56 protein-coding genes and 2 pseudogenes (2 of these 58 cut by a window edge) are annotated in these 55,846 nt (G+C 63.7%); 34 read left to right on the forward strand and 24 right to left on the reverse strand.

The features are described 5' to 3' along the window. A protein-coding gene (locus QOU61_RS05645) for a hypothetical protein (RefSeq protein ID WP_289657137.1) crosses the window boundary here: on the reverse strand, positions 1 to 343 show its 5' portion. Its footprint begins 308 nt before the window's first position; only the first 343 of its 651 coding nucleotides appear in the window; it begins with the start codon at positions 341 to 343; its stop codon lies off the left edge, out of view. 256 nt (positions 344 to 599) lie between these two features. On the opposite strand from QOU61_RS05645, the gene QOU61_RS05650 reads away from it, so the two are divergent. Beyond that, positions 600 to 899 (forward strand): DUF2171 domain-containing protein, encoded by a 300-nt coding sequence (locus QOU61_RS05650; protein ID WP_289657138.1) that lies wholly within the window; start codon positions 600 to 602, stop codon positions 897 to 899. Between the two features lie 326 nt (positions 900 to 1,225). Here QOU61_RS05650 and QOU61_RS05655 read toward each other — a convergent pair whose 3' ends face one another. After that, a complete protein-coding gene (locus QOU61_RS05655; RefSeq protein WP_289657139.1) occupies positions 1,226 to 1,750 on the reverse strand; it encodes a DUF1993 domain-containing protein in 525 nt (174 codons plus the stop codon). A 125-nt stretch (positions 1,751 to 1,875) separates the two neighbouring features. Here QOU61_RS05655 and QOU61_RS05660 point away from each other — a divergent pair. Then, positions 1,876 to 2,199, forward strand: a pseudogene (locus QOU61_RS05660) (IS5 family transposase); the annotation flags it as partial. A 299-nt stretch (positions 2,200 to 2,498) separates the two neighbouring features. Here the strand turns inward: QOU61_RS05660 and QOU61_RS05665 are convergent. Next, on the reverse strand, positions 2,499 to 2,882 hold the full coding sequence (locus QOU61_RS05665; RefSeq protein ID WP_289657140.1) for a YybH family protein: 384 nt from the start codon (positions 2,880 to 2,882) through the stop codon (positions 2,499 to 2,501). Positions 2,883 to 3,359: 477 nt separating this feature from the next. Here QOU61_RS05665 and QOU61_RS05670 point away from each other — a divergent pair, with 477 nt between their 5' ends. From QOU61_RS05670 to QOU61_RS05685, 4 genes are read left to right on the forward strand one after another with little or no spacing between them, the layout of a single operon-like run. Continuing rightward, entirely contained in the window at positions 3,360 to 3,794 is a 435-nt protein-coding gene (locus QOU61_RS05670) for a DUF305 domain-containing protein (protein ID WP_502877010.1), read from the forward strand. A 9-nt stretch (positions 3,795 to 3,803) separates the two neighbouring features. Further along, positions 3,804 to 5,246 carry a YncE family protein gene (locus QOU61_RS05675; protein WP_289657142.1) on the forward strand — a complete coding sequence of 481 codons (1,443 nt, stop codon included), beginning with the start codon at positions 3,804 to 3,806 and terminating at the stop codon, positions 5,244 to 5,246. A 40-nt stretch (positions 5,247 to 5,286) separates the two neighbouring features. Further along, positions 5,287 to 5,811 (forward strand): sigma-70 family RNA polymerase sigma factor, encoded by a 525-nt coding sequence (locus tag QOU61_RS05680; RefSeq protein WP_289657143.1) that lies wholly within the window; start codon positions 5,287 to 5,289, stop codon positions 5,809 to 5,811. Then, a complete protein-coding gene (locus tag QOU61_RS05685) occupies positions 5,808 to 6,590 on the forward strand; it encodes an anti-sigma factor family protein (protein WP_289657144.1) in 783 nt (260 codons plus the stop codon). Before QOU61_RS05680 ends, QOU61_RS05685 begins: the two co-directional genes overlap by 4 nt. 80 nt (positions 6,591 to 6,670) lie before the next feature. Here the strand turns inward: QOU61_RS05685 and QOU61_RS05690 are convergent, their stop codons facing one another. Next, positions 6,671 to 6,871, reverse strand: a complete 201-nt coding sequence (locus tag QOU61_RS05690) for a hypothetical protein (protein WP_289657145.1) — start codon at positions 6,869 to 6,871, stop codon at positions 6,671 to 6,673. A gap of 61 nt (positions 6,872 to 6,932) precedes the next feature. On the opposite strand from QOU61_RS05690, the gene QOU61_RS05695 reads away from it, so the two are divergent. Next, on the forward strand, positions 6,933 to 7,691 hold the full coding sequence (locus QOU61_RS05695; protein ID WP_289657146.1) for a sulfite exporter TauE/SafE family protein: 759 nt from the start codon (positions 6,933 to 6,935) through the stop codon (positions 7,689 to 7,691). Between the two features lie 35 nt (positions 7,692 to 7,726). Here QOU61_RS05695 and QOU61_RS05700 read toward each other — a convergent pair whose 3' ends face one another. Beyond that, entirely contained in the window at positions 7,727 to 8,155 is a 429-nt protein-coding gene (locus tag QOU61_RS05700) for a hypothetical protein (protein ID WP_289657147.1), read from the reverse strand. A gap of 734 nt (positions 8,156 to 8,889) precedes the next feature. Here QOU61_RS05700 and QOU61_RS05705 point away from each other — a divergent pair. Then, the gene (locus QOU61_RS05705) at positions 8,890 to 9,171 is read left to right on the forward strand and encodes a hypothetical protein (RefSeq protein WP_289657148.1); all 282 of its coding nucleotides are present in this window, start codon (positions 8,890 to 8,892) and stop codon (positions 9,169 to 9,171) included. Between the two features lie 186 nt (positions 9,172 to 9,357). Then, on the forward strand, positions 9,358 to 9,816 hold the full coding sequence (locus QOU61_RS05715) for a MaoC family dehydratase (protein WP_289657149.1): 459 nt from the start codon (positions 9,358 to 9,360) through the stop codon (positions 9,814 to 9,816). Between the two features lie 267 nt (positions 9,817 to 10,083). Here the strand turns inward: QOU61_RS05715 and QOU61_RS05720 are convergent, their stop codons facing one another. Beyond that, positions 10,084 to 10,347, reverse strand: a complete 264-nt coding sequence (locus tag QOU61_RS05720; protein ID WP_289657150.1) for a hypothetical protein — start codon at positions 10,345 to 10,347, stop codon at positions 10,084 to 10,086. Positions 10,348 to 11,628: 1,281 nt separating this feature from the next. On the opposite strand from QOU61_RS05720, the gene QOU61_RS05730 reads away from it, so the two are divergent. The 4 genes from QOU61_RS05730 to QOU61_RS05745 all read left to right on the forward strand — a co-directional run bounded on the left by QOU61_RS05730 (position 11,629) and on the right by QOU61_RS05745 (position 15,280). Beyond that, a complete protein-coding gene (locus tag QOU61_RS05730; RefSeq protein ID WP_289657152.1) occupies positions 11,629 to 12,447 on the forward strand; it encodes a chromate resistance protein ChrB domain-containing protein in 819 nt (272 codons plus the stop codon). After that, positions 12,444 to 13,835 carry a chromate efflux transporter gene (chrA, locus tag QOU61_RS05735; RefSeq protein ID WP_289657153.1) on the forward strand — a complete coding sequence of 464 codons (1,392 nt, stop codon included), beginning with the start codon at positions 12,444 to 12,446 and terminating at the stop codon, positions 13,833 to 13,835. Before QOU61_RS05730 ends, chrA begins: the two co-directional genes overlap by 4 nt. A 125-nt stretch (positions 13,836 to 13,960) precedes the next feature. Next, a complete protein-coding gene (locus tag QOU61_RS05740) occupies positions 13,961 to 14,299 on the forward strand; it encodes a hypothetical protein (RefSeq protein WP_289657154.1) in 339 nt (112 codons plus the stop codon). Between the two features lie 204 nt (positions 14,300 to 14,503). Further along, a complete protein-coding gene (locus QOU61_RS05745; protein WP_289657155.1) occupies positions 14,504 to 15,280 on the forward strand; it encodes a sulfite exporter TauE/SafE family protein in 777 nt (258 codons plus the stop codon). Between the two features lie 158 nt (positions 15,281 to 15,438). On the opposite strand, the gene QOU61_RS05750 is transcribed toward QOU61_RS05745, so the two are convergent. After that, complete coding sequence (locus tag QOU61_RS05750; RefSeq protein WP_289657156.1) at positions 15,439 to 15,858, reverse strand: hypothetical protein; 420 nt, start codon at positions 15,856 to 15,858, stop codon at positions 15,439 to 15,441. 714 nt (positions 15,859 to 16,572) lie between these two features. On the opposite strand from QOU61_RS05750, the gene QOU61_RS05755 reads away from it, so the two are divergent. Beyond that, positions 16,573 to 17,895 (forward strand): TAXI family TRAP transporter solute-binding subunit, encoded by a 1,323-nt coding sequence (locus tag QOU61_RS05755; RefSeq protein WP_289657157.1) that lies wholly within the window; start codon positions 16,573 to 16,575, stop codon positions 17,893 to 17,895. 603 nt (positions 17,896 to 18,498) lie between these two features. Here QOU61_RS05755 and QOU61_RS05760 read toward each other — a convergent pair. Next, positions 18,499 to 19,032, reverse strand: coding sequence for a hypothetical protein (locus QOU61_RS05760; protein ID WP_289657158.1), 534 nt, complete (start codon positions 19,030 to 19,032; stop codon positions 18,499 to 18,501). A 484-nt stretch (positions 19,033 to 19,516) separates the two neighbouring features. Then, complete coding sequence (locus QOU61_RS05765; protein ID WP_289657159.1) at positions 19,517 to 20,638, reverse strand: transglycosylase; 1,122 nt, start codon at positions 20,636 to 20,638, stop codon at positions 19,517 to 19,519. A gap of 563 nt (positions 20,639 to 21,201) precedes the next feature. On the opposite strand from QOU61_RS05765, the gene QOU61_RS05770 reads away from it, so the two are divergent. Together QOU61_RS05770 and QOU61_RS05775 are read left to right on the forward strand one after the other, a co-directional pair. Beyond that, positions 21,202 to 22,377, forward strand: a complete 1,176-nt coding sequence (locus QOU61_RS05770; RefSeq protein WP_289657160.1) for a L,D-transpeptidase — start codon at positions 21,202 to 21,204, stop codon at positions 22,375 to 22,377. A 303-nt stretch (positions 22,378 to 22,680) separates the two neighbouring features. Further along, positions 22,681 to 23,205 (forward strand): annotated as a pseudogene (locus tag QOU61_RS05775) (IS5 family transposase); the annotation flags it as partial. A gap of 1,303 nt (positions 23,206 to 24,508) precedes the next feature. On the opposite strand, the gene QOU61_RS05780 reads toward QOU61_RS05775, so the two are convergent. Then, entirely contained in the window at positions 24,509 to 24,868 is a 360-nt protein-coding gene (locus QOU61_RS05780; protein ID WP_289657161.1) for a hypothetical protein, read from the reverse strand. Positions 24,869 to 25,044: 176 nt separating this feature from the next. On the opposite strand from QOU61_RS05780, the gene QOU61_RS05785 reads away from it, so the two are divergent. Further along, positions 25,045 to 25,599, forward strand: coding sequence for an HD domain-containing protein (locus QOU61_RS05785; RefSeq protein ID WP_289657162.1), 555 nt, complete (start codon positions 25,045 to 25,047; stop codon positions 25,597 to 25,599). 43 nt (positions 25,600 to 25,642) lie between these two features. On the opposite strand, the gene QOU61_RS05790 is transcribed toward QOU61_RS05785, so the two are convergent. Next, positions 25,643 to 26,200, reverse strand: coding sequence for an HNH endonuclease (locus tag QOU61_RS05790; RefSeq protein ID WP_289657163.1), 558 nt, complete (start codon positions 26,198 to 26,200; stop codon positions 25,643 to 25,645). Positions 26,201 to 26,400: 200 nt separating this feature from the next. On the opposite strand from QOU61_RS05790, the gene QOU61_RS05795 reads away from it, so the two are divergent. Together QOU61_RS05795 and QOU61_RS05800 are read left to right on the forward strand one after the other, a co-directional pair. Beyond that, positions 26,401 to 28,158, forward strand: a complete 1,758-nt coding sequence (locus QOU61_RS05795; RefSeq protein WP_289657164.1) for a chloride channel protein — start codon at positions 26,401 to 26,403, stop codon at positions 28,156 to 28,158. 60 nt (positions 28,159 to 28,218) lie between these two features. Then, complete coding sequence (locus QOU61_RS05800; protein WP_289657165.1) at positions 28,219 to 29,190, forward strand: Bug family tripartite tricarboxylate transporter substrate binding protein; 972 nt, start codon at positions 28,219 to 28,221, stop codon at positions 29,188 to 29,190. 66 nt (positions 29,191 to 29,256) lie between these two features. Here the strand turns inward: QOU61_RS05800 and QOU61_RS05805 are convergent, their stop codons facing one another. The 4 genes from QOU61_RS05805 to QOU61_RS05820 all read right to left on the reverse strand — a co-directional run bounded on the left by QOU61_RS05805 (position 29,257) and on the right by QOU61_RS05820 (position 33,933). Further along, a complete protein-coding gene (locus QOU61_RS05805; protein WP_289662295.1) occupies positions 29,257 to 30,225 on the reverse strand; it encodes a peptidyl-alpha-hydroxyglycine alpha-amidating lyase family protein in 969 nt (322 codons plus the stop codon). A gap of 14 nt (positions 30,226 to 30,239) precedes the next feature. After that, positions 30,240 to 32,024: a flavin-containing monooxygenase gene (locus QOU61_RS05810; RefSeq protein ID WP_289657166.1), complete on the reverse strand. Its 1,785-nt coding sequence runs from the start codon at positions 32,022 to 32,024 to the stop codon at positions 30,240 to 30,242. A gap of 82 nt (positions 32,025 to 32,106) precedes the next feature. Next, positions 32,107 to 33,189 (reverse strand): DUF2855 family protein, encoded by a 1,083-nt coding sequence (locus QOU61_RS05815; RefSeq protein ID WP_289657167.1) that lies wholly within the window; start codon positions 33,187 to 33,189, stop codon positions 32,107 to 32,109. A gap of 3 nt (positions 33,190 to 33,192) precedes the next feature. Next, a complete protein-coding gene (locus tag QOU61_RS05820; RefSeq protein ID WP_289657168.1) occupies positions 33,193 to 33,933 on the reverse strand; it encodes a DNA-3-methyladenine glycosylase family protein in 741 nt (246 codons plus the stop codon). A gap of 160 nt (positions 33,934 to 34,093) precedes the next feature. Between QOU61_RS05820 and gluQRS the strand changes: the two genes are divergently transcribed. Further along, positions 34,094 to 34,963: a tRNA glutamyl-Q(34) synthetase GluQRS gene (gene gluQRS / locus QOU61_RS05825; protein ID WP_289657169.1), complete on the forward strand. Its 870-nt coding sequence runs from the start codon at positions 34,094 to 34,096 to the stop codon at positions 34,961 to 34,963. A gap of 165 nt (positions 34,964 to 35,128) precedes the next feature. Further along, positions 35,129 to 36,373 (forward strand): ATP-binding protein, encoded by a 1,245-nt coding sequence (locus tag QOU61_RS05830; protein ID WP_289657170.1) that lies wholly within the window; start codon positions 35,129 to 35,131, stop codon positions 36,371 to 36,373. Here the strand turns inward: QOU61_RS05830 and QOU61_RS05835 are convergent. Beyond that, complete coding sequence (locus tag QOU61_RS05835) at positions 36,300 to 37,160, reverse strand: YihY/virulence factor BrkB family protein (protein ID WP_502877011.1); 861 nt, start codon at positions 37,158 to 37,160, stop codon at positions 36,300 to 36,302. The genes QOU61_RS05830 and QOU61_RS05835 overlap by 74 nt on opposite strands. A gap of 150 nt (positions 37,161 to 37,310) precedes the next feature. On the opposite strand from QOU61_RS05835, the gene QOU61_RS05840 reads away from it, so the two are divergent. From QOU61_RS05840 to QOU61_RS05865, 6 genes are all read left to right on the forward strand, one after another. Then, positions 37,311 to 37,505, forward strand: coding sequence for a twin transmembrane helix small protein (locus QOU61_RS05840; protein WP_289657172.1), 195 nt, complete (start codon positions 37,311 to 37,313; stop codon positions 37,503 to 37,505). 24 nt (positions 37,506 to 37,529) lie between these two features. Then, positions 37,530 to 38,102, forward strand: a complete 573-nt coding sequence (locus tag QOU61_RS05845) for a cob(I)yrinic acid a,c-diamide adenosyltransferase (RefSeq protein ID WP_289657173.1) — start codon at positions 37,530 to 37,532, stop codon at positions 38,100 to 38,102. A gap of 274 nt (positions 38,103 to 38,376) precedes the next feature. Further along, positions 38,377 to 39,126, forward strand: a complete 750-nt coding sequence (locus QOU61_RS05850; RefSeq protein WP_289657174.1) for an electron transfer flavoprotein subunit beta/FixA family protein — start codon at positions 38,377 to 38,379, stop codon at positions 39,124 to 39,126. Continuing rightward, the gene (locus tag QOU61_RS05855; protein WP_289657175.1) at positions 39,127 to 40,077 is read left to right on the forward strand and encodes an electron transfer flavoprotein subunit alpha/FixB family protein; all 951 of its coding nucleotides are present in this window, start codon (positions 39,127 to 39,129) and stop codon (positions 40,075 to 40,077) included. Positions 40,078 to 40,235: 158 nt separating this feature from the next. Beyond that, a complete protein-coding gene (locus QOU61_RS05860) occupies positions 40,236 to 41,117 on the forward strand; it encodes a 3-hydroxybutyryl-CoA dehydrogenase (RefSeq protein ID WP_289657176.1) in 882 nt (293 codons plus the stop codon). Positions 41,118 to 41,220: 103 nt separating this feature from the next. After that, the gene (locus tag QOU61_RS05865) at positions 41,221 to 41,418 is read left to right on the forward strand and encodes a putative motility protein (RefSeq protein WP_289657177.1); all 198 of its coding nucleotides are present in this window, start codon (positions 41,221 to 41,223) and stop codon (positions 41,416 to 41,418) included. Between the two features lie 6 nt (positions 41,419 to 41,424). Here QOU61_RS05865 and tlpA read toward each other — a convergent pair whose 3' ends face one another. Next, entirely contained in the window at positions 41,425 to 42,108 is a 684-nt protein-coding gene (gene tlpA / locus QOU61_RS05870) for a thiol:disulfide interchange protein TlpA (protein WP_289657178.1), read from the reverse strand. Between the two features lie 110 nt (positions 42,109 to 42,218). Between tlpA and argH the strand changes: the two genes are divergently transcribed. The 3 genes from argH to lysA all read left to right on the forward strand — a co-directional run bounded on the left by argH (position 42,219) and on the right by lysA (position 45,432). Continuing rightward, complete coding sequence (argH, locus tag QOU61_RS05875; protein ID WP_289657179.1) at positions 42,219 to 43,616, forward strand: argininosuccinate lyase; 1,398 nt, start codon at positions 42,219 to 42,221, stop codon at positions 43,614 to 43,616. Between the two features lie 92 nt (positions 43,617 to 43,708). Further along, positions 43,709 to 43,984, forward strand: a complete 276-nt coding sequence (gene lptM, locus QOU61_RS05880) for an LPS translocon maturation chaperone LptM (protein WP_289657180.1) — start codon at positions 43,709 to 43,711, stop codon at positions 43,982 to 43,984. Positions 43,985 to 44,166: 182 nt separating this feature from the next. Then, positions 44,167 to 45,432, forward strand: coding sequence for a diaminopimelate decarboxylase (gene lysA, locus QOU61_RS05885; RefSeq protein WP_289657181.1), 1,266 nt, complete (start codon positions 44,167 to 44,169; stop codon positions 45,430 to 45,432). A gap of 1 nt (position 45,433) precedes the next feature. Here the strand turns inward: lysA and QOU61_RS37335 are convergent, their stop codons facing one another. From QOU61_RS37335 to QOU61_RS05905, 5 genes are all read right to left on the reverse strand, one after another. Further along, on the reverse strand, positions 45,434 to 45,802 hold the full coding sequence (locus QOU61_RS37335) for an immunity protein Imm33 domain-containing protein (protein ID WP_502876888.1): 369 nt from the start codon (positions 45,800 to 45,802) through the stop codon (positions 45,434 to 45,436). Between the two features lie 234 nt (positions 45,803 to 46,036). Further along, the gene (locus tag QOU61_RS05890; RefSeq protein WP_289657182.1) at positions 46,037 to 46,924 is read right to left on the reverse strand and encodes an outer membrane protein; all 888 of its coding nucleotides are present in this window, start codon (positions 46,922 to 46,924) and stop codon (positions 46,037 to 46,039) included. Positions 46,925 to 47,118: 194 nt separating this feature from the next. Further along, positions 47,119 to 47,910: an outer membrane protein gene (locus QOU61_RS05895; protein ID WP_289657183.1), complete on the reverse strand. Its 792-nt coding sequence runs from the start codon at positions 47,908 to 47,910 to the stop codon at positions 47,119 to 47,121. Between the two features lie 205 nt (positions 47,911 to 48,115). Then, positions 48,116 to 49,021: an NAD(P)-dependent oxidoreductase gene (locus QOU61_RS05900; RefSeq protein ID WP_289657184.1), complete on the reverse strand. Its 906-nt coding sequence runs from the start codon at positions 49,019 to 49,021 to the stop codon at positions 48,116 to 48,118. A 128-nt stretch (positions 49,022 to 49,149) separates the two neighbouring features. After that, on the reverse strand, positions 49,150 to 49,530 hold the full coding sequence (locus tag QOU61_RS05905) for a carboxymuconolactone decarboxylase family protein (RefSeq protein WP_289657185.1): 381 nt from the start codon (positions 49,528 to 49,530) through the stop codon (positions 49,150 to 49,152). Between the two features lie 160 nt (positions 49,531 to 49,690). On the opposite strand from QOU61_RS05905, the gene QOU61_RS05910 reads away from it, so the two are divergent. Then, on the forward strand, positions 49,691 to 52,249 hold the full coding sequence (locus tag QOU61_RS05910) for a TIGR02302 family protein (protein WP_289657186.1): 2,559 nt from the start codon (positions 49,691 to 49,693) through the stop codon (positions 52,247 to 52,249). A 150-nt stretch (positions 52,250 to 52,399) separates the two neighbouring features. On the opposite strand, the gene QOU61_RS05915 is transcribed toward QOU61_RS05910, so the two are convergent. Together QOU61_RS05915 and QOU61_RS05920 are read right to left on the reverse strand one after the other, a co-directional pair. After that, positions 52,400 to 52,774, reverse strand: coding sequence for a response regulator (locus QOU61_RS05915; protein ID WP_289657187.1), 375 nt, complete (start codon positions 52,772 to 52,774; stop codon positions 52,400 to 52,402). A 7-nt stretch (positions 52,775 to 52,781) separates the two neighbouring features. Beyond that, complete coding sequence (locus tag QOU61_RS05920; RefSeq protein WP_289657188.1) at positions 52,782 to 53,597, reverse strand: MJ0042-type zinc finger domain-containing protein; 816 nt, start codon at positions 53,595 to 53,597, stop codon at positions 52,782 to 52,784. A 326-nt stretch (positions 53,598 to 53,923) separates the two neighbouring features. Between QOU61_RS05920 and ftsE the strand changes: the two genes are divergently transcribed. The 3 genes from ftsE to QOU61_RS05935 form a co-directional block, all read left to right on the forward strand. Continuing rightward, the gene (ftsE, locus tag QOU61_RS05925) at positions 53,924 to 54,583 is read left to right on the forward strand and encodes a cell division ATP-binding protein FtsE (RefSeq protein WP_289657189.1); all 660 of its coding nucleotides are present in this window, start codon (positions 53,924 to 53,926) and stop codon (positions 54,581 to 54,583) included. Then, positions 54,576 to 55,544 carry a cell division protein FtsX gene (locus tag QOU61_RS05930; RefSeq protein ID WP_289657190.1) on the forward strand — a complete coding sequence of 323 codons (969 nt, stop codon included), beginning with the start codon at positions 54,576 to 54,578 and terminating at the stop codon, positions 55,542 to 55,544. Before ftsE ends, QOU61_RS05930 begins: the two co-directional genes overlap by 8 nt. Before the next feature lie 98 nt (positions 55,545 to 55,642). Continuing rightward, on the forward strand, positions 55,643 to 55,846 hold the beginning of the coding sequence (locus QOU61_RS05935) for a YdcF family protein (RefSeq protein WP_289657191.1). 513 nt of this gene lie beyond the right edge of the window; the window shows 204 of its 717 coding nt (coding positions 1-204); it begins with the start codon at positions 55,643 to 55,645; the stop codon falls past the right edge of the window.

Consider the following 55,846-nt stretch of genomic DNA (forward strand, 5'->3'; position numbering starts at 1 on the left):
AGGGCAGCCAGAAGTGGAAGAACGACAATCCACGGGTGAACAGCGGCAGCTTGGCGTCGAACATGTAGGCCGTCAGCCCGGTCAGCTCTATCCCGACTGCGGCGGCGAGAAAATCGACCACCCACAGCGCCTGCGGCAGCAGGATGCCGACGGCCGGCACCGATGCGAGCAGCGGGCTTTCCAGCCAGATCGCGGCGAGCGCGGTGAGCAGAGCGACATCGCAGAAATAGAGGAAGTTGGTCGGCCCGTAGACGATCAGATAGGTCGGTACCAGCACCGCGCAGAACACCGTGTAAGCCAGCTTGAACCAGAGCGGAATGCGCGCCTCGGGAATCGTGCTCACCGGCATTTTCTGTTATCGCCTTGTTCAAGTTGGCACGAAACTGTTCCGTGGCGATCGCGTCAATCGACCGATCGGCGATATTTGCGCGCAGCGTTAACAGAGGCTGACCGGCCCGCGCGGTCACGGCCGGCGACGCGCGCAGCCCAGGGCTGGGCAGGGCGGCTCGCAGGTCGATTGAGGGCGGCATAACCCACTTCCTTTCGCCGGCGCTGCATGTTTTGCTTCGCAGCGTTCATCCTCGCAGATGGAGGAAGCAATGGCCGAGAATCCGTATGACGGCGTGGAAGGTCGCCCGCTGCTCGATCTGGTGATCGCGGGCATGGCGGTCGTGGACAGCGATGGCACGCACATCGGAACCGTCAACAAGGTCGAAGGCGGACACCTCAAGATCGTCAGGCCCGATCAGCGCCCCCGCAATCAGCACGAATACGTCACGCCGGACTGGATCGCCGCCGTGGACGATCGCGTCCGGCTCAATGTCACGATCGATGAAGCAAAGCGTCTTTGGGCGACCGAGCCCTACGCCAGGCGGCATGGCCTCGAGCGTCCGAAGTGATCGGCGCGAGGGCTGATACGCGCTACCGCTGGCCCGTGCCCCGGACATCCGGATCGAGGGCTCGCCGGTGGCGCGCTCCGGACACTGGCAATTTATGATGCTGGTGTGGTTTTGGTTCGGAAGTTCTCTTGACGAACTCGCGGCGCAAATGAAGAGAACTTCCGAACCACCACACTAGTGTCCCGGACCCGAAGTTCGCATTATTTTGCGGCGGGCTCTTTTGCGAGCTTCGGGTTCGAAAGGACACTAGGCCGTGAACTCATAAAAGGCGGGTGGTCGCGGTGTTCGAGTGGCAATGGTCCTTTTGCTGGAGACCAAATTTCGGCTCAGAATGAACTGGTGCGCAGCCGACCCTCGTAATCACGTTTACCGAGCGGCACGCCTCGCGAGCGCAGGATGTTGTATGCGGTGACGGCGTGGAAATGGAAGTTTGGCAGAGAGAAAGAGAGAATGAAGGTCTCCGACGTGAAAGCAAGCCGTCGCGGGCCGATCTGGAGGTCTAGGTGCTTGCCCGCGCAGTCGTTAATCTCTTCGGGGACGAACGCCTCCAGCGCCGTTTCTGCCTTGCCGATCATTGCCTGTAGGTCAGTGAAGGGAACAGGTCCGACCAAGGCGGGAGGGGTGAACGCGCCGGTCTTGAGAGCCTCGACCCCCCACACGGAATGATGACATGCCGCTTCGATCTGAAAATGAAATGGTGCCATGTCGTCGAAGAGGCGGGTGTTCACGAAATTATCGGGATCGCCACCGGTATTTGAAAAGTGGGTGGCCGCACGGTCGAGAAAGCCTCCGACGGATCTTACGGTTTGCAGGAAGGTCGGCACGCTGAGGTCGTAGAGTGATGTCCGCATTGCCTTCCTCTCTCAAGCAATTTGAATCATAGTGAGCATGTGGCGTGATGGCTACAATGGCAAGGCAAGCGCGGTCATAGGCTGGCGGTCTTGCCCATTGGGTGGAGCCCTGATTCAGCATCGGCATGAGCCAATACGATCTGACCGACTTCGAGTGGCGCGTTATCGAGCCGCTGCTGCCCAACAAGCCGCGAGGCGTGCCGCGCGTCGATGACCGCCGCCTGCTGAACGGCATCTTCTGGGTATTGCGGTCGGGTGCACCGTGGCGCGACCTGCCGGAGCGGTATGGGCCGCGCACCACCTGTTACAACCGCTTCGTGCGATGGCGGAAGGCGGGCGTGTGGGATCGGCCGATGGATGCCATCACCATCGCGCACGACGGCGACATCCAGATGATCGACAGCACCTGCGTTCGGGTCCATCAGCAGGCCGCGACGGCAAAAAGGGGGGGTCGCCTCGATGCGGTTGTGGCTCCGAGCTTATGAGTCTACGGCCTAGCAAATTTATGATTCTAGTGTGGTTTTGGTTCGGAAGTTCTCTTGACGAACTCGCGGCACAAATGAAGAGAACTTCCGAACCACCACACTAGTGTCCCGGACCCGAAGTTCGCATCATTCTGCGGCGGGCTCTTTTGCGAACTTCGGGTTCGAAAGGACACTAGCAAATTTATGATTCTAGTGTGGTTTTGGTTCGGAAGTTCTCTTGACGAACTCGCGGCGCAAATGAAGAGAACTTCCGAACCACCACACTAGGTGCTCGGCATGTTGTTCCAGATGTCGCGATGCAGGCGCCACTGGCCATCACGCTCCCTGCGCCAGACGACGAGATACTTGGCCTTCGCCTGCCCGGACGTCAGCTTCAGGTCGGCTTCGCCGATTTCATTGGCGGTGTCGCCGTTGACCTCGAGATCGACGGTCTTGAGCGTGACATTGGTCAGCCCGAGTGCATCCGCGGCACTGCGCCAAAACCCCTCTATTGCTTTTCTCCCCGAAACGATCGGGGCATCGGGCGGCAGAAGCCTGGCATCTTCGGTGTAGAGCGCGGCCAGGGCAGCATAGTCCTTGCGCGCCACTGCTGCGCCAAAGCTGCGATTTGCCTCGTCGATGATTTGTCGAACCTCACCAGACTGCATGACGATCCTCCGGTTCCAGCGACGTTGGTGCACATACGATCACGGCGACGCAGCCGTTCTCCGAAACGGACAACACCAGATCTGCATCAGCCTCCCCGTCTTCCGCAGCAGCGACGATAGCGCACTGGTCGCCGGCTGCCAGCCCGCATTCAGCATGCTGGCGGCCGGCGGCGAGCCCTCTCGCGCCGATCTCCAGCGCTCCGTGAACCGCTAACGTTCATGTGATCACGCCGGACAACGGCTCCTTGTCCTTGTTGTGGCTGGATTTTTCGAGTTCCGCGAAAAGATCGCCGGAGGTTCGCAACCGGTGCACGGAATAGAAGCCGCGCCGCTCCGTCCCACCCTATGTAACCAGCTAGAGCGGAGCCCAGCATGAACCAACCGTCCTGCCGCAGGGTCGCAGCAACGCTGCACAACAAAATCCGATGCTTCAGGCCCGGCCTCGGCACAGCGATCTTCGCCGCGCGGGTGCTGAGCATGTTGGTATTGTCGCCGGTCGTGCTCGCGCAGGAATCTCACCATGCCGAAGCGCCGGCGGCGCAGAACGCCGACGAAGCCGCCTTCCTGAAGGAAAACGAGGCGGCCATGACCAAGATGATGAACGACATGGCGGCTCCGCCGACCGGAGATATCGATCGCGACTTTGTCGCGATGATGCACCCGCATCATCAGGGTGCGATCGACATGGCCGTGATCGAGCTGCGCTACGGCAAGAACGAGCAGCTGCGGCGCATCGCCCAGGAGATCATCGTCGACCAGATGCAGGAGATCGCGGCCATGAAGCTTGCGATCGGCGAGCCTGTCGCGGATTCCACGCCCGCACCGACGGGGCCGCAGGCCGGCCCTGCCGCGAGCGACCACCACCATTCGGGCATGCAGATGGACAACATGTCCACCGGAATGAAGAAATAGGAGCACGATATGAGGTTGCTGAAAGCGATTCTCCTCGCAGGCGCGGCGCTTGCGGCAAGTTTGCCTGCCTGGGCTGGACAGGCGCCCGGCGCGCTGTCTTCACCCAACATCCCGATCAGCCATCACGATCGTGTCTATGCGGCGGAGCAATTCTCGAACACGGTCTCCGTGACCGATCCGGTCGACAACAAGCTGCTCGGCCTGATCAGGCTGGGCGAGCCGCAGCCGGCCAACTTCAGCCCGCTCTACAAGGGGCAGGTTCTCGTCCACGGCATGGGCTATTCGCCGGACCACCGGACGCTCGCGGTGGTTTCGATCGGGTCGAACTCCGTCACCTTCATCGATACCGGGACCAACGCGGTCAAGCACGTGACGTATGTCGGCCGGTCGCCTCATGAAGCCTTCTACACGCCCGACGGCAAGGAGGTCTGGGTCACCGTGCGCGGCGAGAACTACATCGCCGTGCTCGATGCCGCCAGCTTCAAGGAGAAGACCCGCATCACCACGCCGAACGGTCCGGGCATGCAGATCTTCTCGCCCGACGGCAAGTACGGCTACATCTGCTCGTCGTTCAATCCGGAAACCGACGTCGTGACCGTCGCCGATCACAGGATCGTCGCGAAGGTGAAACAGGATAGTCCGTTCTGTCCGAACATCGCGGCTACGCCGGACGGCAAACAGGTCTGGTTCACGCTCAAGGATACCGGCAAGACGCAGGTGTTCGATGGCCGTCCGCCGTTCAACCTGCTCAGGACGATCGACACGGGCCCGATCACGAACCACGTCAACTTCGCCCACACGCCGAAGGGAACGTTCGCCTATGTCACCGTCGGCGGCCTGAATGAGGTCAAGGTGTTCAGGACCGATGATTTCTCGGAGGTCGCGACCATTCCCGTCGGCAAGCTTCCGCATGCGGTCTGGCCCTCGGGTGACGGTACGCGCGTCTATGTCGGCCTGGAGAACGACGATGCGCTTGCCGCGATCGACACGGCGAGCAACACGGTGATCGCAAACGTTCCGATCGGCCAGGCGCCCCAAGCGATCGCCTACGTCCCGAACGCGGCCCCGAACCCGGACGATCGCGGGAATCTGGAGCCTCTCGGCATTGCCGGCCAGGTCACTCACCTCATGCTTGGTCCGAAGGATGGTCAGAAGTCGACCAGTGTGTCGCTCTTCGATCAGGGTCTCATCCAGGTCGTGCAGGCGTCGGTGACGGGCCTGCAGCCGAAGCAGAAGTACGTGCTCGCTCTGGCCGAGCATGCGGACGGAAGCGGGTCCCTGCAGCCGCTGGCTGCCTTCATGACCAATCCGGCGGGCGCAGCCATCGTTAATGCCACGGGTCCGATCCGGCAGATCGTCGGACCCTCGGCTCAAGCCGACCGGCGCTATCTGGTGATCGCGCTCGGCGATGCGGCTGCGGTCGGCGAGCCGGTCCAGACCGAATCGCCATGAGGATAGGGTAAATGGCGGGACTACAGGAGAAGCGCCAGGGATGACGGACATGCTGGCGGAGGTCGAGCCACTGATCCCGGCGCTCCGCCGTTACGCGCGCGCGCTCGTTCGCAATCGCGCCAGCGCCGATGATCTGGTGCAGGACTGCCTGGAGCGCGCCGTCAGCCGCTGGTACCAGCGGCGGGACGGCAATGTCCGGGCGTGGCTGTTCTCCATCCTGCACAACCTCGCCGTCGATCACTTCCGCCGATCCGCGGCGCGCGGCCAGCATGTCGGGCTCGATGAGACGGCCGACAACGATATCGTTGCGAACGCGGCGCAGGAACAAGGCCTCATGTATCGGGATGTGCTGAACAGGCTTGCGCGGCTGCCCGAGGATCAGCGTGCCGTCCTGCTGCTGGTCGCCGTCGAGGACCTCTCTTACACGGCAGCCGCGAAGGTTCTCGACATCCCGGTAGGTACCGTGATGTCGCGCCTCTCGCGGGCGCGCGAGAGGCTCAGGCAGGAAATCGAAGGTGTTGCGGGCACGGCGGACAATGTCGTGCCGTTGCGGAGTGGGAAATGAACAACAGGCCGATCACGGAAGACGATCTCCACGCCTATGTCGATCACACGCTGGAGCCGGCGCGGCGGACCGAGGTCGCAACGTATCTCGATGGTCATCCCGAGGTCGCCAGACGCATCGCAGACTTCTCGGACCAGCGCGAAATCCTGCGTGCTGCGCTCGCTCCGATCGCCGATGAACCGATACCGGCTGCATTGAACCTGTCCCGGATCATCGAGAGCCGCCGGCGCCAGCAGCGGATGTCGACGCGTTGGGCGATGGCGGCGATGCTGCTGGTGAGCATCGGCATCGGCGGCCTCGGCGGTTGGGCCGCGCGAGGCTCGCTGCAACGTCCGCCCGGCGGACTGGTGGCACTCGCGCAGGAGGCTGCCGATTCCTATCGGGTCTACGCGCCGGATCACGTCCGGCCTGTCGAATTGCGCGCCTCCGACAGCGCGCAGCTTGTGCAGTGGGTTTCGAGCCGGCTGCGTCAGCAGGTCAAGGTGCCGGATCTGAGCACGTCGGGATACCGCCTGATGGGCGGACGCCTGGTTGCCACCGCGCATGGCCCGGCGGCGATGTTCATGTACGACGACGACCATGGCAGCCGGATCGTCGTTCTGACGCGCGCCATGAGCAGTGCGGACCAGAACGCCCCGATGACCGATCATTCGAAGGGCGACATCGCCGGATTTGCCTGGGCGGACGGCGGCGTCGGCTACAGCCTCGTGGGCCCGGGGGCGGCGGAGACGCTGCGGCCGGTCGCAAACGAGGTGCGCAGGCAGGCGCGCGCCATCTGAAATCGCTGGACATGCCGGCCTATCGGCCCGGCGGTGTCAGGGCCCACCCGGCGATTTCCGAGCCATGGTGTCGGCCGGCTTCAAGGCGTCCGGATTTCAATAATTGCACCGAGTGCAATGTTTTCTTTGAACCGATCTTTAAATCGGATCATTATCACTACATCAATCAATTGCACCGGGAACTGCGACGGTTCTGCGCGAGCGCCGGCGCCCAACATGGGCTTGCGCCGATGGCGTCGCATCGCCTTGGAGCAACCACCGGAGACCAGAAATGACTGCAATCCTTTCACTCGTTCCGCGCGCAGACCCGCGCGGCAGCGTGGCGATCGAGGAGACGGGCGCATGGAGCTGACGGCCACCACGCTCCTGATTGCTTTTGCCGGCGTATTCCTGATCTGCTTCATGAAGGGCGCGTTCGGCGGCGGCTTCTCCATTGTCGGCATTCCGCTGTTGTCGATCGTGATGGACCCGGTGACAGCCGGCGGCCTTCTCGCGCCGCTGTTCATCGCGATGGACCTGTTTGCGCTGCGCTACTGGAAGCCCTCGACATGGTCGAAACCGGACCTTGCGCTGCTGTTGCCGGGACTCGTGATCGGCATTGGGCTCGGCTATCTGCTGTTCCGCGTGCTGGACCATCGCGCCGTAGCGATCGTGATGGCGGTGACCACCCTGATCTTTGTCGGTCTATGGCTTGTCGGGGGCCCCGAGGTGACGATCCGTCCGCGTTCCTCGCCGAAGGCGGTCACGGCCGGTCTCGCCTCGGGAATCACCACGATGGTCGCGCATTCCGGCGGACCGCCGCTTGCGATGTATCTGCTGCCGCTCGGCCTCAGCAAGGAAGTCTATGCCGGAACGACGAGCCTGTTCTTCACTGTCGGCAACGCGACCAAGGCGGTGCCGTGGCTGCTGCTGGTGAGACCGGCGGGCAACGTCTGGATCGTGATGGCGGCTTGCCTGTTCGCCATTCCCACCGGCGTGTGGCTGGGTTGGCGACTTCACGGCACGCTGGACCAGCGTCAGATTTTCCGGGCCTGCTATGCATTGCTGGTCGTGACGGCGCTGAAACTATTGTGGGACGGCGTTTCCGGCTATCTCGGGTAGATCTGGATTGCGAGCTTTTCGCCACTGCAAGCATGTCAATTTGAAGCGGATTGATCGAGAGTAATCACGACCCTGGTGAAGTTGGCGGCTTCGAAACCGCCCTTGGGTCCTTGCAATGTAATGATCACGCCCTTGCTGTTCTTGAGCTGAATGCCGCCGGCGCCGTCCGCGCCGACCACGGAATAAGTGCCTGCGAAGTCGCCGGGTTCGTTGACGTGGTCAGCCCGTCCGGTGAGCTTCTTGATGGATGCTCCGGCGGTGAGGCCGAGAGTGAGCCCCTGAACAGTGAAGGGGTAAGCGCGTTGACCAAGGGTCAGAACACCCTTGCCTCCGCCGGCACTGAGCAAGAAGCCCGACTTGGCGACCGTCACGCGAACGGTGCCCGTGTGCGCGTGCAACGGGGTTGCAATGCCTGTCGCTGCGGCGATCAATAGAGCGATCCAGGCGATTCCGAGCTTCCTCATGACGTGCCCCTCGCTGCGCAGAATGAAAAAGCGTGGCGTGAGGCGGCAGCGGCGGCTTGATCTAGGTCAAGGGCAGCCCCTCCTGCGCAGGCAGGGTCATTGACCCTTGCAAGCAGAGTTGGAGATATGAACTGGCCACGCCTCCTATTGGGCATCGCAATCGCGCTGTCTGGTCAGCATGCCCTGGCAAAGAACCGTCTGACCGACCCCTTGAAGATTGCTCGGGAATGCAAGAGCGACGCTGAGCTTTTTTGCAAGGGAGTGCGTCCCGGGGGGCAGCGCGTGGTCGGTTGCCTCAAGGCGAGGCTAGCCGAGTTGTCGCCCGCGTGTTTGACCGCATTGAAGTCAACGGAATGAGGCAAGCAAGGGCGATCTCACGCTCGGGGTCCCCACAGCGGCCCGCTCTTTTTGCTGATCGCGGTGGGTGCGCTGGCCATTTGTCTATCCACTCGACTGCTTTTTCACTATCTGGAAGCCTCTGGCCTCCAGCTCCCGCATTATCGCCCTGGTCAGATGCGCGCATTCCTCCGGCATGATCCAGCTGGGACTTCTCCAATCGGGATCACCCTCTCTGGGATGGCTGTCAAAGGCCGAATGAATGGCCTGCATGATGGCGTCCGTCGGATCCGTCATTGGGACTCCGCGATGGCGGCACCGCCGTAACCGGTGTTGGTCATTTGGCGTAGCCGATCGGCAAATAGACCTCTCATTGTTTCGGGGATTGATCTGGATCAATGGGGCCGGATCGCAATCCGCTTTGGCTGGAAATGGAAGTGACTTCGCTGGGTTCCGAACAAGGATATTCGCAAGACGATGGAGCAGTCACCGTGAGCGAAGAAAGGAAAGCCGAGAAAACGCAAGCCCAGTTTCTGTCTGATGTCTTCGAAGGCGTGAAGGGTCATCGGCCAAAGTCGGATCAGGAACTCAACGAATGGCTCGCCACCGACGAGGGCCGGCAGGCGACGTTGTTTGAGCCCACACTAATCTCACGTTGGGGTGAAACCGGACACGCCTAGAACAGATTTTCCGCAATGCGCTGAGCGTGGCTCACCCCCACCGTGTCGCGTTCGCAGCGTGTCCGCGCTCGCGGCATGCAATTTCCATCCCGTGATGGCAATGGCCGCGGACACCGTCATTGTCACCGCCTGACACGTTCCTGTCGGAGTGTCGGCTTCTGCACAAGCATGACGCGGGCGCGCGAGATGAAAATATTTGTCGGATTCGAAGATATAAAGTCCGCGGTTGGCACCGAGATCGGTGCAAGTGAATGGATTGAAGTAACCCAGGATCGCATCAATCTGTTCGCGGAGGCGACCTGTGACGAACAATGGATTCACGTCGACCAGGAGCGGGCCGAGAAGGAGTTGCCGGGCGGCAGGACGATTGCGCACGGGCTCCTCTCGCTGAGCCTCGCTCCGATGTTCGTCCGCTCGGTCATGGGCCTCAAGGGACTTAGAAACACCCTGAATTATGGCGCGGATCGAGTCCGCTTCATTTCGCCCGTTCCGGTGGGAACGCGGATAAGAGGTCGAATTACCGTGGCCAAAGCGGAGGATGTGCCGCCCAACGGGCTGCGCGTGAATTACCACATGGTGATTGAAATTGAAGGTAGTCAACGTCCCGCCTGTGTCGCGGACCTTATCGCCTTGCACTACAATTGAAGCGAGTCCCTTGATCAAGGACAGTGTGCGCGCCGTCGACGACAACACATGGCGGTTGAGATTAGCCGCGATTCCGTTTTGCCCTTGGGCGATGCGCTGAAGCAGCGCGGCATGGCGCCGCACATCCACGAAAGTGCGGAGGAGGCGGCCTCACATGTGCGCAGCCTGGACGACAGGAAAGCTGGCTGAACGGCATGATGCCGCCGTCGCCTGGTGCCTGCGCATGTTCTGTCAAGTGAGATGATGGCGTGGTCACGGCCTCCGACTTTATTTCGGAAGGCATTCCACATTGAAGGCAATGATGATCTGCGCAGGGTCAGCCTTGCCTATGCTCTTCAAGTCTTCCAAACCACTCCTCAGCTTGGCTCCAGCATCCTTTAAGCTGCCCTCAAGTATCGATTTGGCCGCCCTGCATCGCTCTTCATTCGAGAACTCCTGAAACACCACTGTTGGGAGGAGCCTCCATTCCGCCCTGTCGTTTGTAGCGGCCGGGCTGACTGAGTAGGAGAAGACGTACATGAGGATCCACATCGGTGTGCTCCACTTGTGACGCGACGGCAGTGACCGCCTGCCGCCCCCGACGCCTCGGTTGACGAGACGGTCGCGCCTCGGAGAGCGTTAGGCTTGCAACCATTCGAGAGCTCCTTTGCGACGAAGGTATCGCGCTTGCCATCGAACGCGAGGACCCTTTCACCGCTTCTGCGGCCACGAGACCTGCCTTGCCGAACACTAAGCGAAGCGTGCCAGTATCTGCCTGCGAAGGGGTGGCAGTTCCGCTTCAGAGAAGTATCATGGACGCACCACCTTTCCCGTAAACCGAGTTCATCCGGCAACTCGCCGGCGGCAGCCATGCGCAGCCGGCGTCGGACTGGTGCGTTGATCTATGCGACGAAGGGAGACGGCGGCCGGCGGGCTGGCCGCCGTCCAGAGCACTCAGCACGAGTCAGTATTGATATTGATACTGGTTCGGGCAGACCCACTGGCCGTAGCTGTCGTAATAGCAGTTGCTGTTGTAGTTGTTGTAGTAGCCATACGCGCCTGCTGCGGCAGCTCCGACCGCAGCGCCAGCGGCTACGCCGCCCCAGGGATAGTATCGTCCGGGGTAACCTGCGACGGGACGACCCGGGTAACCTGGCCGCCCTGCGATGGGACGACCCGGGTAACCTGGACGGCCGGCAATGGGGCGACCAGGGCGACCGGCAATGGGGTGGGACGGACGAGCGCCGGCGAAGCGGTGACCACCTCCATGAAAGCGTCCGGCATGGACAGCACCACCGCGGAACCCGCCACCACCACCGCCACGGAAGCCGCCGCCGCCGCCACGTCGGGCGAGCGCGTCATCGGGGACCAGGGTAGCAACAACGAGTACGACGGTCGCTAGAGCGATGAGAGCATAGCGAAGCATGGCATTTCTCCTTGTCGATCGGAGTGCCGTGCATCGGCGGCCACCGGTGGGAACGCCGCCTTCATCAAAGGCGCGGCGCGTGCTCACGCGCGCAGCGGCACTCGATCGCACCGTCCGATGCTCGCCGGTATGCTGTTTGACATAGGTCAAGGGACTACGCTGACCCATCATGCGGAACCGAGTTCCGGGCCCAGGGTGCGTCCGCTCTCCGAGCCGTCCTTCGCGATTGAACCTGGGCAGCGGTTCCCCTGCGTGACGTCTGCTCGGCGATTTTCGTGAATGGCGGCGGGCACGCGCAGGTTGACAGCGCGGCCATCAGGGTTTTTATTCGGCGTACGGGGATTTTGCGATCTCCCCGCGAGGCGACATGCCCAAGAATCGCGTCCTGTAATCATTAGGGACGCAGCATGTCATCATATACCTCGATCTCACCCGACAAATTGTCTCGGCTGATCGGCACGGCAAACGCGCCGGCGCTCATCGATGTGCGCATCGACGAGGACTTCTCGGCGGACCCGTGCCTGATACCGGGCGCCATTCGGCGCTCGCATCTCGACGTCCAGGATTGGGCCGCGCGCATGACCGGCCAGTCCGTGGTCGTCGTGTGCAACAAGGGCCAGAAGCTCAGCGAGGGCACCGCAGCGTGGCTGCGCTGCAGTAACGTTGCGGCAGAAATCCTGGAAGGCGGTCACGCCGGCTGGAGGCAGGCGGAACTCCCCACCGTCCCGGCGGACAGGATTCCCAGGCGCGATGGGCGCGGTCGCACAGTCTGGGTCACGCGATCACGGCCGAAGATCGACCGCATCGCATGCCCGTGGCTGATCCGCCGCTTCGTCGACCCCACTGCCGTGTTCCTTTTCGTCACGGCCTCGGAAGTCGAGGCGGTCGCCGAGCGTTTCGAGGCGACGCCGTTCGACATCGAAAACGTGTTCTGGAGCCATCGCGGCGAACTCTGCACCTTCGACGTGATGGTCAAGGAGTTCGGCCTCTCGACGCCGTCGCTCGAGCGGCTTGCGACGATGGTGCGGGCCGCGGACACGGCGCGGCTCGATCTTTCCGCGGAGGCGCCCGGATTGCTCGCCGCCTCGCTCGGCCTTTCACGCATGTTCGACGACGACCTCGAACAATTGGATGCCGGCCTTCTCCTCTACGACGCGTTCTACCGGTGGTGCCGCGACGCCACCAGGGAAACGCACAACTGGCCGACCAACAAGGTGAAGCCATGACCGACCTCGCGGCAAACCAGAAGGTCGGTGCGCAGCAGCCGGCGCACGGCATCTCGTTCAACGAGGCGCTTGTCGTCTGGATGCGGGTAGCCATTCTCAGTTTCGGCGGGCCGGCCGGCCAGATCGCGGTGATGCACCGCATCCTCGTCGAGGAGAAGAACTGGATTTCGGAGGGGCGTTTCCTGCACGCCCTCAACTACTGCATGCTGCTGCCGGGGCCGGAGGCGCAGCAACTCGCCACCTATATCGGCTGGTTGCTGCACCGGACCGTCGGCGGCATCGTGGCAGGAGGACTGTTCATCCTGCCCGGCGTCTTCGCCATCATGGGACTGAGCTACATCTACGCCGCCTACGGCAATGTCGGTTTTGTCGAAGCCCTGTTCTTCGGTTTGAAGGCGGCGGTTCTCGCCATCGTGATCCAGGCGGTGGTCCGGGTCGGCAAGCGGGCGCTCCGCAATCCGGTCATGATCGCGCTGGCGGCGATTGCCTTCGTCGCGATCTTCTTCTTCGGGGCCCCGTTTCCGGTCATCATCCTTGCCGCCGCGGCCATCGGCTTCGCGGGTGCCCGGCTGGGCAGGCCGGAGTTCGCGGCCGTCGAGCACGGCGGAAAGAGCTCGGCAGCTATCGACAGCATGCTGGGCGAGGCGGTGCCGGATCACGTTCGGCCCAGCACGTCGCGAACGCTGCGTGTAGGGGCTGTCTGGCTTGCGCTCTGGCTGGTTCCCGTGTTCGCGCTCCTCATCGCCCTGGGGGCGGACAACGTTTTCAGCCAGATCGCGATCTTCTTCAGCAAGATGGCCATGGTGACATTCGGCGGGGCCTACGCCGTGCTGGCCTACGTCGCGCAGCAGGCCGCCGAATACTATCACTGGGTGAGCCCGCGGGAGATGCTCGACGGTCTCGGCATGGCGGAGACCACGCCCGGGCCCCTCATCATGGTCGTCCAGTTCGTGGGCTTCATGGCCGCGCTCCGCGAGGCGAGTGGGCTATCGCCGATGCTGGCCGGTACGCTGGGCGGGTTGCTGGCGACGTGGGTCACCTTCACGCCTTGCTTCCTCTGGATCTTCGTGGGTGCGCCCTACATCGAGGCTCTGCGGGGCAACAAGGCGCTCGCCGGCGCTCTCTCGGCCATCACCGCCGCTGTCGTCGGCGTGATCCTCAATCTGTCGATCTGGTTCGCGCTGCACACGCTTTTCCGCCAGACCTTTCCGGTAAACCGGTTCGGCCTGTCGTTCGACGCACCCGTGCTGAGCAGCATCGATCCGCCGGCTCTCGTCCTGTCGATCGCCGCGGCCACCGCGATCTTCCGCTTCAATGTCGGGATGCTCGTCGTGCTCGCCGCGTCGTGCATCGCGGGCGTCCTGTTGCACCTGGCGGGCGTCATCTAGGGAGCAAGGCCGGCAGGCGGACTTCACCTGGGGCTGGGACACGACCAGGAGAACGGACACGCGAGAGGACAAACTGCCTTCTGCAGCCTGCGTCCGCACTCCCTGGCGAACACGATGGAGCTAGCATGATGAGATCGATAGCGATTGCCTGGGCAGCCGTTCTATTGCCGGGCATGGCGATGTCTGCGCCGGTAGATGTCGGGCAGGCGACACTGGCAGAGCAGGGGACCGGCATCCTACTGGTCCAGGGTGCGGCCGCCGTGACCGAGACGTTGCGCGGCATCGTCGACAGCGTTGATCAGGGCAACGACACGATCAGGATCCGGCTGTCTCAGACTGCGACCGAGCAGTTCAAGGTCCAGGACGGCCTGATCTTCAATGCGGTCCGCTTCGGGGATCCCGTCAGGGTCTCGGTGCAAAACATCTCCGGCTTCAGGACCATCGTCGGGCTCTCGAAGGAATAGTCCGGATTCGCACGAGCGGCGGGCCAGATAATTTCGGAAATCAAGCTTCAGGGAGCAGTTCAATGCGGCTTGCGCGCCGCGCTCGACAAGACGGCAAGCACGAAAAGCTGACATAGCAATTTCAGGATTCGGGGGATCCGCGACCTCCCCCTCAGATGGGTGTCCATCCAAGTGCTCGCCGCCTCGTTTTGGGGGGATGATCATATGGATGGGCCTGTCTTCACGCTGTTCGCTCTTGCCGCCCTCGTCGGCGGCTTTGTCAGCGGCTTTTCCGGCTTCGCCATGGGCCTCGTCGTATCGGGTGTTTGGCTGCACATCATCACGCCGATGCAAACCGCCACATTGATCGCCGGCTATGGCCTGCTCACACAAGGCTATGGCATCTTCAAGCTGCGCCACGTCCTCGACTTGCGGAAGGCCTGGCCTCTCGCACTTGGGACCGTCATCGGCATACCGATCGGTGTCAGCATCCTCGCCTACCTGAATCCGAGCCATTTGCGCTTTGGCGTTGGAGTGCTGCTTGTGCTCTACGCAATCTACGGCCTGTCGCGGCCTGTGTTCGCTCCGATGAAAATCGGAGTCGGGACCGACATCGCCATCGGCGTGTCAAACGGCCTGCTCGGTGGTCTGACGGGGCTCGGCGGCGTGATCTCAACGATCTCTTGCCAATGGCGCGGCTGGCCCAAGGATGTGCAGCGTGCCGTATTTCAGCCGGTGCTGTTCATAGCATTCGTGGTCATCTCGATGTCTCAAGCCGCTGCCGGCACCATCACCAGGGATACGCTGGCGCTGTACGCGCTGGGCGTTCCATTCATGGTCGCTGGCCTTTGGTCGGGTTTCAAGCTGTTCGGAAAAATCGACGACGAGACGTTCCGCAAGGCCGTGTTGGCGCTTCTGCTGCTCGCGGGGCTGTCGCTTGTCGTGTCGGTGATGCCGTTGCCATCTGCAAGTATAGAGACCGATTGTAGCAAACCGTGTTGACGGCGCTCTTTAGCTCCGTTTATGGCACTTGTCGGACCTGACGGATCAAGCTGGCGATGTCCGTCTGCGGGCTGAAAACGGACTTCCGAATTGCGCGAGCCGATGTCTGGAAACGACCCACAACCGACATTGCGCGTGGCCTGCCGTCGCGGTAGCAATTACATCGCGCAACGGTAGAAAGTCAGTTGCATTCCCGCGAAATCCGGATCTTGGAAAATTCGGGACACGCTGTTGTCGCTCAGGATTTTGATTTGCAGATCAATGCTCGACGCCATGATTTCCGAGGCGCACGCAGCATGAAGATCGATGGTATCACCCGACGCTTTCCTCGACTTGATGGTGCATCGGGCGGCTTTGCCTCTGATCTCGTTTCCGGCAGCAACAAAGCCGCCACCGAACTCTTCGGAGAATTGCGCAAAATTGATTTGATCGCCTTTTTTGACGAAGACCTTACCGCACTGGTCGGCGCTCGTCGCCCAGGCGCCAGTCAAATCGAAGGCCTGCGCCTGCGAAGATAGCAGAAACCCGCTGCAAGCCAGCAAGACGCCCAATCCGGTCGATCGGCTCGAGTTGAACATCGCTTCAGCTCCTTTCAATGGGGATCAGGGCCGCCTTGGTTGCCGCGGCTCCAACTGTGTGCCCCGGCCTCCTGGAAGACAGGCGTCCCTTTTGGTCCTCTTGACGGGTGCGATTTGCGAATGCCTCCTAGCACGGACGATACGGATAGTATCCACAGCGATAAGCCCCGTAAGCTCCCGTGGCAGCGGCGCCGACCGCGGCAGCTCCAACGCCTACCGCCACTCCACGGCGTACGGCTGCACCACGGTACACGCCACGGTGATAGACACCCGCGTGGTAACCGCCAACGCGACCGACGCCAACGCCCCTTCGGTATGCGAAGGCGTCAGTCGAAAAAGTCGCGATACAGGCGATGCCAACGATGGCGGATGCAGCAAGCGAAATAAGGGTTCGACGCGACATGACTGATCCTTTCTCGGGCTGACAGTTCGTGCTTCGAACCAAGTCAGCCCGCCGTTCTGATCGTGGATGCCGTAAAATCCTAGCCCGGTCTGTCAGCCTGATCTGAGCAAAATTGACCAGCGGCAGCGAACCGGATGTGATCGGCTATAGGTCAGCGGGCCGCGCGGGCGCTCGAAGGGCGAGATCAAATGGGGAAGCGGTGCTGACCGGGATTCCCAGCGTCTAAAGCGCAAGGCGACTGAACCGCCATTCTCTGTTATGGTTGCATTGCTGCAGCCATCACGGTCTTGCCGCGTTGGGGGGTGACGAGCGTGGTTTCGCTGAAATTGCCACTGTGGCTTCGTTTCATCCTGCTGCTTGGCCTCGCAGCACTCGCCTCGGGCGCAAGCCTGCTTGCCTATCGGTATTATACGCGTCCGACAACGCTGAGCGTGGCGGTGGGCTCGATCGACGGCGAGGCTGCCAAGGCAATGTCAGCGATAGCGGCCGAGCTCGTTTCGACGAACGCGCCGGTGCGGCTCAAGGTCATCGACAGCGGCACCGCGCTCGAGGCCGCTAACGCCTTCTCCGCGGGTAAGGTCGATCTCGCCGTGGTTCGCGGCGATGTCGGTGACTTGTCGCAGGCGCAAGCCGTTGTCGTCGTCAGCCACATGGTCGTACTGATCATCGCGCCGCCCGGATCATCGATCGACAGCATGGACAACTTGAAGGGACGCACGGTCGGCGTGGTTGGCGGAGCAGCGAACGCCAAAATTATCGACGCGTTGACCAAGGAATATGATCTGGCGAGCGCAAAAGTTGCGTTCAAGAACCTCGCTTTGACAGATGTCCGGCAAGCCGTTCAATCAAAACAGGTCAGTGCTCTGCTCGTCACGATCCCGCTCGCCGAAAAATACCTCTCGCTCGTTCGCGGATTTTTTCAGCTCGACCATAGAAAGGTCCCGGTACTGATCCCCATCGAGTCCGCGGCAGCAATTGCAGAGACCGAACGTGCCTTTGAAAGTTTCGACGTCCCGAAGGGCACTCTACGGGGATCGCCGCCGGTTCCGGAAGACGATCTGACAACTTTGAGGACCTCGCTGTACTTGGTTGCGCACAAGAAGCTCGGCACTGATCTGGTAACCCGACTCACACAAGCGATTATGAGCGTGCGCAGGGATCTTCTGCGCGAGCAGCCGCTTTTCGCGCAGATCACCGCGCCCAGCACCGACCAGGATGCCTACCTTCCGCTGCACCCTGGAGCGGCAGCCGTCTACAACAGCACCACGCAGAGCTTTATGGATGAGTACGGCAACTGGATCTATCTCACGCCAATGATACTGGGGGGCGCGGCCACCGTGCTTGCCGCGGCCTGGAAGTTTCTTGGGCTGGGCAGCTCGAAAAGTGAAGGCCCGCTGGATTCTCTCTATGCGCTGGGACGCCGAATCCGCAGGGCCGCAACCGAGGCCGAGCTGTCGGATATCGAGGAAGAAATTGACGGCATTCTCAAAGCCCAGCGCGCCAAAGCCGCCGCCGGCGACGAGAGCGCAGTGGATGACGCGACGCTGAATGTCGCCGCCCATCGGCTCGAAAGCTTGATTCACGATCGACGAACGGTGCTTGCAAAGAAACCTGCCGTCGTTTCTGCAGCCTAAACGACAATCCAAGAAGAAAAGTTATGAAAATATGAATCGTTTCAACTCTGCTGACGGCAAGCTCCATCGCTTTTAAGCTCGATGGACACAAGCGCAGTCGTCTGCGCGTGCGGGTCTGAACGCAACATCCGAGACTTGAGCTAGGATTTCCCGCCGATGTCCACTTTCAGGGGAAAGGCGGACATGCGGCGACGACACCGGAACGTCGCCTTTTTGAACCCCAAACAGACATCGCTAGGTACGAGTGTCCCGAATCCGAAGTTCGCATCATTTTGCGGCGAGCTCTCTTGCGAACTTCGGATTCGAAAGGACACTAGCAAGCTTATGATCCTAGTGTGGTTTTGGTTCGGAAGTTCTCTTGATGAACTCGCAGCACAGATGAAGAGAACTTCCGAACCACCACACCAGGCCGTAAACCCATAAATCTGCCGGGCGGCGGCGTGCGAGGTCCGCTATGCCCCGATAGCCGACTTATTGTTGCACAGCAGCGCAACGACGCTTTGTGCCATTACCGGAAGTGAAAAGCTTTACTCAATCACCTCGTCGGCAGCGACCAGCAGGTCCGGCGCGTTTCCCTAATTGTGGTGGCGGACGGCATGGCGCCTACGGAACGTTTGGTTCTGACCGCGCGAAACGGAACGGATGGGATTTTTGTGCGTGTTTAAATTGAAGCCAACGACTCCGCACTAAGTATGCGGCATTGGCCGCCAGTCGTCGTGAAGCCCTCCAAACTTCCATCGATTGGACCGCGTCCATCATGCGGCGCCAATATTGATATCCCCAAGCAAAAGCTGGGATCGACAGGAGCTTCTCTCGATTTAGTTGAAACAGCTGCTCGACGAGCGTGAGCTTCAAAACTTCCGCTGCGATAAAGATAACGGCGCCGGCGAAAAAATGACCGGTCCCAATCAAATACCCCGCTAAAGGCTTTGCCGGCTCCAGGATGATAACCGGCACGGCGAAAAGCGCGAGCGAAGGATACGGCCGCAAAGAAACGATCCAGAGTCGCGCTCCCTCGAAAATCTTCTTTTTAGCAATCCAAACGGTCACCGGTTGCGTGACGTGAGAAAATACGCCGTCGACAATGAAATACACGGTGGCAAGGATGAAAACAGGTGTGTTCCAAACGCGGGCCATGAAATCCTCCGCTGAGTCAAAGCGAAGGCGATCAATGCGTTCCAAGTTCCGCGAGGCAAATCGCTATGCCTCTCTTAACGGAACAATGGATTCTGCATATTTAGGAGGCCAATATCACTCCTATCGACTGCAATAGGTGCTTTATCCTCGGATAATTGAACACCGGTAGGCCCCGGCTAAGCCAACCTAGCTAAGCTAGGGCGTGAACCCATAGATTCAGAGTGGTCGGCGGATGTCCGCTTTGGTGCGCATTCCGAACTCTGGTCGGACATCGCGTGAGGTCCGAAAAGGGCCACAAGCAGACATCGGCACCTGATCGATCACCTCGTTAGCGCGCAGTAGGAACGATCCGAGCGCGTCGTTGACGACGTAAAGTGCATCCGCGCGACCACTGAGCGATGAGCGGCACCACGTGCCGCAGCGGCGGTGAGGCCCCCGCTCGGCCCGCAGGTGCGGCAACTCCTACCAACAACTCAACGGAAATTTACTGGTTCGCCCGTTCGACGGCGGCGGTGGCCATGTATTTCGAACGGAATTCAGCAACCCGTTCGCGCCACATTCCGACGAACGCCCCCGATGTCAGGTTATCCACCGATTTCCACGCGTGTTTGACGGCCGGAAGAGTATTCCGCCAGATCGCGCGTTTGCACCATTTTTCACCTTTCTCTCTGCCTTCGCTGGTGGCGCACATGGATTTCCAAGCGATGCGATCAGGTTGGCTGATGTGTGCGGCGGCGCCTTCCCAACCTTGTTGATGGATCAAGTAAAGATCGCTCAAGGTGGGCTTCTGGTGCGTCACCCACTCGAACAGAATGCCTTCGGTAATGAACTTGTAGGCCGCCGCAACGGCATTGTCGCGAGGATTACGAATCTGCCCGGAGCCGAATTTGTTGAACTCGTATTCGCTCAGTTGGAAAAGGCCGATATACGACCCCGTGCGTTGCTTGGGGTCGAAACCGGACTCGATCTTGGCAACTGCCTTCATGAAATTGAAATCCAGACCGAAAGCGTCGGAGGCGCGCTTGATCTCCTCGACCGGCGTTCCGACCGGGATGTCCTTGAGTGAATTTAAGACGATAGCCGCCGGCTTCTCGGCAGGCGGCAGTTCGGACCAGACGTAATAGATGAGATACCGGAAATCCTGCGTCACCGGTGCCGGGCTGGGGGCACTGTCCGGCGCATCGCGTGTTGTCGGCATGGGTTGGGCGGCATCATGGTGGCCCAAGTCCACCGATTTTGTCTCGATAGTCGCCACCTGCACGGGCGGTAGATCGGCCGGCATCTGCGACGGATCGGGCAACGCGGCCTCGACGATCGATTCAGGCTCATATGAGGCCACCATCTTGCCGGTAGCCATTCCCGTCGCCGATTCGGCGGCCGTCGCCACATCAGTGTTGGCGACAGCGGCATTGCCCATTGCGGTTGCCTGCGGTGCGTCCGCGAGCTCGGCGTTGGCGGTAAGAGATGCTGCGCGGTCCTCGATTGGCACTGCGCCGGTGTTCTCGATGCCGGCCGAACCGAAGCCAGCAAGCCAGGCGACGATCCACCCCGCGAGAACGATCGTTCCGCACAACGCCGCCACTGCCGCAGATCGCCGCGGGTTCATGATCCCGTCGCCTCCAAAGGCTCCACCTGAGCCATGCTGCACAGCCAAGCACGCGACGGCCTGATTATTCGGGTCAAGATATGACCGCGGAATGGCGCAAACTGCAGGTCATCAACTTTTCCAAAGAGTGTTACCCGAATGCAACGTGGCGCCCGCGAGCAGTTGTCTGCACTCTCCGACGTAGCGTGTAGGGGGAGTTTCGGACCCGGCGAGCCCGCCACGGTTATGTCGGACCGACAGACGCGGTTGAGTGGCCGCAAGCGCGGATGCCGGCCCCTCGAGCGGTCTGTCGTTGGTGAATTATAGGATCTTCTGAGCGAACCGAACCCATTGCCCCAGATCAAAGCGCCCGTCGCAACGGCAACTCACATCGAACATTGATCGCCCCGGCGATCGGCGCCACGGCTATTGCCGATTGTCTTCTTCCAGCAAATTGGCCTCGTAATTGTGAATACGGTCCAATTTTCGACCCACTGCGACCAGATTTAAAGGAGAGGCTGCGGTCCGCAACGCCGCGTTTTTTGGTTGGACCTCGCATGCAACATCACTGCATGAGGTACTGAATGAGGAAGCAGACTCCATTAATAGCTTTCGCCATTTTCATGCTCTCTGCAGGGATCGCACACGCTCAGTTTCTGTTCTGGCCCCAGTACACGTCCTGGCCAGGCCATTACGCTCCGTTCAAACACAAGCACCACCACCGGCGGACAAACTCTGAATTGGCGAAAAACGCTCGGCCCGAGGACCCTCCGAAGGGCCCGCTCCAGATCATCATCTCGATTGCAGACCAACGGGTCTCGCTTTTTGACAACGGGACCCTGATCGCACGCTCTTCGGTGTCCACGGGAACTCAGGGGCATCCTACGCCCCACGGCGTATTCAGCGTGATCAGCAAACAGCGATGGCACCGTTCAAATATTTATAGCGCTGCCCCCATGCCCTACATGCAGCGCATCACCTGGTCAGGGATAGCGTTGCATGCCGGTGTTGTGCCTGGGCGTCCGGCGTCACACGGCTGCATCCGTTTGAAAAATGACTTTGCCATTCGACTCTGGCATCTCACGAAGCGCGGCACTCGAGTGATCATTGCGCACGACGATGTCCAGCCTGTCGAGATAACCAATCCGCACCTTTTTAAGCCGAAAGCCGTGTCCGGTTCGCCGGAATTTCAGACTGCCACAGTCGCGGGTAAGAGCATTAGCACAGCCGCGGCAACGCATGGATCACCAGTGTCCAACGCCGAGACTCCAGAAGCCACTAGTCTCCAGGTTCCAGGCTCGGCTCCTGCTGGAGTCGCACCTCAGAAGGTCGTCCCGATCTCCATCTTCGTGAGTCGTAAGTTGAGCAAGCTCTTCGTGCGCCAGGGCTTCACGCCGTTGTTTGATGTCCCGGTCACGATCGAAAATCCGGGGGAGCCGCTGGGAACGCACGTGTTTACCGCAATGGAATTCCAGAACGAGCGAGCGGCCATTCGCTGGACCGTCGTGTCGATTCCGGAGGAATTTCCTCGCATTTCCGAGGGGGCCACGAAAGAGCGCGAAGCGCCCGCGAAGCAAACCGCCCTATCGGTACCGTTGCCCGATAAAGCCAACGCTGCCCTCGACCGCATCGAAATACCCCGGGATACGGTTGAGAGGATCTCTGAACTACTGACGCCGGCCTCTTCATTGATTATTTCCGACAACGGATTTAGCCATGAGACGGGAAAAGACACGGATTTCATCGTGGTGACGCATTGATGCGGCGGCGCAACCCACCAACACACGATGCCGCTGCGCAAGTCCGCTTTTCTTCCACGGGTTTAACCCGAACGACCTCGTGGTCTGAGAAAATTATGTCCGTTGTCGGTCTGCTCGTCATTAAGCCGATGTCTCGGATGGGTCATTCGCGACTGGGGCGAGCCGGCGGCGAGTCCGGTCACGTCCGCTGCGCCGCCGAAAGCGGAAGTCAATACAGAGCATTAGCGACATGGTGACGGGGGCATTGCGGGTTGATGGCGCTGCCCAAGACGTGATTCAAGCTCCGAACCGGAGCCTCGAATCATGCGCTACGAACTCAGCGACTATGAATGGACCGCCATCAAACCTATGCTGCCGGACAAACCGCGTGGTGTTCGGCGTGTAAATGACCGTCGCGTGCTCAATGGCATCTTTTGGGTCCTGCGTTCAGGTGCGCCATGGCGAGACCTGCCAGCGACCTATGGTCCGCGCACCACCTGTTACAATCGCTTCGTTCGGTGGCGGAAGGCTGGCGTCTGCGACCAGATCATGGACGCACTGGCTGCCGGTCATGACGCGGCGGTGCAGATGATCGACACCTCCATCGTGCGCGTGCATCAGCACGGAGCCTGTATCGCGGACAACAATCAGGAAGATATGGGTCGCTCACGAGGGGGCCTGACCAGCAAGATTCACGCGGTGGTGGACACCAATGGCCTGCCGGTCCATCTCGCCCTCTCGCCCGGTGAGGCGCATGACAACCGGCTGTGTTCGGTTCTGCTCAGCGCATTGCTTCCGCAAACGATGTTGCTCGCGGATCGTGGATACGACGCGGACTGGATCAGGGAAGACTACCGAGCCTTCGCTCCGCTGTTATTTCGTAATCATCCGGCTCACGGGGAGGGGTGCCGCGGCTGGTGAGATGACAAATGTCAGCCATGTGTTCCAGCCGGTGGGCCGATCCCGGCGCGGACAACACCGGTGATTCTGCTATAGTTCGACATTCGAACGGGCGTAGTTTCTGCTTTAAGGGTCGAATCATGCACAAAGCACCTGGATCATTGCTATTGGTCATCGTTTTTATTCTTTTTAGTCCTCAGGTGCGAGCGCAGCAGATTCCGGCCGAAACGCCTCAGGGAATGCTGGCGGCCCAGATTCGCATACAAGGTTTCACCTGCGAAAAGCCGCTCGGTGCAAAGAAAAATACCAGGTTGTCTCGACCAGATCGAGACGTTTGGGTTCTAAAATGCAGCAATGCTATGTACAGGATTACGCGCGCCCCCGACATGGCGGCGAAGGTCGAACCACTCCCTTGAGCGAATGACCTCTATTGGCCCTTAGCGTCGTTTCGCTGCCATGCGGAATTTGGTCCGCTACCGGCGCATATCGGGCATCGAGTAGCATCAAGCGGCGAGCCGCGCTCACGCTCAACGTCGTCAGCGCTCTAGGCTGCCGAAGCAGGTTGCCTGGATGTCGAGGGCAAAGATCATTGCGGCGGTCCCTGGCGGTTCGCCCCGCGCGAAGCCAGGGCCCGGCCAGCGCGCGTGCGCCTAAAATCGAATTTCGCGAGCGATCTCAAGCTGATTTGAGTCGTCCAGTCCTTTGCGCAAAAATATTCCGCTTGTTGCGTCGGGCAAATCAGTGGCTTCAATCCGCGCGTCCCGCCTCGATCAGAGGGGCGTTGCGCATCGTCACGGACGTTGAGCGCGGGATGCGATGGACGTGGCCGGTATCGCAAGACGAACGATGCCGACGCGGACGGTGAAGTCGTGTGGTCCTGATGCCCCGACGCTGGCATCAAGCTTCGCAGGTCATCCTGTGAGGCGACGGTGGCAAGAAAGCCCGGTCACCGGGGAGAGCACGAAGGAAACCGTTAAAACCAATCGCGCGGGGAATGCCGGGATGTTCGGCTGTACCTGTGGTGACTAACTCGTGTGCTTTCCTTTGCTGCACGCGAGGCTGCGGGTGCGCCAAGCACCCGGCATTCCCTGCGCCCTCTGTTGTCAGGGGGACGAACATTCCTGCAAAGCTCGGGCGATTTCAGCCGCGAGAACGCGGACCTCTGTCCGGGTTCGTTGATGATTGAATCTTGAATGTGGTCCCGCTCACCGGCCTGCCAATCGCGTCCATCGGCTCGATGCGAAGTGGCGGCTCACTGTCGAATGATATCGGGCGGAAATGCGCGAGCAGGACGACCCGCGCAGACATTGTCGCGAGCTTTGACGGCCTCTTGATGATTTTTCTCGAGCTGGTCCAGCAAAGCATTGGAAATTTCGCACAGCTCACGGTGCTCGGTGGCATATTGCACGATTGCGCTCCAGGCGTCGGACGACCGGCCGTATGCGACGCAGCGTTCCGGCGTCGCGACGCCTATCGTCCGCCTTGCGGCTTCCGCAGCCTCGCTGCGCAACCGCGCCAATTCCGGGCATCGACCTTGCGCGTTCGTGTGATTGCAGCATCCGAAAAGGATGACCATCGCGAGGATTGGCGTGCATTTCCACGTCACAGGCATTTCTCCCGCTCCGTCCGTAGGCCCACGCCGCCCTCTTCGATACGAACCCGGAAATGCCGGCGGTTTCAATGCCGGTGGACGCACAAGGGTGTCGCGTGGGACTCAAAACATCGTGCCGGACCGCGCTGTTGTCCCGGTATCCTACCGCTTCCGCGAACCGCGCGTTATGATAGGGCATGACAGAAGACGACATGATCCAGGCCTATTCGGCCGCTGGCCGGCACTATCACAACCTCCAGCACATCACGGATTGCCTGGCTGCGCTTGACGGAGTTGCCGGACTGAGCGACCGCGACCGCGAAATCCTGGTGGCGGCGATCTGGTGGCACGACATCGTCTACGACCCGACCCGCTCGGACAACGAGGAGCAAAGCGCCAGGCTGGCGGAACAAGACCTCAGGCCTGATTTGCGGGATGAAGTCGGCCGCCTGATCAGGCTGACCAGAACCCACAAGGTAGAGCCGGGCGACCCTCTCGGCGCGATCATGATCTCCATCGACCTTGGCATACTCGGCGCCGACGCTGCGACCTACGCGTCCTATGCAGCTGCGATCCGTCGCGAATACAGCCACGTCCCGGACGACGCTTATCGCGCCGGACGCGCCGCGGTGCTGGAAAGCTTCGCCGCACGGCCGGCGATCTATCCGGACGCAAGCTTTGCCGCGCGGTTTGAAGAGCAGGCGCGGGCGAATATCGCACGCGAGATCAAATCGCTGCGGACCGATCCTTGAGATGTCGAGGAATTCCAGAACGCGCGAGCGTGGCGCGATCCCGTTACGGATCGAGTTCGGTATCCCAATAGAGATAGTCGAGCCAGCTGTCGTGCAGATAGTTCGGCGGGAACAGCCGGCCGTTGCGGTGGAGCTGGTGCACCGTCGGGGCGTAGGGCGTCTGCCTCGGAAACATCTTGGCCTGCTGCGGCGTCAGGTTGCCCTTGCGCAGGTTGCAGGGCGAGCAGGCGGCGACGACGTTTTCCCAGGTGGTCTGGCCGCCCTTGCTGCGCGGAATGATGTGATCGAAGGTGAGGTCCTCGCCGGAGTAGCAGTACTGGCAGATGAAGCGGTCGCGCAGGAAGACGTTGAATCGGGTGAAGGCGGGATGCGTGGACGGCTTGACGAAGGATTTCAGCGAAACGACGCTCGGAAGCTGCATCTCGAAGGAGGGGCTCCGAACCGCGCGGTCGTAGTGCTCGACGATGTTGACGCGGTCGAGAAACACCGCCTTGATCGCGTCCTGCCAGGACCAAAGCGACAGCGGGTAGTAACTCAGCGGCCGGAAGTCCGCGTTCAGCACCAACACCGGCCAACCGCCTTGCGAGACATGTGCGTTCAAATAACGCTCCTGACCCCCGGAAGATCGGCTGCGAAGCAGCAGGTCATGACATACTACATGCAGCGTGACGGGATTGTGAAGAGCTTAGAATAACTTATCCGTGGGGTTGGGGCTGCATGCAACCGATTGCATGACGGCCGTCAGGACCGCTAAACGAGCAATTGGTGGCCACTTTTGGGCTGCCGTCTGGACGCCCAAAAATGGTCACCTCGTCGCGTTATTGGGAAGCGCCGCGCCGGTTGCGGGCCTTCGTGCGCGCGCACGAAACCAGCCTCGTGGCCCTGGCGCTGCTCGCCGGCACCATCGGCGGCCTGACGGTGGCGGCGATGAGCGGCGCCGTCACCGTGCTGCATGCCGCCTTCTTCGATCTCGACATGGGCGAACGGCTGTCGAGCCAGCCGGCGATCGAGCCGCTGCACGCCTTGGTGGTGCCGAGCGTCGGCGGCCTGTTGCTCGGGCTTGCCTTCCTGTGGCTGGCGCGCTTTCGCCCGGCGCGCGAGATCGACCCGATCGAGGCCAACGCGCTGCATGGCGGCCGCATGTCGTTTCGCGGCAGCGTCATCGTCGCGCTGCAGACGGTGTGGTCGAGCGGCGTCGGCGCCTCCGTCGGCCTCGAGGCCGGTTACACCCAGCTTTCCAGCGGCATCGCCGCCTCGATCGGCCGCGGCTTTCACCTGCGCCGCGCCGACCAGCGCGTCATGGTCGGCTGTGGTGCTGCGGCCGCGATCGCCGGCGCCTTCGGGGCGCCGCTGGCGGGCGCGTTCTATGCCTTCGAGCTCGTGATCGGCGGCTATACGCCGGCGAGCCTCACCCCGGTCGGCGTCGCCGCGGTCGCGGGCTATTTCGTTGCGCACGCCTTCTCGCCGTTGTCGCTCGGCGTCGGCGTCGGCCCGGTCGGCGACGTGCTCGGCCGCGATCTTGCGATTGCCGCGGCTCTCGGCGTGCTCGCGGCGCTGTTCGGGATCGCGATCATGCGCGGCGTCGCGCTGTGCGAGGCGCTGCTGGCGAAGACCAGGCTGTGGCCGCCGCTGCGGCCGGCGCTCGGCGGCCTCTGCGTCGGGCTGCTCGCACTCCTCACGCCGCAGGTGATGTCCTCGGGGCATGGCGCGCTGCATTTTGCCGGCCTGTTCGCGATGCCGCTTGCCGCGATCGCATCGGTGTTCATCCTGAAGGCGATCGCCTCGGTGATCTCGCTCGGCACCGGATTCCGCGGCGGCCTGTTCTTCGCGACGCTGTTCATGGGCGCGCTCGGCGGCCGGCTGTTTGCCGCCGGCGTCGACAGCATCTGGCCCGGGCTCGGCCTCGATCCGAATGCCTATGCGATCGTCGGCATGAGCGCGCTGTCGGCCTCGGTGATCGGCGGACCGCTCACCATGTCGTTCATCGCGCTGGAATCGACCGGCAATCTCTGGCTCACCACGGCGGTGCTGGTCGCCGTCATCCTGTCGACCCAGATCACCCGCGAGCTGTTCGGCTATTCGTTCGCCACCTGGCGGCTGCATCTGCGCGGCGAGACCATCCGCAGCGCCGCCGATATCGGCTGGATTCGCGACCTCACCGTCGGCCGCCTGATGCGGCCCGACGTGACGACGGTCAATGCGGATATCGGCATCGGCAGGTTCCGCGAGCGGTTTCCGCTGGGCTCGAAGACCCAGGTCGTCGCGGTCGATGATGAGGGCCGCTACGCGGGGCTGGCGCTGGTGGTGGAAGCGCATGCGCCGGAAATCGAGCCGGCGAGCGGGCTTGCCGGGATCCTGCACCATCGCCACGCCGTGCTGTATCCGGGGATGAACATCCAGGAGGCGATCGCCGCCTTTGACGCGGCCGAGGCCGAGTCGCTTGCGGTGGTCGATGGCGACGAAGGTCATCCGGTCGGGCTCCTGACCGAGGCCCATGCCATGCGGCGCTATGCGGAAGAATCCGAGCGGCGCCGGCGCGAGGTGATCGGCGACATTTGATCGACGGCCGCAAAGGCGCAAAGATGGCGCCAACAAGCCAATAAAACGGGGAGGAACATCATGCGCGGGCCCGGGGCTGTGATCGCCGCCTTGACGCTGGTCTGGAGCGGAGCCGTCGCGGCGCAGGATTATCCGACACGCCCGATCACCATGATCGTGCCGTTCGCGGCTGGCGGCGCGACCGACTCGCTGGCGCGGTTTCTCGCCGAGCGCATCCGCATGATCCTCGGCCAGCCCGTGATCATCGAGAACGTGGCGGGCGCCTCGGGCAGCCTCGGCGTCACCCGCGCGGTGCGCGCGCCGGCCGACGGCTACACGCTGAGCATCGGCACCTCGACCACCCATGTGTTGACCGGCGGCCTCTACAAGCTGCCGTTCGACCTGATGAAGGACCTCGAGCCGATCATCCTGATCGGCAGCGAGCCGCTTCTGATCGTCGGCAAGAAGAGCCTGCCGGCCGATGACTTGAAGGGATTGATCGCATGGCTCAAGGCCAATCCGGGCAAGGCCTCGGTCGGCATCGCCGGTGTCGGCGCCACCGGCCAGCTCACCGGCATCGCCTTGCAGAAGGAGACCGGGACGGCATTCGAGTTCGTGCCCTATCGCGGCAACGGGCCGGCGATGCAGGATCTCGTGGCCGAGCAGATCGATTTCATGATCGAGCCGGCGTCGAACTTCACGGCGCTGCTCGCCGCCGGCAGCGTCAAGCCGTTTGCCATTACCGGCCATGCGCGCCTTGCTTCGGCGCCGAACATTCCGACCGCCGACGAAGCGGGCCTGCCAAACTTCTTTGCTTCGCTCTGGTACGGGCTGTGGGCGCCGAAGGGCACTCCGAAGGATATCACCGCAAAACTCAACGCCACGATGAGCCGGGTGCTTGCCGATCCCTTGGTCAAGCAGCGCTTTGGCGAGTTCGGCATCCAGATCACGCCGCTGCAGCAGCAGTCGCCGGAGGCGCTGCGCGAGCTGCAGAAGGCCGACAGCGCGCGCTGGTGGCCGATCATCAAGGCCGCGAATATCAAGGTGGAGTGAGCGCAGCGTTTTCAAGCGAGGTGGGAACCGGTTCGCGTGAAGAAAACGCGTCAAAAATAAAATGCGCTAGACCCTCTCGAGCTTCTGCAGGCAGCGCCTGATCCGCACCTCGGCGGGCATCGGCGCCTCCGGAAAGCTGGTCTTCCAGTTGGTGACGCCGACCTCGCCGACATAGATGTCGCCCCTGGAGTCCAGCGCGAGCCCGTGGGGTGCGAGGAATTTTCCGGTCTCGATGCCGGCCCCGTTCTCGCCGCCGAGCCGCGCGATGCGCTGTCCCTTCGCATCGACGATGGTCAGGCGCGGCCCGAGATTGGGCACCTTCAGGTTGACCGGCATGCCGGGGCCGAGCTCGCCGACGATGAAGTTCGGATTCCTGCCGCCACAGCGGCACAGCGCGCAGGGCCGGTGCAAATTGTTCCATTGCGTCTCGTACTTGCCGTTGCCGTCGAACACCTGCACGCGGTGGTTCTCGCGGTCGGCGACGTAGACGAAGCCGTCGGCATCGGTCGCGATGTTGTGCACGATGTTGAACTGGCCGGGATCGGAGCCGGGCTCGCCCCAGCTCATGATCAGCCTGCCGTCGGGCGTGTATTTGTGGACGCGGGCATTGCCGTAGCCGTCGGAGACGTAGATTTCGCCCTTCGGCGACAGCGCGGTGTGGGTGCAGCGGTGGAACGGCTCGCCGCTCATGAAAGGCGCCGGCTTGTTCGGGATGCCGATCGTGAGCAGCACCTTGCCTTCGGTCGTGCATTTGCGCACGGTGTGGTCGCCGTCGTCGGTGCAGTAGAGATTGTCGTCGGCGTCGATATGCAGCCCATGAGCGCGGGAGAACAGGCCTTCGCCAAAGCTCCGCAGGAAATTGCCGGCGCGGTCGAGCACGATCATCGGATGCTCGCCGCGATTGAACACGTAGACACGATCCTTGCTGTCGACCGCGACGGAGGCGACGTCGGAGAGGCTCCAGCCGTCCGGCAGTTTCGCCCAGTTCTCGACCACACGATAGCGGTGCTCGCCCGCGCCGAGTACGACCGGCACCTGCTGCGCGATGTTCATGGCGTGACCTCCTCGGCGGTTCCTGTCGTGCGCGGCAAGAGGCCTTGCTCGATCGCCTTGATCTGCAGCGCGAGATATTTCGAGTTGATGCGGCACTGCGCGAGGCTGCCGGCGATGAACCACAGGCCGGGCTGTCTGGTGCGCACATACATGTTGCGCAGCTCCTGCTCGTCGCCAAAACCCCAGATCGGGCCGACGCGGCGGGCGACGTCGCCGCCGAACAGTTTTGCGACCAGCTCTTCCTGCGGCCGATAACCGGTCGCAAGCACGATCAGGTCGGCTTTGATCGTCTCGCCATCCTTCATCCGCGCGCCGTCAGCGACGAAGCCGTCGACGTCGGCGAATTGCGCAAGGGTGATCTCGCCCTTCACGATGAGGTCGGAGCAGCCGACGTTGAAGTAATAGCCGCCGCCGCGCGTCAGATATTTGAACTGCCAGCCGGTGTTGTCCTCGCCGAAATCGAGCCTGAAGCCGATCCGTTCGAGACCTTCGAGCAGGCCGCGGTCGAGCGTCTTCGACTGCTCGGTGACGAGGGCGTGGCTCTTGCGGGCAAGCTTGAGCGGCATCGAATTGGCGATCAGGTCGTTGTCGTCGAGCGTGCCCTCGTTATAGGCCGCATAGACGAGCTGCGCCGACGGTTCGATGCTGACGATCAGCGTCGGGCTGCGCTGCATGATGGTCACCTGCGCGCCGCTGGAATAAAGGTCTTGCGCGATGTCGTGGCCGCTGTTGCCGGTGCCGATCACGATCGCGCGTTTGCCCTTCCAGTTCTCGCCGTCATCGTATTGGCTGGAATGCACGACCTTGCCGGCGAAGTCCTCAAGCGTCGGGATTTTGGGGACGTTAGGAATGCCGCTGACGCCGGTCGCAAGCACGACATGGCGCGGATGCAGGGTGCGCGTGGTGCCGTCGGCGCGGCGCAGCGTCACGGTCCAGCGCTGTGCCGCCTCGTCGTAATGGCCGCCTTCGAAACTTGTGCCGGTCCAGAAGTTCAGCTCCATGGCCTCGACATAGGCCTCGAACCAGTTGGCGAGCTTGTCCTTGGGGATGTAGGTCGGCCAGCTCGGCGGGAAGTGCATGTAGGGCAGGTGGTTGACCTGCACCTGGTTGTGCAGGGTCAGCGCGTGATAGCGCTTGCGCCAGTTGTCGCCGACGCGTTCGCCGCGGTCGACGATCAGGGTGTCGACATTGAGCTGCTTCAGCCGTGCCGCGATCGAGAGCCCGGCCTGGCCGCCGCCCACCACGAGCACGGTCGGCTCGCGGTCTGCGTAGTCGGCCGACGCTTTCCGCAGATCGAGCCAGTTCGGCCCGCGAAAGTCGCGCGAATAGGCCTGGCCGCGCGGCCGGTTGAGGCCGAGCGGCTCCTCGAATCCCTTCAGCTCCTCGAGTGTCGTGAGCAGCGTCCAGGCCTTTGGCCGGTTGCCGTCCGCGGCATCGCCGATCAGGCGGACAATGCCGCTGCCGCGCCCGATCGCGGTCTCGAATTTGAACATCGCCTCGATCGCGCTGGTCCCGGCGCGCGTAACGCGGCGTGGCGGCGCACGATCAGCGTCGAGCGCGAAGGCCTTCGGCCGCGCTCTCGCGGCGAGCGCGGTGAATTCCGCCGCGATCGCCCGAGCGCCTTCGACCGTCTGGAGGGTCCAGCTCATGGCCAGCACGTCGCGCCAATAGCTCTCGGCGAGGAACAGCGCCGCAAGCTGCGCCGGATTGCCCAGCGCGTTCTCGAATTGCGCAAACCAGTTCCCGGCGGTGACCGAGACGTCGTCCGTCCTGTCCAGCATGACCGACCTCGCGAAGGGTCGCTCTCCGAGCGTCTCCTTCGCGCAAGCCTATACTGTCCGGGACCGCATCAAAAGCGGCAGGCTAGTGCAGCGACAGCATGTGGCCCTGTTCCGGTGGAATGCGCCCCGCCAGCGTATCGCGATAGACCTGTTCCACCGCTGCCGGCCCGCGGCTGTGGACCACCGTCAGCCAGCGTTCCAGTTTTGGCTCGAATGTCGTCCACGCCACGCCGAAGCGCTGGTCGATGCCGCCGGGCCCCCATTCTTTCGCCCGCTTGCGGATCTGGTCGAAGAACCAAATTGGCTTGGCGCCCGGCAATTGAGGTTCCTCCGGCGTCGAGGCGCGGTGGGTGAGGCCGATCCGTCCGGAATATTTCATTTGCGCGCCGAACTGCCGGTGCAGCCTTTCGCGCAAGGCGCTGTTGCCGGCCATGTCGACGAAGGCGACCGGCCGATCGGCGGGAAGCGCGCCTATGCGGTCATAGGTGACGACGTCGTCGTAGCAGCCGAGCGATTTCACATAGGGCACATTGGCCGCCGATGTCAGCCCGATCACCTCGACCCCGCTGCGCTGGCCGTGCAGGAGATGTGCGAGGCCGAACGCGGTCTTGCTGGAGGCCGAAGACAGCATCACGGCGCGGGCGCCGAAAAATTCGTTCTCGGCGAGATAGTCGTCGACCAGGAAGGAGAGCATGAACAAGGGGCGCAGCAGCGCCTGGTAATCGCCTCGCACGCCCGCGAAGGCGGGGTCACGGGTCACCCGCGCATAGGCATTATAGACCGGCGCCACGCCCTGGCGGTGCGCGGCCGCATCGCGCAGGCCGCGCTTGCTGACATCGGAAGCCTCGATCACGAGATGGCTTGCCATCGGAAAATAGCCGAACAGGCGTTCGCCTTCGGCGATGCCGGGATGGCGCGAGGCGACGACATCGCCAAAGCCCCACACGGGAATGTTGCCGAAGCCTTTTGGCGCCGGAAACAGCTCCCAGTATTTCAGTTCATCGCCGAGCACCGCGTAGGTGATGTTATTCGCGGTGAGGGCGAAGCGGTCGACTTGGACCAGGAGGGCGTCATCGGGCAGCGCGGCGCCATCGGGCAGTTCGGTCTCGATCGTCTTGCATTGGCTCAAATCGTCGCGCGCGACGATGAAGTCGATGGCTTGCATGGTTCAGGATCCCGGCTTCTTCGGTGCCGCGATCTTTGCGTTCGTGGACGTGCGTTTGGCAACAGCAACATTGTTTGAAACGGTGTTCGCCGTTGCCTCGCCTGCGATCACGCCTTCGCGCTTCTTGATGGCGCGATAATAGCTCCACCACAGATGCGCCGCCGCGCCGCGCAGTGGCCGCCAGGGCTCGGCGAGCGGCGTCATCTCCTTGACGCTCGGACGATGCTTCAGCCCTAGCCCGAGCCGGATCGCCTCCTGCACGGCGAGATCGCCGGCCGGCCAGGCGTCGCCGTGACCGAGGCAGAACAGCAGGTAGACGTCGGCGGTCCAGGGGCCGACGCCGGGCAGTGCCGTCAGGGTGTGGTGGGCGGCGTCTGCGTCCTCTTCCGCGAGCACGTCGAGATTCAGCCGCTCGGCGGCAAGTTCGCGGGCGATGTTCTTCAGCGTCTTGATCTTGGCCGCAGACAGGCCGAGCCGGCCAAGACGGTCGGCGCGCGCGCGGCGCAGCGCGTCGTGATCGAACGGCTCGTAGGCCGCACTGACGCGGGCCCAGATCGCCCCCGCGCTCGCGGTCGAAAGCTGCTGGCCGCAGATGATGTGCGCAAGGCCAACGAAGCCGGGTTCGCGCCGCCGCAGCGCCGGCATGCCGGTGACCGCGAAGATCGGCTGCAGCCGAGGGTCCTGCTTCACCAGCGCTTGGATGGCTTCTTCGAGATCGGCCTGGGTGTTGAGATGGACGGTCATGGAATACTGGGAAACACCACGGTCATGACCGGGCTTGTCCCGGCCATCCACGTCTTCTTAACTTAGGGAACGACAACAGCGATCCGTTATAGCAAATGAAGCAGCACATTGGATCGGCGTACCCGGCGGGAAGAGCGGCATGACGGAGACTGCGTAGCCAATGCCACCCGTTTTCCGTTTTGCGCCGAGCCCGAATGGTTATCTGCATCTCGGGCACGCCTATTCGGCGCTTTTGAACTTCGACCTGGCGCGCCGGCGCGGCGGCCGCTTCCTGCTGCGGATCGAGGACATCGATCCCACCCGCTGCCGGCCCGAGTTCGAGGCGGCGATCTATGAGGATCTCGCCTGGCTCGGGATCGCCTGGGAGACGCCGGTGCGCCGGCAGTCGGAGCATTTTGCCGCCTACCGCGCGGCGCTCGACGAGCTCTCGGCCTTGGGGCTGGTCTATCCGGCGTTCGAGAGCCGCGCCGAGATCGCGCTGCTGGTCGCGCAGCGCGACGCGGCGGGCGGCTGGCCGCGCGACCCCGACGGTGCGCCGCTGTATCCCGGCAGCGCCGGCGCGCTTTCGCCCGCCGCGCGGCAGCGGTTGATCGGGGAGGGCGCGCCCTATGCGCTGCGGCTCGACATGGCGGCGGCCTGCGCGCGCGCAGGTGCGCTCGGCTGGACCGAGCTTGGCGAAGGCCCGGCGGGCGAGCACGGCGAGGTTGCCGCCCACCCGCTGGCCTGGGGCGACGTCATCCTGGCACGCAGGGAGACCCCGACCAGCTACCATCTGTCGGTCGTGGTCGACGACGCGCTGCAGGGCGTCACCGACGTCGTGCGGGGGCAGGACCTCTTCCATGCCACCGGCGTACACCGGCTGCTGCAGCACCTGCTCGGCCTGCCGCAGCCGGTGTACCAGCACCACCGCCTCATCAAGGATGCCAGCGGGCAGAAGCTCTCGAAGTCGACGGCCGCGACCGGCTTGCGCGAACTGCGCGCCGGCGGCGTCGCGGCGGCCGAGGTGCGGCGGCTGGTGGAGCCGATTTGACGCTCGCGCCTTTGCCGCGCAAAGCGCCTCCCGGAATGGATAGCGAGTGCTAGAGTCGGACGATTGGTAGGTTTGCCTTAAGCTTTCCAGTGACCTGCCGAAACGCCTCAGTGACTCCGATAGCCCCGCCGTGCCATGCTGCGTCCGTGGGGCAAAAGGGGAATCATGGCGCCAAGGAAGCGCTCAGCGCGCGCCGTCCGGCCTAAGCGGCCGACACGGAAACGCGCCGCAAAACCGGCGGCAAAGCCGCGCCGGCGCAGCCAGGCTGCGGCGCCCGGCGTGGTCGAAACGGCGCTCGCCACCTTCGCCCACGAGGTGCGCACGCCGCTCACCGGAATCCTGGCCATCAGCGACCTGCTTGCGACCTCGGAGCTCGGCGAGCGCGAGCGGCGCTGGGTCGACACCATCAAGGCCGGCGCTGAGCATCTGGCAAGCCTCGCCACCCTGTTCGTCGACGCCGCCAAGGATGCCGCCGTCGCCTCCCGGCTGCGGCAGGATCTGTTCGACCTGCGCGCGCTCGCCCGCAGCGCCGGGGATTCGCTGGCCGGCCGCGCGGCGGCGAAAGGGCTGCAATCGCAGGTGGACATCGCAGATGGAATTCCCGCGCTCGTGGTCGGCGATCCCGTCCGCCTGCGCGCGGCGCTGGAAAACCTGATCGACAACGCCGTGAAGTTCACCGAGCAGGGCGGTGTCGCACTCGCGGTGTCACCGCAGCGTGGTCGCGACAAGCGCAAGATTCTGGTCGCCTTCGCGGTCTCGGACAGCGGGATCGGGCTGACGCTCGCCGAGATCAAGCGGCTGTTCCGGCCGTTCTCGCAGGCCAACGTCTCGGTTGCGGCGCGCTTCGGCGGCGCCGGCCTCGGGCTGTCCTCGGTCAAGCAGCTTGCCCGGTCGATGGGCGGCGACATCGTCGTCGCGCCGCGGCCAGGCGGCGGGACCACCTTCACGCTGACGGTCAGGCTCGATTGCGCCGGTCCGGCGTTGCCGGCCACGGCGGATGCGTCCGAGGGAGCGGCGCCGGAAGCCGCGCGGCCGCTGCGCGTGCTCAGCGTCGAGGACAATCCGTTCGGCCGCGTGGTGCTCAACACCATCCTGACCGAGCTCGGCCATCAGGCCGAATTCATCGGCCGTGGCGAGGTCGCGGCCGAGCGCATCGCGCAGGGCGCTTTCGACGCGGTGCTGATGGACATGGTGCTGCCGGGGATCGACGGCATCGAGGCGATCAGGCGGATTCGCGCCCTGCCGCCGCCGGCCGGCCGGATTCCGATCATCGGCGTTTCCGGGCGCGGCGAAGACGAAGCCGCCTCGCGCGCGGCCGGCGCCGACGCGTTCCTGCTCAAGCCCGTGTCTCCGCGGGCCTTAGCGACTGCGCTGCTTGAAGCGTTACGCCGTGCGGCAGCTGCGACTTGATGATCGCGGCGTTGAGCTCGCCGCCGAAGACGAAGATCGCGGCGATGAAATACAGGAACACCAGCGCGATGACGACCGAGGCGAGTCCCGCATACATCGTGACGTAGTTGTTGGCGAAGCGCGCCAGATACTGGCCGAACACGATGCCCGATATCAGCGACGCCACCAGCGTGAAGATGATGCCGGGCAGGATCTGCAGGAAGGTGCGCCGTCCTGCCGGCAGCCAGGCGTGCAGAATGAGCAACGCGACGATCAGCGCGACGATGGTGATGCCGTAGCGCACGATGGTAAGAAGCTGCTCGTTGCTCTCCACGATCAGCGGGATATGGCGGCGCACCGCCTCGATGATCAGCGGCCCGAGCACGATCAGGAACGCCATCGCGAGCGAGGTGAAGGCGGCGACCAGCGTGTAGCCGATCGATTCCAGTCTGAGCCAGTACCAGCGCCGCGCCTCGACCACCGCATAGGCGCGGTTGAGCGCGATACGCAGCGCTTCCACGCCGTTGGAGGCGAAGTACACGGCAAGAACCGCACCGATGGTCAGGATGTCGCCGCGCGTCGTGGTCAGCACGTCGTGGATTTGGCCCGACAGCGCATCGGCGACCTGCTTCGGCCAGATCTGCAACAGCAGCTCGACGGCCTGGTCGGCGAGCTCCTTGGAGCCGAAGAAGCCTGCAAGCGAGGTCAGCACGATCAGGAACGGGAACAGCGCCATCAGCGTTGACAGCGCGATATGGCTGGCGATGGCCCAGCCATCGTCAGCCAGGAACGTGTAGAAGGCGTCCATCACGATGAGGTAGACGGAGCGGAGCTGCCTCACATTGCACCCGGGACGGCGGACGAGGGATTCGCGGGTACCATCTGATATTATCGGCTTAAAAGCCAGATCGTTCCTCGCCTTGTGGCGGTCGGTCCCGCACAGTGTTATGGACGGGGCATGGCATCCTTCCTGAGCTCTTTCCTGCTTCCCATCGCCGTCGGCGCGGTCGCGCTGGTGCTTCTGCTCGGCCTCGTCAACATGATGCGAGGCGGTTCGCCGAACCGCTCGCAGCAATTGATGCGGCTGCGCGTTTTGCTGCAATTCGTGGCCATCATCATCACCATGCTCGCGGTCTGGGCGATGGGACGGTGACGATGACGGCGTGAGGACAAACACATGGTCGTGCTCAATCGGATTTATACGAAGACTGGCGATGACGGCTCTACCGCGCTTGGCAGCGGCGAGCGGCGTCCGAAATTTGATCTGCGGGTGACGGCCTACGGGACCGTCGACGAAACCAACGCCGCGATCGGCGTCGTGCGCCTGCATCTGAAGGATGCAGTGGAGCTCGATGCGATGCTGGGCCGGATCCAGAACGACCTGTTCGACCTCGGCGCCGACCTCGCGGTGCCCGAGCGCCAGGGCAAGGCCGAGCGCCTGCGGCTGCTCGCGAGCCAGGTCGAGCGGCTGGAGCGCGAGATCGATCAGCTCAACGAGAAGCTCGCAGCCCTGACTTCCTTCGTGCTGCCGGGCGGCACGGCGGCGGCGGCCCATCTGCATCTGGCGCGCACGATATGCCGCCGGGCGGAACGCGTGGTGGTGGAACTCGCCGCCAGGCCGGACGAGCCGGTCGGCGCGGCGGCGATCCAGTATCTCAACCGGCTGTCGGATTTCCTCTTTGTGGCAAGCCGCACTGCCAATAATAATGGTGCGGGTGACGTGCTCTGGGTGCCGGGCCAGAACCGCTGACACCGGGCCTTGGTGTCGCGATTTCGAAGTTCGCATCATTCTGCGGCCGCCAGTTTGCGAACTTCAGGAATCGAAGGACATTGTCAACTTATTGATCTAGTGTGGCTTTGGTTCAGAAATCCGCATGGCGAACGCGCGGCGACAAAGATGCGGGCTTCTGAACCACCACCCAGGGCCGATTTTTAGCCTTGCGCGCGTTGACCGGGGTTGGCGGGCGCTTTAGGTTCCGCGCAAAGCACAGCAAACCCCGACATTTTCAAGCGAAAGAGGATCGATGAAGGTTCTGGTGCCGGTCAAGCGGGTGGTCGACTACAACGTCAAGATCCGCGTCAAGGGCGACGGATCGGGCGTCGAGCTCGCCAACGTCAAGATGTCGATGAATCCATTCGACGAAATCGCGGTCGAGGAGGCCCTGCGCCTGAAGGAGGCGGGCAAGGCGACCGAGGTCGTGGTGGTGTCGATCGGGCCCGCACAGGCCACCGAAACCATCCGCACCGGGCTTGCGATGGGCGCCGACCGCGGCATCCTGGTCAAGGCGGAAGGCAATGTCGAGCCGCTCGCGGTGGCCAAGATCCTCAAGAAGATCGCCGACGAGGAGCAGCCGGGCCTCATCATTCTCGGCAAGCAGGCGATCGACGACGATAGCAACCAGACCGGCCAGATGCTGGCTGCCTTGCTCGGCTGGTCGCAGGCGACTTTCGCCTCCAAGCTGGAAGTCGATGGAAGCGACTTCAAGGTGACGCGTGAGGTCGACGGCGGCCTGCAGACCGTGAAGCTGAAGGGGCCGGCGATCGTCACCACCGACCTCCGCCTCAACGAGCCGCGCTACGCCTCGCTGCCGAACATCATGAAGGCGAAGAAGAAGCCGATCGCGGAGAAGAACGCGTCCGACTACGGCGTCGATCTCGCGCCGCATCTGGAAATCCTCAAGACATCGGAGCCGCCGGGCCGCAAGGCGGGCGTCAAGGTCAAGGACGTCGCCGAGCTGGTGTCGAAGCTGAAGAATGAAGCCGGGGTTCTCTAAATGACGACGCTGTTGATTGCCGAACACGATCATGAATCGCTGAAGGACGCGACCAACAAGGCGCTAACCGCGGCCGCCCAGCTCGGCGGTGAGGTGCATGTGCTGGTCGCCGGCGGCGGCCAGGGCACCAAGGCGGCGGCGGAAGCTGCCTCCAAGCTGCAGGGCGTGACCAAGGTGCTCGTCGCCGAAGGCGCTGCTTACGAGCATGATCTCGCCGAGCCCTTGGCAGCGCTGATCGTCTCGCTCGCGGCGGCGTATGATGCGATCGTCGCGCCCGCGACCTCGCGCTTCAAGAACGTGATGCCGCGCGTCGCGGCGCTGCTCGACGTCATGCAGGTGTCGGAGATCATCAAGGTGGTTGCGCCCGACACGTTCGAGCGGCCGATCTATGCCGGCAATGCGATCCAGACGGTGAAGTCCAAGGACGCCAAGAAGGTGATCACGGTGCGCACCTCGACCTTCGCGGCGACCGGTGCGGGCGGCAGTGCCGCGATCGAGAACGCCGCAGCCGCGGCCGATCCCGGCCTTTCCAGCTTCGTCGGCGAGGAAGTCGCCAAGAGCGATCGCCCCGAGCTGACCTCGGCCAGGATCATCGTCTCCGGCGGCCGCGCCATGCAGAGCCGCGAGAACTTCGCGAAATATATCGAGCCGCTCGCCGACAAGCTCGGCGCCGGTGTCGGCGCCTCGCGCGCGGCAGTCGATGCGGGCTACGCGCCGAACGACTGGCAGGTCGGGCAGACCGGCAAGGTGGTCGCCCCGGAACTTTATGTCGCGATCGGCATCTCCGGCGCCATCCAGCATCTCGCCGGCATGAAGGACTCCAAGGTGATCGTCGCCATCAACAAGGACGAGGATGCGCCGATCTTCCAGGTCGCCGATTACGGCCTGGTCGCGGACCTCTATCAGGCGGTTCCCGAGCTGACCGATGCGCTCGGCAAACTCGGAAAGTAACGATGATTCGAACGGCCAGATGCGCGAGCGCCGGCCGGTGTCCTATATTGAAGAAGAGCACCTTGAGCGGGCGGGTTCCGCTTCTCCTCACGGCGCATTGAAGACTGGCGGGACGGGTGGGCAGGCGCGATATGCGCGCCGGTTCGGTGGATGAGAAGATGGCATCTCAGATCAACAAAATCGGTGTGATCGGCGCGGGCCAGATGGGCAATGGCATCGCGCATGTGGCGGCGGTGGCCGGATTGCACGTGGTGCTCACCGACATTTCGTCCGATCGCCTGAAATCGGGCATGGCGACCATCAACGGCAACCTGTCACGTCAGGTTGCCAAGAAGGTCATCAGCGACGACGCGCGCAATCAGGCGCTCGGGCGGATCACGCCGACCGAGAGCCTCGAAGGGCTTGCCGATTGCGATCTCGTGATCGAAAGCGCGGTCGAGAAGGAAGAGGTCAAGCGCAAGATCTTTCACGACGTCTGCGCGGTGGTGAAGCCGGAAGCGATCATCGCCTCCAACACCTCGTCGATCTCGATCACACGGCTCGCCGCATCCACCGATCGCCCCGAGCGCTTCATCGGCATTCACTTCATGAATCCGGTGCCGCTGATGGAGCTGGTCGAACTGATCCGCGGCATCGCCACCGATGATGCGACCTTCGACACCGCGAAGGAATTCGTCAGTCGGCTCGGCAAGCAGGTCGCGGTGTCGGAGGATTTCCCGGCCTTCATCGTCAACCGCATCCTGCTGCCGATGATCAACGAGGCGATCTACACGCTCTATGAGGGTGTCGGCAATGTCGAGGCGATCGACGCGGCGATGAAGCTCGGCGCCCATCATCCGATGGGGCCGCTGGAGCTCGCCGACTTCATTGGGCTCGACACCTGCCTCTCCATCATGCAGGTGCTGCACGAAGGACTAGCCGATTCCAAATACCGGCCCTGTCCACTTTTGGTGAAATATGTCGAGGCGGGCTGGCTCGGGCGCAAGACCCAGCGCGGCTTCTACGACTATCGCGGCCCGAAGCCGGTTCCGACGCGGTAAGCTCGTCATTGCCGGGCATGACCCGGCAATCCCCCGGCACATCTTCCACCACTCGTTAACTCTCAGCCCGTAAGTTGCGCGCGGAAGTTTCGGGGTGCCGGGTATGGACATGAGTCTGGTTGCCGCCATCATGGCGGCGAAGGCGGGGGCGGTGCAGCAGCAGGTGGCGACCTCCGTGCTGAAGTCGAACCTCGATTCTCAGAAATCGGCGGTCGAGACCCTGCTCGGCGGAGCCCAGCAGACGCTGTCGCTGGCCAATGTCGGCGCAGGCGTCGGCGGCAATCTCAATATTTCGGCCTGAACCGCGCTAAAACGCCGCGGCGGGCTGCATAGCGGCCTTGATCAGCTTGACCGCGTCCTCGCTGTCCCATTCAGCCGGCCCCGCAATCGTCGCGATCTCGCAGCCCTGGCCGTCCACGAGCACCGAGGTGGGCATGCCGAGCGCCCGGCCTATCTGCTTAAGGTCCTGGAAAACCTTGGCTTTCTGATCGGTGAAATAGCCGAGCCGGGTCAGATTGCCATCCTTCAGAAAGGCCTTCGGCTTGTCGGAATCGCGGGTGTCGATGTTGATCGCCACCACCTCGAAATTGGGGCCGCCGAGCCTGGTCTGAAGCCTGTCCAGCGCCGGCATCTCCTTGCGGCAGGGCACGCACCAGGTCGCCCACAGATTCACCAGCACCGTCTTGCCGCGCCAGTCCGATAGCTTCTTCGGCGCGCCATTGGCGTCCTCGAAGGCGAGGTCCGGCAGCCGCAGCGGGGTCGTCGCCATGGTCAGCGCCGCCACCTCGCCATGGGCGAGCGGCGCGATCCGCTTCGCAACGTCGACGGCCGCCCGGCAGGCCGGATCGCCGCCCGCATTGCCTTTCAGCCGCCCGTAGCCGTATACGGCCGCAAAACCGATGGCCGCGCCGACCAGCACCATGCCGATGGCAAGCGGAATCCGGCGCGCGGCGGCAGCGGGGGCGGGACGGTCAGGCATATCGTTTGTCATTCGGTCTCAGATACGGTTATGCAAGGCCTCTTATTACCGCGCCGGCATCCGGAAAAGCGCTTTATCCGGCGGCGGTATCGAAGGGCAGGGCAAGTCATGAGCAAAAGGTCATGAGCAACAAGATGTGGGGCGGCCGGTTTTCGGAGCGTCCCGACGCGATCATGGAGGAAATCAACGTCTCCATCGACGTCGACCGGCACCTTTATGCCCAGGACATCGCTGCGTCCAAGGCGCACGCGGCCATGCTCGCAGCGCAAGGCATCATCAGCGCTTCTGATGCAAAAAATATCGGCAAGGGTCTAGACACGATTTTGTCAGAAATCGACAAGGGCTCGTTCGATTTCAAGCGCGCGCTCGAAGACATCCATATGAATGTCGAAAGCCGTCTGTCCGAGCTGATCGGGCCCGCCGCCGGGCGCCTGCACACCGCGCGCTCGCGCAACGACCAGGTGGCGACCGACTTCCGCCTCTATGTCCGCGACACGATCGATGCGACCGATGCGGCGCTCGCTTCCTTCCAGCATGCGCTGGTGCAACGGGCGATCGAGCATGCCTCAACCGTGATGCCGGGCTTCACCCATCTGCAGACCGCGCAGCCCGTGACCTTCGGCCATCATCTGCTCGCCTATGTCGAGATGGCCTGGCGCGACCGCGGCCGCTTCGCGGATGCGCGCAAACGGCTGAACGAATCGCCGCTGGGGGCGGCCGCGCTCGCCGGCACCTCGTTCCCGATCGACCGCGCCGCGACCGCGAAGGCGCTTGGCTTCGACCGGCCGATGGCCAATTCGCTCGACGCGGTCTCCGACCGCGACTTCGTGCTGGAGACGCTGTCGGCGGCATCGATCTGCGCCATCCACCTGTCGCGCTTCGCCGAGGAGATCGTGGTGTGGACCTCCCCGTTGGTCGGCCTGGTGCGCCTGAGCGACAAGTTCACCACCGGTTCCTCGATCATGCCGCAGAAGCGCAACCCCGACGCGGCTGAGCTGGTGCGCGCCAAGACGGGACGCGTGATCGGCGCGCTGAATGCGCTGCTCATCGTGATGAAAGGCCTGCCGCTCGCCTATCAGAAGGACATGCAGGAGGACAAGCAGGGCGCGATGGAGGCCTTTGCCGCGCTCTCGCTCGCGATCCGCGCCATGACCGGCATGGTGCTCGATCTCGTGCCCGACGAGGCGCGGATGAAGCAGGCCGCCGGCGAAGGCTATGCCACCGCGACCGATCTTGCCGACTGGCTGGTCAGAACCCTGAAGATGCCGTTCCGCGAGGCCCATCACGTCACCGGCCGCATCGTCGCGCTGGCGTCGAAAAAGGGCGTGGCCCTGCATGAGCTGCCGCTCGCCGCCATGCAGGAGGTCGAGCCGAAGATTACCGCTGATGCCTTGAAGGTGTTGTCGGTGGACGCCTCGGTGAAAAGCCGCACCAGTTTCGGCGGCACTGCGCCGAAGAACGTGCTGGCGCAGGCGAAGGGCTGGCTGAAGCGGCTCGAAAAACAGCGAAAATTGGGCTGAGCCTTGGATTTCCGCGCAAATTTCCACTTTGTCCCGCTCTCGCCAGAACCGAACAATCTTTGTATGGTGCGGCCCGCATTGGGGATTTCATCGTGAATCGCAAACTGAGCCCGGCGTCTTCGGGAGGGGCCATCATTCTCTTGTGCGCGGCGCTGCTCGCGCTGTCCGGCTGCGGCCGCAAGGGGCCGCTCGACCTGCCGCCGGGCGCGCCATCGCCGACGGCCAACGCCGCGCCGACCGATACCGCGGCGGACAACGCGAACAAACAGACCGTCTTCAATCCGAATTACGGCAGCGCCGACCCTTCGATGAGCGCGCCGAGAGGCAAGAAGCGCCCGTTCGCTCTCGATCCGCTTCTCGGCAACTGATCTCGACGAGTGCCCGCTTTCCGAAGTTCGTGATATATATGCCGCGCTCTCGCACACGAACTTCGGAAAGCAAGGGCACTCGCAAGACTATGATTCTGGTGCCGCTTTTCGATCTGAAGTTCCTGAGATGAATTTGCGGCGCCCGGTGCAGGAACTTCAGATCGGCGGCACTAGAGCTTGAGATGAACCATTTCGACTATCGCAACGGCGTGCTGCACGCCGAGGCGGTCAATCTGTCCGATCTGGCGCAGGCGGTGGGCACGCCGTTCTACTGCTACTCGACCGCGACGCTGGAGCGGCACTACCGCGTCTTCACCGAGGCGTTCGCCGGCGAGAAGGTGCTGGTCTGCTACGCCATGAAGGCGAATTCCAACCAGTCGGTGCTGCGCACGCTGGCGAAGCTGGGCGCGGGCGCCGATGTGGTCTCGGGCGGCGAGCTGAAGCGCGCGCTCGCAGCCGGCATCCCGCCTTCAAAGATCGTGTTCTCCGGTGTCGGCAAGACCGAGGCCGAGCTGCGCGCGGCGCTCGCGGCCGACATCCTCTGCATCAACATCGAGTCCGAACCCGAGCTCGAACTGCTGTCGCGCCTTGCCGCCGAGACCGGCAAGACCGCGCGCATCTCGGTGCGGGTCAATCCGGATGTCGATGCCGGCACCCATGCCAAGATCTCGACCGGCAAGTCCGAGAACAAGTTCGGCATCCCGCTGTCGCGCGCCCGCGAGGTCTATGCGCGTGCCGCGAAGCTGCCGGGCATCCAGGTGAGCGGCGCCGACATGCATATCGGCAGCCAGATCACCGAGCTTGGCCGCATGGAGACCGCGTTTCGGCTGCTGGTCGAGTTCGTGCAGGACCTGCGCGCCGACGGCCACACTATTTCCCACATCGATTTCGGCGGCGGCCTCGGCATCCCCTATTACATGGACCGCGAGGCGCCGCCGGCGCCGGACGCCTATGCCGCGATGGTCAAGCGGGTCGCGCACAATCTCGGCTGCATGCTGATGTTCGAGCCGGGCCGGCTGATCGTCGGCAATGCCGGCATCCTGGTTGCCCGCGTGATCTATGTGAAGCACGGCGATGCGAAGAATTTCGTGATCATCGACGCCGCGATGAACGACCTGATCCGCCCGACGCTCTACGAGGCGCATCACGACATCCTGCCGGTGGTCGAGCCCGCCGCCGGCGCGCGACGAATTGTCGCCGACGTGGTTGGGCCGGTCTGCGAGAGCGGTGACTACCTCGCGCTCGACCGCACGCTTCCCGAGCCGAAGCCCGGCGATCTCGTGGCGATCATGACCGCCGGCGCCTATGGCGCGGTGCAGGCGGGCAGCTACAACACCCGGCCCCTGGTGCCGGAAGTGCTGGTCAAGGGCGACCAGTATGCCGTGGTGCGCCCGCGCGTCGACGTCGATGCGCTGATCGCGATGGACAAGCCCGCACCCTGGCTGTGATCTACCTCAAAGCATGCCTGTCGGCTTCAGGCAGTTGAGGATCATGCCAAACATCTTCGTATTGTTCGGCGACAAGAAATCGCCAGCCGGGAGGTAGCCCTAGATACGGAATAACCAACGGAGCCCACTCCGCGAGGTGGGATGCATGCAAGGGCACGAAAAAATCCGGTTCCGCAGAGAAGCGCTCGCCCGCCCAGATGTACCAACCGCAGGAATCTCCGCTGGGTGAGATTCGTAATCCATTCAGGGGGCGGCCGCCCTCCTTTACGTTTCTCGATACTCCAACTTTGTGCGCCGGCCCGCACGCAAAGTACCGCGCACCAAAACGCGCGCAAATCGCCTGCTGCTGGTTCCTTGTGTCCGCATCCATTACTTCGCCACGAGGTTGCCCTTGGCGCCGCCCACGATCACGCTCAGCTTGATTGCCGAGGTTACCGTGGCCACAGCGAATTGCAACACAGCCATTCGGGGTCATGGATCACGGCTCGCGCTCTGGACAACGCTGCGCGTTGCCAGGCGAGCGCTTGGCCGGGACGACAGGAGATTCGTTCGCGTCGATCAGGTCAATCGCGGCGGGCGTGCCGCCGCGATCATCGCATCCCCATCACCAGATCTTGTAGCTCACGCCGATGCGGGCGAGGTCCGCGGTCGCGGTCGACCGGGCGCGAAAGCGAGCGTTGGGGTCCCCGCTAAGGTTAGGTACGGTCCTGAACGTTGCGTCACTATTGCTGAAATCGAGGTGAAGGTATTCGCCGCGCAGGATCCAGTTCTGGGTCAGCGCATATTCGACGCCGGCGCCAGCTGCGATGCCGATGTGATAGCTGCTGTCCGAAGCGGCAGCGAGGAACTGGCCGGCAACGCGGCCAAAGCGGCTGCAACTCGGATCCACACAATTGGATTCTGTCAGCGATGCATCGATATGCCCCCAGGCCGGGCCAGCGGTGACGTAGAGCAGCGTGCGGTCGGAGGTCAGCCCGAACCGCGCCCGCAAGGTGGCGAATTGGTCGAGCTTCGACGACGCAACGAGTTGATTGCTCCGAGGATCGGAGCAAGAGCCAGTGAAGCAAGTCGTGTCACTGTCCTTGAAGCTCGACCAGTTGAAATCGCCCTCGATGCCGACTAGGAACGACGGCGCGAACTGCCAATTGTACCCGGCATGCACGCCCCCGACCACGCCGGTGGACTTCAATGCCGGTCCGTTCAGGAACGGCGCGAAATCGTCCAAGTCGGTCACGGGCAGCGACGCCATACCGCCGCCGACGCTGCCGCCGAGATAGAATCCGGTCCAATTGAAGACAGCGGCAGCCGGTGCGGCCTTGTAAACAGGTGCGCCCATGTCCGCCGCCATCGCAGGCGCCACGGCTGCGAGCGCGCCCAGCGCCACGCCGCAGGCAGCGCCGAGCAGCGCGTGCGTCTTGGTCTTCGAGGTCATGATGCTCTCCACTCGATTCGATGAAATCGTCGTCGAGAACGTTAGTCGCGAGGCGCGCAACAGGCTTTAGTGGCGGCCGAACGGCATTTGAACGCGTGCGAACTGCGTTGATTTTCGCGGCTCATGTTGCCGAGCGGCGACACCACTTTGTACCAGGCCAAGAAAAAGGCCGGCCCCATTGGGCCGGCCTGTGTGCCGCGTCTGGAAGTAGAGATGATCCGGCGGGACGTGCCGCCGCGATTGTCGCATTCGCATCACCAGATCTTGTAGCTCACGCCGATGCGGGCAAGGTCCGCCGTCGCGCTCGACCGTGCGCGAAAGCTGGTGTTGGGCTGCAAGGCAGTCGGTTCGATGAACTGTGCGTCCTTGTTGCTGAAGTCGAGGTGAAGATATTCGCCGCGCAGGATCCAGTTCTGCGTCAGCGCATATTCGACACCCGCGCCCGCCGCGATACCGATGCGATAGCTGCTGTCGGATGCGGCGGCGAAGACCTGGCCGGGGGGGCGGCAGGCCGGACAATTGAAGTCTGTCAGCGATGCATCGACATGTCCCCAGGCAGGGCCTGCGGTGACGTAGAGCAGCGTGCGGTCGGCGACTAGCCCGAACCGCGCCCGCAACGTGCTGAAATTGTCGAGCTTGGACGTTGCGACGACTGGGTCAAATCGCGAGATAACGGAACAATTGCCGAAGCAGGTTGTGTCACTGTCCTTGAAGCTGGACCAGTTGAAATCACCCTCGATGCCGACCAGGAACGACGGCGCGACCTGCCAATTGTAACCGGCATGCAGGCCACCGACCACGCCGGTGGACTTCAGCGTCGGCCCGTTCAAGGCGGTGTCGAAATCGTCCATGTCGGTCACGGGCAGGGACGCCATGCCGCCGCCGATGGTCCCGCCGACATAGAACCCGGTCCAGTTGAAAACGGCCGCAGCCGGCGCCTTGTAGACCGGCGCGCCCATGTCCGCCGCCATCGCGGGCGCGGCCGCGACGCACGCAACGCTGCAAGCGGCGCCGAGCAGCGTGCGCGTCTTGGTCTTCATCATCATTTCGTTCTCCATTCGATTCCGTTGGATCGTCGTGGAGAACGTTTAGTCGCGCCGCGCGCAGCAGGCGTTAGTGGGAGCCGAACCGTATTTGGGCGTGTCCGAACTGCGTCGATTTTGACTACGCGCTGTTGCAGAGCCGCGACACCTGACTTGTTGATCCGCGCACGCGCTTGTCGAGAAGCGAACAGGAAGAGTGGTGAAGAGTCTACTTCGCTATGGCGCCGCCGCTGCCGCCCACGATCACGCCGGCCTGTTTCTCGATCGGCTTGATCGCCGCCGTGAAATCCGACTCCGCGCCTTCCTCACGGATCACCACTTCCCAGAGCCGCGCGACGGCCTCCGCCACCTCCATCGATAAGCCCAGCTGTTTCATCTCTTCCAGTGCCAGCCGCACGTCCTTCACCATCAGTCCGGTGGCGAAACCGAAATCGAAGCTGCGCGGCAGCACCGAGCGCGGAAACTTGTCGCGGCTTGCGGTATTCATGCCGGAGCCGGCATTGATCACGTCGATCATGATCTTGGGGTCGAGGCCCGCCTTGACGCCCATCACCACGGCTTCCGAGGTCGCGACCATGGCGGTCGCGGAGAGAAAGTTGTTGGCAAGCTTCATGGTTTGCCCCGAGCCGGGCTTCTCCCCGATGAAGAACAGCTTGCCGATCACCGCGAGCGCCGGCCGCACCGCCTCGAACTCGGTGCGCGGACCCGACACCATCACCGCCAGCGTGCCTTTCTCGGCGCCGCCGACGCCGCCGGAGACGGGACTGTCGATCTGCACGATGTTCCGTTGCTTGAGGAGGTCGAAAATCCGCACCGCCATCCGCGAGCCGACGGTGGAGAGATCGACGAAGCGCCTGACGCGCTCGCCCTCGATCACGCCGTCTTGTCCGGTCGCTACCTCGAGCGAGGCCTGCAGCGAGGGCAGGCTCGCCATCACGGTCTCGGTGCGGTCCGCGACCGCCTTTGGCGAGGAGGCGGCTTGCGCGCCGAGCGCGAGCAGCGCCTCGACGGCCTCCTCGCGCGTGTCGAACACCGTCAATTGATGGCCGGCCTCGATCAGACGTCGCGCCATGGGAAATCCCATCTTCCCGAGCCCGATGAATCCGATTTCCATGGCAGCATTTCCTCGCTTTCGTCATTGCGGGGAGCAAAGCGACGAAGCAATCCAGCCTTGGCTGCGTCTCTGGATTGCTTCGCTTCGCTCGCAATGACGGCCTAATCTCTCTACGGATCGAGCATCTCTCAGCCCTTGTCGATCTCGGCGAACACCTCGCGCGCGATGCGGAAGCTGTCGACGCCGGCCGGCACGCCGGCATAGATCGCGACCTGCATGAATATCTCGCGGATCTCGTCGCGCGTGACGCCGTTGGTCAGCGCGCCCTTGATATGGGCGCGCAGCTCATGCGGGCGATTCAGGATCGAGATCATCGCGAGGTTGAGCATGCTGCGGGTCTTGCGCGGCAGCTCCTCGCGGCCCCAGATCGCACCCCAGCAATATTCCGTCAGAAGCTCCTGGAACGGCTTGTTGAAGCTGTCGACGTTCTTCAGCGCATTGTTGACATAGGCCTCGCCCAGCACCGCCTTGCGGATTTCGAGCCCTTTGTCGTGCGTTTTCTGGTCCATGACGTTTCCCTAGGTGGTTGATGGGCGGAAACTACGAGGTCGCGGCGGCCTAGTCACGCCTTCGTGTTATGCACCGGAGAGGCCGGGTCCCCGTGCAGGCACGGGTGCCTCAGTGCTGCCGTTGTGCTAGGCTGTCCTGCCGGTGAATTCGGAGATTTTGTTGAACGGCGCCAACCCCGACCCGCGCGACGAGGCCCGCAATGCCGACGCCCTCTCGCGGCTGAAACTGACGCAGGCTCTCAAGCGGGCGCGCTATGCGATCGCGTGGGAGGGCGTTTGGCCGCCGCTGGCGCGGTTGTTGACCGTCGTCGGCCTGTTCCTTGTGGTGTCCTGGGCCGGCCTCTGGCTCGCCCTGCCGTTCGCCGGCCGCGCGATCGGCTTCGGCCTGTTCGTGGTGCTGGCGCTGGCCGCGCTGTTCCCGCTGTATCGCTTCCGCTGGCCGAGCCGCGAGCAGGGCCTGAGCCGGCTCGACCGCGGCTCCGGCATTGCGCACCGCCCGGCCACCGCGCTCAGCGACACGCTGCAGTCGCAGGACCCGGTCGCGCAGGCGCTGTGGCAGGCGCAACGCGAGCGCACGCTCGCCTCGCTGAAACGGATCCGCGCCGGCCTGCCGTCGCCGCGGCTCGCCATCCATGACCCCTGGGCGTTGCGCGCGCTCGTGATGGTGATGCTGGTCGCGACCTATGTCGCCGCCGGCGACGAGCGCGCGATGCGGGTTGCGGCCGCCTTCGACTGGAACGGCATGCTGGCGCCGGCCAATATCCGCGTCGACGCCTGGGTCACCCCGCCGCTCTATACCGGCCGGCCGCCGATCATCCTCTCCGCCGCCAACAAGGAGGCCGCGCTCCCGGCGTCCGGGCCGCTGCCGGTGCCGGCCGGCTCGACCCTGATCGTGCGCTCGAGCGGCGGCACGCTCGACGTCGTGACCGGTGGCGGCATCACCGAGGCGGCCGCGGCCGAGCAGGCGCCGAAGGGGACCAACGAGCGGCATTTCACCATCGCCGGCGACGGCACGGTTCACGTCCGCGCGCCCTCCGGCCAGCCGCAATGGCGCTTTGCCGCCACGCCCGACCGGACGCCGACCATCGCGCTCGCCAAGGATCCGGAACGCCAGGCCAGGGGCGCGCTGCAATTGTCCTACAAGATCGAGGACGATTACGGCGTCACCGAAGCGCAGGCGCATTTCGCCGCCCGCTCCGCCGAGGCCGCGAAGGATGCGCGGGAGCCGCGGCCGCTGTTCGCCCCGCCGCAATTTGCGCTGGTCTTGCCCAATGCCCGGACGCGCAGCGGCGTCGGCCAGACCGTGAAGGATCTGAGCGAGGACCCTTACGCCGGGGCCGATGTCACCTTGACGCTGACGGCGAAGGACGAAGCCGGCAATGAGGGCAAGAGCGAGCCGTTCACCATGCGCCTGCCGGAGCGGCTGTTCGCCAAGCCGCTGGCGCGTGCGCTGATCGAGCAGCGGCGTATCCTCGCGCTCGACGCCAACAGGAATTCCGACGTGTTCGCGGCGCTCGAGGCGCTGATGATCGCGCCGGAATTGTTCATGCCGGAACAGACCGGGCACTATCTCGGGCTCTACAACATCGCCCGCGAGCTCGAGGCGGCCCATACCGACGACGGCTTGCGCGAGGTGGTCGCGAGCCTCTGGGCGCTCGCCGTGACCATCGAGGATGGCAACATCACCGATGTCGACAAGGCGCTGCGCGCCGCGCAGGACGCGCTCAAGCAGGCGCTGGAACGCGGCGCCAGCGATGAGGAGATCAAGAAGCTCACCCAGGATCTGCGCGCGGCGCTGGACAATTACATGCGCCAGCTTGTCGAGCAGTTCCGCAACAATCCGCAGGCTTTGGCGCGTCCGCTCGATCCCAACACGAGGATCATGCGCCAGCAGGACCTCAACAACATGATCGAGCGCATGGAGCGGCTGTCGCGCTCCGGCGACAAGGAGGGCGCGCGGCAACTGCTCGACCAGTTGCAGCAGATGCTGGAGAACCTGCAGATGGCCCAGCCCGGCCAGGGCGCCGACGACGACATGGAGCAGGCGCTCAATGAGCTCGGCGACATGATCCGCAAGCAGCAGCAGTTGCGCGACCGCACCTTCAAGCAGGGTCAGGATTCGCGGCGCGACCGCTTGCGCGGCAAGCAGGGCGACCAGGGCATGGGCGACCTGCAGCAGGACCAGCAGGGGCTGCGCGACCGGCTGAAGAAGCTGCAGGAGGAGCTGGCCCGGCGCGGCATGGCGCCCGGCCAGCGCGGCGAGAAGGGTCAGCGCGGCCAGCAGGGCGAACAGGGCCAGCAAGGCGAGCAGGATGATGGCGACGGGCTCGGCGAGGCCGACAACGCCATGGGCGACGCTTCGGGCCGGCTCGGCGAGGGCAATGCCGATGCCGCCGTCGAATCGCAGGGCAAGGCGCTGGAGGCGCTGCGCAAGGGCCAGCAGAGCCTGGCCGATGCCATGCAGCAGGGCGACGGCGACGGTCAGGACGGCCCCGGCAACCGGGTCGGCCGCCAGCAGAGCGGCGGCAACCAGACCGATCCCTTGGGACGGCCGCTGCACGGCCGCGAATTCGGCGACGACTACACGGTGAAGATTCCGGGCGAGATCGACGTGCAGCGGGTGCGCCGCATCCTCGAGGAACTCCGCCGCCGCCTGGCCGATCCGGCGCGGCCGCAGATCGAGCTCGACTACATCGAGCGGCTGCTGAAGGATTATTGAGCGCTTCCTGCGCTCTCAGGCTGTGGTCGCCCGGGCTTGACCGGGCGACCCGGTATTCCAGAAGCACCGACGATCGAATCGAAACGCCACGGCGTACTGGATGCCCCTCCTTCGCGGGGCATGAGCAGGCTTGAAGGTCCACGCAATCCGTTAGCTGTTCCGCGACGCCAGCGCGTCCGCAACGGCGGTACGGATGTCCGCCACCGAGAACGGCTTGGTGATCACGTCATGCGCGATCGCCTGAAGGTTGGACGCGCGCTCGCGCTGGTCGGCATAGCCGGTCATCAGGAGGATCGTCAGCCTGGGAAAGTCGCGCGCCGCGGACAGCGCGAGCGCGATCCCGTCCATCACGGGCATCTGGATGTCGGTGAGCAGCAGCTCGAAGGCGCCCTCTTCGCGGATCAGGATGTCCAGCGCCTCGGCGCCGTCCTGCGCGGTGACGGTTTCGTGGCCGTCCATCGCGATCGCGCGCGCGACCAGCAGGCGCATCGGCTCCTCGTCGTCGGTGATCAGGACCCGCGCCACGGCGGCCTCACGCGCTGTTGCCGGCGAGGTCGCGCCGGTTGAAGAAGCGGATGTCGATGTTGCGCCCCTCGGGCGGCGGAGAGGCGAGGCGCGACTTGAACAGGGCGCGCTCGCCGGGTTTCAGCACGGTCTGGTCGAGTACGGCGTTCCAGGCATAGATTTCGGCGCCCTGCGCGTCCCGCACCGAGAAGCGCAGCCGCGGCAGTTCCACCGCCTTGCGGGTCTGGCCGACAATCACCCCCTCGATCACCAGCACCGGCTTGCCTTCGACGGTCTCGGTTGTGATCCTGACGTCCTTGAATACGACGCCGCGAAGGTTCACATCGAGCCCGACCATCCGGTAGAAGGAGGCGGTCTGCGGCAGGAGGCGGACGACGTCGGCGCGCCAGACGATCAGCGCGACGACCAGCGCAGCCATGCCGGCGCAGGCGGTCGGCAGGCCGATATTGGGCGTCAGCCACGAGAAAAGGCCTGAAAGGCGCAGGCGGCGCCGGCGGGGTGAGCCTGGTATGCCCTGCCAGTCGTCCTCGGCGTCACGGGTTGCCGCGGAGGGCCAGTCGGCCGCAATGGAGGGGCTGTCGATCACCGGCGCCTCGGGCTCGGGCTCGTCGCGGGTATGGGTGTCCCAGCCCGGCGCCGACACGCCCGTCGTCGGCTCGCCGGCTTCCGCCAGGGCAGGTTCCGGGGCCGGCTCGATTGCATCTTCCGGCCGCGCCAGCCAGACCTCCTTGCAGCGGGAGCAGCGGACAGTCCGCCCCTCCGCGCCGAGAGTAGCCGGGTTGATCGCATAGGAAGTCGTGCAATGAGGGCAAACGATGTGCATGGAGCCTGTTCTCCACCAATGAGGCGACTGGTGTCCGCTACCGGCGCTTGTATCCCTTTGCAGCGGGCGCTTTTACAAGCGTCGGGAGCAGAGGGACACCAGCAACTCTATGATTCCAGTGAGGCTTTGGATTTGACGTCCCTACGGATGACCCGCCGCGATGCCGATAGGAACGTCAAATTCGCCACACCGGTCAAAAACCGGCAAACGCAATGCTACAAGCCGACCGTTAACGAATCGGAAACCATAACCGACGCAAAACCGGTGAGGTTTCCGGCCGCCGGGTCACGCGCACCGGCCGCCCCACGCCTCGAACGGAGCTGACCTTGGTCCGGTTCGAAAATGTCGGATTGCGTTACGGGCTCGGCCCGGAGATTTTGCGCGACCTCTCCTTCGAGATCCCCGCCCACTCCTTCCAGTTCCTCACCGGCCCGTCCGGCGCCGGCAAGACCTCGCTCTTGAAACTGCTGTTCCTGTCGCTGCGGCCGACGCGGGGGCTGGTCAACCTGTTCGGCAACGACGTGTCGCTGCTCGGCAAGGACGAGATCGCCGACCTGCGCAAGCGGATCGGCATCGTGCTGCAGGATTTCCGCCTGCTCGACCACATGACGACCTACGAGAACGTGGCGCTGCCGTTCCGCGTGATCGGCCGGGACGAATCGAGCTACCGCAAGGAGGTCATCGACCTCCTGAAGTGGGTCGGGCTCGGCGAGCGCATGGATGCGCTGCCGCCGATCCTGTCCGGCGGCGAGAAGCAGCGCGCCGCGATCGCGCGCGCGGTGATTTCGCGCCCGCAATTGCTGCTGGCGGACGAGCCGACCGGCAATGTCGATCCGACGCTCGGGCGGCGGCTGCTGCGGCTGTTCATCGAGCTCAACAAGCTGGGCACCGCGGTGATCATCGCGACCCACGACATCACGCTGATGGACCAGTACGACGCAAGGCGGCTGGTGCTGCATCAGGGACGGCTGCACATCTATGAATAGGAACGAGACACGGCGTCCCCTGGTCGACCTCGGACATGAACGTCCGCAGGTGCCGGTGCGCGCCCGCAACCTGTCGCCGATCGTGCCGCGTGCCTCGATCGCGGGCCGCGCGCTGGTCGCGGTGGTCGCGATCATGACCTTCCTGGCGTCGGTCACGACCGGCACCGTGCTGCTGGTGAGCGCCTCGGCCGCCGAATGGCAGTCCGATGTCGCAAGCGAGATCACGATCCAGGTCCGTCCGCAGGCCGGGCGCGACATCGAGCGCGACGTGGCTGCCGCGAGCGCCGCGATGCGCGGCCAGTCGGGGATCGTCGAGGTCAAGCCCTTCACCAGGGAGGAGTCGGCGAAGCTGCTGGAGCCGTGGCTCGGCAGCGGCCTGTCGCTCGACGACCTGCCGGTGCCGCGGGTGATCATCGCCCGGGTGCAGCCCGGCACCCCGCTCGACCTCGTGGCCCTGCGGGCGCGCCTGGCGCAGGCCGCGCCCACCGCCAGCGTTGACGATCACCGCGCCTGGATCGAGCGGATGCGCTCGATGACGGGCGCGACCTTCGCGGCCGGCCTCGGCATCCTGGCCCTCGTCATCGTCGCCACCATCATCTCGGTGTCGTTCGCCACCCGCGGCGCGATGGCGGCGAACCGCCCGATCGTCGAAGTCCTGCATTTCGTCGGCGCCGGCGACCGCTACATCGCCGACCGGTTCTTCTGGCACTTCCTCCGCCTGGGGCTGGAGGGGGGCCTGATCGGCGGCGGCTTCGCGATGCTGTGTTTCGGCTTTTCGGAATCGATCGCCACCTGGTTTTCAGGCACCCCGATCGGGGATCAGTTCGCCGCGCTGTTGGGGACATTCTCGCTGCGGCCTTCCGGCTATCTGGTGCTGGCGATCCAGGCCGTGTTGATTGGCGCGATCACCGCCTGGGCGTCGCGGCGGACGCTGTTCGCCACCCTCGACGAGATCGAATGACCGGCCGGACCGGACCATATGGCGCGGCCCGAGTGATTCCACTTGGCCGTAAAACCCTTTAGAATTGCACCGGGGAAGGGATCATCAGCAGCCGTCGCATGGGTCAGCGGGCCGACAATATCTCGCCGAAGGCGCCAGCACGTCCGCTTGGCGGTATCGTGCGCGCGGGCGTCGTGACGGCGCTCGCGATCGCTTTCGTCGCGGCGTCGGTTGGCTTTGTCTACTTCCTGTCGCAGCTTCGCGGCGCCGAAACCGCGCCCGAGCGCCAGGCCGACGGCATCGTGGTGCTGACCGGCGGCTCC

The sequence above is a fragment of the Bradyrhizobium sp. NP1 genome (assembly GCF_030378205.1).
GTDB lineage: Bacteria > Pseudomonadota > Alphaproteobacteria > Rhizobiales > Xanthobacteraceae > Bradyrhizobium.

Coding starts and splice junctions, on each gene's coding strand:
- QOU61_RS05650 (WP_289657138.1), top strand. CDS start 600: ATGGCCGAGAATCCGTATGACGGCGTGGAAGGTCGCCCGCTGCTCGAT.
- QOU61_RS05655 (WP_289657139.1), bottom strand. CDS start 1,750: ATGCGGACATCACTCTACGACCTCAGCGTGCCGACCTTCCTGCAAACC.
- QOU61_RS05665 (WP_289657140.1), bottom strand. CDS start 2,882: ATGCAGTCTGGTGAGGTTCGACAAATCATCGACGAGGCAAATCGCAGC.
- QOU61_RS05670 (WP_502877010.1), top strand. CDS start 3,360: ATGTTGGTATTGTCGCCGGTCGTGCTCGCGCAGGAATCTCACCATGCC.
- QOU61_RS05675 (WP_289657142.1), top strand. CDS start 3,804: ATGAGGTTGCTGAAAGCGATTCTCCTCGCAGGCGCGGCGCTTGCGGCA.
- QOU61_RS05680 (WP_289657143.1), top strand. CDS start 5,287: ATGACGGACATGCTGGCGGAGGTCGAGCCACTGATCCCGGCGCTCCGC.
- QOU61_RS05685 (WP_289657144.1), top strand. CDS start 5,808: ATGAACAACAGGCCGATCACGGAAGACGATCTCCACGCCTATGTCGAT.
- QOU61_RS05695 (WP_289657146.1), top strand. CDS start 6,933: ATGGAGCTGACGGCCACCACGCTCCTGATTGCTTTTGCCGGCGTATTC.
- QOU61_RS05700 (WP_289657147.1), bottom strand. CDS start 8,155: ATGAGGAAGCTCGGAATCGCCTGGATCGCTCTATTGATCGCCGCAGCG.
- QOU61_RS05705 (WP_289657148.1), top strand. CDS start 8,890: ATGGGGCCGGATCGCAATCCGCTTTGGCTGGAAATGGAAGTGACTTCG.
- QOU61_RS05715 (WP_289657149.1), top strand. CDS start 9,358: ATGAAAATATTTGTCGGATTCGAAGATATAAAGTCCGCGGTTGGCACC.
- QOU61_RS05720 (WP_289657150.1), bottom strand. CDS start 10,347: ATGTGGATCCTCATGTACGTCTTCTCCTACTCAGTCAGCCCGGCCGCT.
- QOU61_RS05730 (WP_289657152.1), top strand. CDS start 11,629: ATGTCATCATATACCTCGATCTCACCCGACAAATTGTCTCGGCTGATC.
- chrA (WP_289657153.1), top strand. CDS start 12,444: ATGACCGACCTCGCGGCAAACCAGAAGGTCGGTGCGCAGCAGCCGGCG.
- QOU61_RS05740 (WP_289657154.1), top strand. CDS start 13,961: ATGATGAGATCGATAGCGATTGCCTGGGCAGCCGTTCTATTGCCGGGC.
- QOU61_RS05745 (WP_289657155.1), top strand. CDS start 14,504: ATGGATGGGCCTGTCTTCACGCTGTTCGCTCTTGCCGCCCTCGTCGGC.
- QOU61_RS05750 (WP_289657156.1), bottom strand. CDS start 15,858: ATGTTCAACTCGAGCCGATCGACCGGATTGGGCGTCTTGCTGGCTTGC.
- QOU61_RS05760 (WP_289657158.1), bottom strand. CDS start 19,032: ATGGCCCGCGTTTGGAACACACCTGTTTTCATCCTTGCCACCGTGTAT.
- QOU61_RS05765 (WP_289657159.1), bottom strand. CDS start 20,638: ATGAACCCGCGGCGATCTGCGGCAGTGGCGGCGTTGTGCGGAACGATC.
- QOU61_RS05770 (WP_289657160.1), top strand. CDS start 21,202: ATGAGGAAGCAGACTCCATTAATAGCTTTCGCCATTTTCATGCTCTCT.
- QOU61_RS05780 (WP_289657161.1), bottom strand. CDS start 24,868: ATGCCTGTGACGTGGAAATGCACGCCAATCCTCGCGATGGTCATCCTT.
- QOU61_RS05785 (WP_289657162.1), top strand. CDS start 25,045: ATGACAGAAGACGACATGATCCAGGCCTATTCGGCCGCTGGCCGGCAC.
- QOU61_RS05795 (WP_289657164.1), top strand. CDS start 26,401: ATGGTCACCTCGTCGCGTTATTGGGAAGCGCCGCGCCGGTTGCGGGCC.
- QOU61_RS05800 (WP_289657165.1), top strand. CDS start 28,219: ATGCGCGGGCCCGGGGCTGTGATCGCCGCCTTGACGCTGGTCTGGAGC.
- QOU61_RS05810 (WP_289657166.1), bottom strand. CDS start 32,024: ATGCTGGACAGGACGGACGACGTCTCGGTCACCGCCGGGAACTGGTTT.
- QOU61_RS05815 (WP_289657167.1), bottom strand. CDS start 33,189: ATGCAAGCCATCGACTTCATCGTCGCGCGCGACGATTTGAGCCAATGC.
- QOU61_RS05820 (WP_289657168.1), bottom strand. CDS start 33,933: ATGACCGTCCATCTCAACACCCAGGCCGATCTCGAAGAAGCCATCCAA.
- gluQRS (WP_289657169.1), top strand. CDS start 34,094: ATGCCACCCGTTTTCCGTTTTGCGCCGAGCCCGAATGGTTATCTGCAT.
- QOU61_RS05830 (WP_289657170.1), top strand. CDS start 35,129: ATGGCGCCAAGGAAGCGCTCAGCGCGCGCCGTCCGGCCTAAGCGGCCG.
- QOU61_RS05835 (WP_502877011.1), bottom strand. CDS start 37,160: ATGGACGCCTTCTACACGTTCCTGGCTGACGATGGCTGGGCCATCGCC.
- QOU61_RS05840 (WP_289657172.1), top strand. CDS start 37,311: ATGGCATCCTTCCTGAGCTCTTTCCTGCTTCCCATCGCCGTCGGCGCG.
- QOU61_RS05845 (WP_289657173.1), top strand. CDS start 37,530: ATGGTCGTGCTCAATCGGATTTATACGAAGACTGGCGATGACGGCTCT.
- QOU61_RS05850 (WP_289657174.1), top strand. CDS start 38,377: ATGAAGGTTCTGGTGCCGGTCAAGCGGGTGGTCGACTACAACGTCAAG.
- QOU61_RS05855 (WP_289657175.1), top strand. CDS start 39,127: ATGACGACGCTGTTGATTGCCGAACACGATCATGAATCGCTGAAGGAC.
- QOU61_RS05860 (WP_289657176.1), top strand. CDS start 40,236: ATGGCATCTCAGATCAACAAAATCGGTGTGATCGGCGCGGGCCAGATG.
- QOU61_RS05865 (WP_289657177.1), top strand. CDS start 41,221: ATGGACATGAGTCTGGTTGCCGCCATCATGGCGGCGAAGGCGGGGGCG.
- tlpA (WP_289657178.1), bottom strand. CDS start 42,108: ATGACAAACGATATGCCTGACCGTCCCGCCCCCGCTGCCGCCGCGCGC.
- argH (WP_289657179.1), top strand. CDS start 42,219: ATGAGCAACAAGATGTGGGGCGGCCGGTTTTCGGAGCGTCCCGACGCG.
- lysA (WP_289657181.1), top strand. CDS start 44,167: ATGAACCATTTCGACTATCGCAACGGCGTGCTGCACGCCGAGGCGGTC.
- QOU61_RS37335 (WP_502876888.1), bottom strand. CDS start 45,802: ATGGATGCGGACACAAGGAACCAGCAGCAGGCGATTTGCGCGCGTTTT.
- QOU61_RS05895 (WP_289657183.1), bottom strand. CDS start 47,910: ATGATGATGAAGACCAAGACGCGCACGCTGCTCGGCGCCGCTTGCAGC.
- QOU61_RS05900 (WP_289657184.1), bottom strand. CDS start 49,021: ATGGAAATCGGATTCATCGGGCTCGGGAAGATGGGATTTCCCATGGCG.
- QOU61_RS05905 (WP_289657185.1), bottom strand. CDS start 49,530: ATGGACCAGAAAACGCACGACAAAGGGCTCGAAATCCGCAAGGCGGTG.
- QOU61_RS05920 (WP_289657188.1), bottom strand. CDS start 53,597: ATGCACATCGTTTGCCCTCATTGCACGACTTCCTATGCGATCAACCCG.
- QOU61_RS05930 (WP_289657190.1), top strand. CDS start 54,576: ATGAATAGGAACGAGACACGGCGTCCCCTGGTCGACCTCGGACATGAA.